At 71.7% G+C, this 56,148-nt stretch carries 49 protein-coding genes (1 of these 49 only partly in view); 28 read left to right on the forward strand and 21 right to left on the reverse strand.

All coding sequences use genetic code 11. The features are described 5' to 3' along the window. From K5L01_RS13975 to K5L01_RS14015, 9 genes are all read right to left on the reverse strand, one after another. On the reverse strand, positions 1 to 120 hold a 120-nt coding region (locus K5L01_RS13975), incomplete at its 3' end, for a serine dehydratase beta chain (RefSeq protein ID WP_250065340.1). A gap of 11 nt (positions 121 to 131) precedes the next feature. Continuing rightward, positions 132 to 695, reverse strand: a complete 564-nt coding sequence (locus tag K5L01_RS13980; protein WP_250065222.1) for a cytochrome b — start codon at positions 693 to 695, stop codon at positions 132 to 134. 20 nt (positions 696 to 715) lie between these two features. After that, complete coding sequence (locus tag K5L01_RS13985) at positions 716 to 1,984, reverse strand: DUF3100 domain-containing protein (RefSeq protein ID WP_250065341.1); 1,269 nt, start codon at positions 1,982 to 1,984, stop codon at positions 716 to 718. Between the two features lie 129 nt (positions 1,985 to 2,113). Continuing rightward, on the reverse strand, positions 2,114 to 2,311 hold the full coding sequence (locus K5L01_RS13990; protein WP_250065223.1) for a tautomerase family protein: 198 nt from the start codon (positions 2,309 to 2,311) through the stop codon (positions 2,114 to 2,116). A 3-nt stretch (positions 2,312 to 2,314) separates the two neighbouring features. Further along, a complete protein-coding gene (locus K5L01_RS13995) occupies positions 2,315 to 3,082 on the reverse strand; it encodes a 2-keto-4-pentenoate hydratase (RefSeq protein ID WP_250065224.1) in 768 nt (255 codons plus the stop codon). Further along, on the reverse strand, positions 3,079 to 4,110 hold the full coding sequence (gene dmpG / locus K5L01_RS14000; protein ID WP_250065225.1) for a 4-hydroxy-2-oxovalerate aldolase: 1,032 nt from the start codon (positions 4,108 to 4,110) through the stop codon (positions 3,079 to 3,081). The genes K5L01_RS13995 and dmpG overlap by 4 nt, the downstream gene beginning before the upstream one ends. Then, a complete protein-coding gene (locus K5L01_RS14005) occupies positions 4,107 to 5,060 on the reverse strand; it encodes an acetaldehyde dehydrogenase (acetylating) (RefSeq protein ID WP_250065226.1) in 954 nt (317 codons plus the stop codon). Before K5L01_RS14005 ends, dmpG begins: the two co-directional genes overlap by 4 nt. A 4-nt stretch (positions 5,061 to 5,064) precedes the next feature. Then, on the reverse strand, positions 5,065 to 5,880 hold the full coding sequence (locus tag K5L01_RS14010) for a 2-keto-4-pentenoate hydratase (RefSeq protein ID WP_250065227.1): 816 nt from the start codon (positions 5,878 to 5,880) through the stop codon (positions 5,065 to 5,067). After that, positions 5,861 to 7,348, reverse strand: coding sequence for a 2-hydroxymuconic semialdehyde dehydrogenase (locus K5L01_RS14015; RefSeq protein WP_250065228.1), 1,488 nt, complete (start codon positions 7,346 to 7,348; stop codon positions 5,861 to 5,863). Before K5L01_RS14015 ends, K5L01_RS14010 begins: the two co-directional genes overlap by 20 nt. 240 nt (positions 7,349 to 7,588) lie before the next feature. Here K5L01_RS14015 and K5L01_RS14020 point away from each other — a divergent pair, with 240 nt between their 5' ends. From K5L01_RS14020 to K5L01_RS14040, 5 genes are read left to right on the forward strand one after another with little or no spacing between them, the layout of a single operon-like run. Next, positions 7,589 to 8,743 (forward strand): amidohydrolase, encoded by a 1,155-nt coding sequence (locus K5L01_RS14020; protein WP_250065229.1) that lies wholly within the window; start codon positions 7,589 to 7,591, stop codon positions 8,741 to 8,743. Between the two features lie 41 nt (positions 8,744 to 8,784). Beyond that, a complete protein-coding gene (locus K5L01_RS14025) occupies positions 8,785 to 9,687 on the forward strand; it encodes a VOC family protein (RefSeq protein ID WP_250065230.1) in 903 nt (300 codons plus the stop codon). Beyond that, complete coding sequence (locus K5L01_RS14030; protein WP_250065231.1) at positions 9,684 to 10,541, forward strand: VOC family protein; 858 nt, start codon at positions 9,684 to 9,686, stop codon at positions 10,539 to 10,541. Before K5L01_RS14025 ends, K5L01_RS14030 begins: the two co-directional genes overlap by 4 nt. Next, complete coding sequence (locus K5L01_RS14035) at positions 10,538 to 11,221, forward strand: class II aldolase/adducin family protein (protein WP_250065232.1); 684 nt, start codon at positions 10,538 to 10,540, stop codon at positions 11,219 to 11,221. The genes K5L01_RS14030 and K5L01_RS14035 overlap by 4 nt, the downstream gene beginning before the upstream one ends. 45 nt (positions 11,222 to 11,266) lie before the next feature. Further along, a complete protein-coding gene (locus K5L01_RS14040; RefSeq protein ID WP_250065233.1) occupies positions 11,267 to 11,905 on the forward strand; it encodes a hemin-degrading factor in 639 nt (212 codons plus the stop codon). A gap of 1 nt (position 11,906) precedes the next feature. Here the strand turns inward: K5L01_RS14040 and K5L01_RS14045 are convergent, their stop codons facing one another. Further along, entirely contained in the window at positions 11,907 to 13,307 is a 1,401-nt protein-coding gene (locus K5L01_RS14045; protein ID WP_250065234.1) for a sensor histidine kinase, read from the reverse strand. 4 nt (positions 13,308 to 13,311) lie between these two features. Then, positions 13,312 to 14,001 (reverse strand): winged helix-turn-helix domain-containing protein, encoded by a 690-nt coding sequence (locus K5L01_RS14050; protein ID WP_250065235.1) that lies wholly within the window; start codon positions 13,999 to 14,001, stop codon positions 13,312 to 13,314. 143 nt (positions 14,002 to 14,144) lie between these two features. Here K5L01_RS14050 and K5L01_RS14055 point away from each other — a divergent pair, with 143 nt between their 5' ends. Then, positions 14,145 to 14,885, forward strand: coding sequence for a transporter (locus K5L01_RS14055; protein WP_250065236.1), 741 nt, complete (start codon positions 14,145 to 14,147; stop codon positions 14,883 to 14,885). Here K5L01_RS14055 and K5L01_RS14060 read toward each other — a convergent pair. Continuing rightward, complete coding sequence (locus tag K5L01_RS14060) at positions 14,880 to 15,602, reverse strand: GntR family transcriptional regulator (RefSeq protein ID WP_250065237.1); 723 nt, start codon at positions 15,600 to 15,602, stop codon at positions 14,880 to 14,882. The genes K5L01_RS14055 and K5L01_RS14060 overlap by 6 nt on opposite strands. A gap of 425 nt (positions 15,603 to 16,027) precedes the next feature. Here K5L01_RS14060 and K5L01_RS14065 point away from each other — a divergent pair, with 425 nt between their 5' ends. Further along, the gene (locus tag K5L01_RS14065) at positions 16,028 to 18,949 is read left to right on the forward strand and encodes a TonB-dependent receptor plug domain-containing protein (protein WP_250065238.1); all 2,922 of its coding nucleotides are present in this window, start codon (positions 16,028 to 16,030) and stop codon (positions 18,947 to 18,949) included. Positions 18,950 to 18,997: 48 nt separating this feature from the next. Next, positions 18,998 to 20,158 carry an alpha/beta hydrolase gene (locus K5L01_RS14070; protein ID WP_250065239.1) on the forward strand — a complete coding sequence of 387 codons (1,161 nt, stop codon included), beginning with the start codon at positions 18,998 to 19,000 and terminating at the stop codon, positions 20,156 to 20,158. Between the two features lie 63 nt (positions 20,159 to 20,221). On the opposite strand, the gene K5L01_RS14075 is transcribed toward K5L01_RS14070, so the two are convergent. Beyond that, a complete protein-coding gene (locus K5L01_RS14075; RefSeq protein ID WP_250065240.1) occupies positions 20,222 to 21,121 on the reverse strand; it encodes a LysR family transcriptional regulator in 900 nt (299 codons plus the stop codon). A gap of 109 nt (positions 21,122 to 21,230) precedes the next feature. Here K5L01_RS14075 and K5L01_RS14080 point away from each other — a divergent pair, with 109 nt between their 5' ends. The 3 genes from K5L01_RS14080 (at position 21,231) to K5L01_RS14090 (ending at position 24,695) form a co-directional block, all read left to right on the forward strand. Beyond that, a complete protein-coding gene (locus K5L01_RS14080; RefSeq protein WP_250065241.1) occupies positions 21,231 to 22,004 on the forward strand; it encodes an SDR family oxidoreductase in 774 nt (257 codons plus the stop codon). Positions 22,005 to 22,086: 82 nt separating this feature from the next. Then, positions 22,087 to 22,716, forward strand: coding sequence for a DUF938 domain-containing protein (locus K5L01_RS14085; protein WP_250065342.1), 630 nt, complete (start codon positions 22,087 to 22,089; stop codon positions 22,714 to 22,716). 80 nt (positions 22,717 to 22,796) lie between these two features. Next, positions 22,797 to 24,695: a M61 family metallopeptidase gene (locus tag K5L01_RS14090; protein ID WP_250065242.1), complete on the forward strand. Its 1,899-nt coding sequence runs from the start codon at positions 22,797 to 22,799 to the stop codon at positions 24,693 to 24,695. A gap of 609 nt (positions 24,696 to 25,304) precedes the next feature. Here K5L01_RS14090 and K5L01_RS14095 read toward each other — a convergent pair. Further along, positions 25,305 to 28,895, reverse strand: coding sequence for an indolepyruvate ferredoxin oxidoreductase family protein (locus tag K5L01_RS14095; protein ID WP_250065243.1), 3,591 nt, complete (start codon positions 28,893 to 28,895; stop codon positions 25,305 to 25,307). A 203-nt stretch (positions 28,896 to 29,098) separates the two neighbouring features. Here K5L01_RS14095 and K5L01_RS14100 point away from each other — a divergent pair, with 203 nt between their 5' ends. Further along, positions 29,099 to 29,734 carry a tetratricopeptide repeat protein gene (locus tag K5L01_RS14100; RefSeq protein ID WP_250065244.1) on the forward strand — a complete coding sequence of 212 codons (636 nt, stop codon included), beginning with the start codon at positions 29,099 to 29,101 and terminating at the stop codon, positions 29,732 to 29,734. Positions 29,735 to 29,978: 244 nt separating this feature from the next. On the opposite strand, the gene K5L01_RS14105 is transcribed toward K5L01_RS14100, so the two are convergent. Next, positions 29,979 to 31,460, reverse strand: a complete 1,482-nt coding sequence (locus K5L01_RS14105) for an AAA family ATPase (protein ID WP_250065245.1) — start codon at positions 31,458 to 31,460, stop codon at positions 29,979 to 29,981. Positions 31,461 to 31,582: 122 nt separating this feature from the next. Here K5L01_RS14105 and K5L01_RS14110 point away from each other — a divergent pair, with 122 nt between their 5' ends. From K5L01_RS14110 to K5L01_RS14150, 9 genes are all read left to right on the forward strand, one after another. After that, positions 31,583 to 32,215 carry a ParA family protein gene (locus K5L01_RS14110; protein ID WP_250065246.1) on the forward strand — a complete coding sequence of 211 codons (633 nt, stop codon included), beginning with the start codon at positions 31,583 to 31,585 and terminating at the stop codon, positions 32,213 to 32,215. Positions 32,216 to 32,234: 19 nt separating this feature from the next. Beyond that, a complete protein-coding gene (locus K5L01_RS14115; protein ID WP_250065247.1) occupies positions 32,235 to 32,711 on the forward strand; it encodes a SixA phosphatase family protein in 477 nt (158 codons plus the stop codon). Between the two features lie 4 nt (positions 32,712 to 32,715). Further along, positions 32,716 to 33,285: a YceI family protein gene (locus tag K5L01_RS14120; RefSeq protein WP_250065248.1), complete on the forward strand. Its 570-nt coding sequence runs from the start codon at positions 32,716 to 32,718 to the stop codon at positions 33,283 to 33,285. Next, entirely contained in the window at positions 33,282 to 35,231 is a 1,950-nt protein-coding gene (locus tag K5L01_RS14125; protein ID WP_250065249.1) for a phospholipase D-like domain-containing protein, read from the forward strand. The genes K5L01_RS14120 and K5L01_RS14125 overlap by 4 nt, the downstream gene beginning before the upstream one ends. Positions 35,232 to 35,291: 60 nt before the next feature. After that, positions 35,292 to 35,714, forward strand: a complete 423-nt coding sequence (locus K5L01_RS14130) for a hotdog fold thioesterase (protein WP_250065250.1) — start codon at positions 35,292 to 35,294, stop codon at positions 35,712 to 35,714. Between the two features lie 94 nt (positions 35,715 to 35,808). Beyond that, positions 35,809 to 36,600: a lysophospholipid acyltransferase family protein gene (locus K5L01_RS14135; RefSeq protein ID WP_250065251.1), complete on the forward strand. Its 792-nt coding sequence runs from the start codon at positions 35,809 to 35,811 to the stop codon at positions 36,598 to 36,600. Positions 36,601 to 36,657: 57 nt separating this feature from the next. Further along, positions 36,658 to 37,686, forward strand: a complete 1,029-nt coding sequence (locus K5L01_RS14140) for a YheT family hydrolase (protein WP_250065343.1) — start codon at positions 36,658 to 36,660, stop codon at positions 37,684 to 37,686. Between the two features lie 82 nt (positions 37,687 to 37,768). Continuing rightward, entirely contained in the window at positions 37,769 to 39,838 is a 2,070-nt protein-coding gene (locus tag K5L01_RS14145; protein WP_250065252.1) for a tetratricopeptide repeat protein, read from the forward strand. A 64-nt stretch (positions 39,839 to 39,902) separates the two neighbouring features. Beyond that, complete coding sequence (locus K5L01_RS14150; RefSeq protein ID WP_250065253.1) at positions 39,903 to 40,514, forward strand: YbhB/YbcL family Raf kinase inhibitor-like protein; 612 nt, start codon at positions 39,903 to 39,905, stop codon at positions 40,512 to 40,514. Positions 40,515 to 40,621: 107 nt separating this feature from the next. Here the strand turns inward: K5L01_RS14150 and K5L01_RS14155 are convergent, their stop codons facing one another. Beyond that, the gene (locus tag K5L01_RS14155; RefSeq protein WP_250065254.1) at positions 40,622 to 41,434 is read right to left on the reverse strand and encodes an META and DUF4377 domain-containing protein; all 813 of its coding nucleotides are present in this window, start codon (positions 41,432 to 41,434) and stop codon (positions 40,622 to 40,624) included. 85 nt (positions 41,435 to 41,519) lie between these two features. Beyond that, positions 41,520 to 42,314 (reverse strand): undecaprenyl-diphosphate phosphatase, encoded by a 795-nt coding sequence (locus K5L01_RS14160; protein ID WP_250065255.1) that lies wholly within the window; start codon positions 42,312 to 42,314, stop codon positions 41,520 to 41,522. 209 nt (positions 42,315 to 42,523) lie between these two features. Here K5L01_RS14160 and glnA point away from each other — a divergent pair, with 209 nt between their 5' ends. The 6 genes from glnA (at position 42,524) to K5L01_RS14190 (ending at position 50,529) form a co-directional block, all read left to right on the forward strand. Continuing rightward, a complete protein-coding gene (glnA, locus tag K5L01_RS14165; RefSeq protein ID WP_250065256.1) occupies positions 42,524 to 43,933 on the forward strand; it encodes a type I glutamate--ammonia ligase in 1,410 nt (469 codons plus the stop codon). A 178-nt stretch (positions 43,934 to 44,111) separates the two neighbouring features. Next, entirely contained in the window at positions 44,112 to 45,167 is a 1,056-nt protein-coding gene (locus K5L01_RS14170) for a two-component system sensor histidine kinase NtrB (protein ID WP_250065257.1), read from the forward strand. Next, positions 45,160 to 46,593 (forward strand): nitrogen regulation protein NR(I), encoded by a 1,434-nt coding sequence (gene ntrC / locus K5L01_RS14175; RefSeq protein ID WP_250065258.1) that lies wholly within the window; start codon positions 45,160 to 45,162, stop codon positions 46,591 to 46,593. Before K5L01_RS14170 ends, ntrC begins: the two co-directional genes overlap by 8 nt. 145 nt (positions 46,594 to 46,738) lie before the next feature. Next, the gene (locus K5L01_RS14180; protein WP_250065259.1) at positions 46,739 to 49,204 is read left to right on the forward strand and encodes a serine/threonine-protein kinase; all 2,466 of its coding nucleotides are present in this window, start codon (positions 46,739 to 46,741) and stop codon (positions 49,202 to 49,204) included. Positions 49,205 to 49,322: 118 nt separating this feature from the next. Next, positions 49,323 to 49,886: a superoxide dismutase family protein gene (locus K5L01_RS14185; protein ID WP_250065260.1), complete on the forward strand. Its 564-nt coding sequence runs from the start codon at positions 49,323 to 49,325 to the stop codon at positions 49,884 to 49,886. 43 nt (positions 49,887 to 49,929) lie between these two features. After that, positions 49,930 to 50,529 (forward strand): superoxide dismutase family protein, encoded by a 600-nt coding sequence (locus K5L01_RS14190; RefSeq protein ID WP_250065261.1) that lies wholly within the window; start codon positions 49,930 to 49,932, stop codon positions 50,527 to 50,529. Positions 50,530 to 50,593: 64 nt separating this feature from the next. Here the strand turns inward: K5L01_RS14190 and K5L01_RS14195 are convergent, their stop codons facing one another. Further along, entirely contained in the window at positions 50,594 to 51,481 is an 888-nt protein-coding gene (locus K5L01_RS14195) for a hypothetical protein (RefSeq protein WP_250065262.1), read from the reverse strand. 107 nt (positions 51,482 to 51,588) lie between these two features. Between K5L01_RS14195 and K5L01_RS14200 the strand changes: the two genes are divergently transcribed. Beyond that, on the forward strand, positions 51,589 to 52,869 hold the full coding sequence (locus tag K5L01_RS14200; protein ID WP_250065263.1) for an acetyl-CoA C-acetyltransferase: 1,281 nt from the start codon (positions 51,589 to 51,591) through the stop codon (positions 52,867 to 52,869). Between the two features lie 588 nt (positions 52,870 to 53,457). Here K5L01_RS14200 and K5L01_RS14205 read toward each other — a convergent pair. From K5L01_RS14205 to K5L01_RS14215, 3 genes are all read right to left on the reverse strand, one after another. Then, positions 53,458 to 54,720 (reverse strand): heme biosynthesis protein HemY, encoded by a 1,263-nt coding sequence (locus tag K5L01_RS14205; protein ID WP_336254147.1) that lies wholly within the window; start codon positions 54,718 to 54,720, stop codon positions 53,458 to 53,460. After that, positions 54,717 to 55,697, reverse strand: a complete 981-nt coding sequence (locus tag K5L01_RS14210) for a hypothetical protein (RefSeq protein ID WP_250065264.1) — start codon at positions 55,695 to 55,697, stop codon at positions 54,717 to 54,719. The genes K5L01_RS14205 and K5L01_RS14210 overlap by 4 nt, the downstream gene beginning before the upstream one ends. Positions 55,698 to 55,797: 100 nt before the next feature. Continuing rightward, positions 55,798 to 56,148: the 3' portion of a uroporphyrinogen-III synthase gene (locus K5L01_RS14215; RefSeq protein WP_250065265.1), read on the reverse strand. The gene runs 432 nt beyond the window's last position; only the last 351 of its 783 coding nucleotides appear in the window; its start codon lies off the right edge, out of view — the gene reads right to left on this strand; its stop codon occupies positions 55,798 to 55,800.

Genomic DNA, 56,148 nt, shown 5'->3' on the forward strand with positions numbered 1-56,148 from the left:
CCTGCCCGGATCGAGCAGCCAGCGGTGGACGAAGCGCTCGGCCGCGCGCATCGGGCCCACCGTGTGCGAGGAACTCGGGCCGATGCCGATCTTGAACAGGTCGAACGTACTGACGGACATGCGTGTGCTTCCTATCTCCCGCGGCGGCGCGGCAGCATCCGCCACAGCAGGCCGTCGCGGCGCAGCAGCTGGTGCTGCAGCACCGCGGCAAGATGCAGCGCGACCAGCGCCGCCAATGTCCAGAACAGCCCCACATGGAAGCTGTCCACCAGCTGCCGCAGCTCGGGATTGCGGCCGCCAAGCGCGGGCAGCTGCAGCAGGCCGAACCAGGGCAGCGGCTGGCCGGCCACCGAATTGAGCAGCCAGCCCGATACCGGCAGGGCCAGCAGCACGAGGTACATCAACGCGTGGGTGGCATGGGCGGCGCGGCGCTGCCAGGCCGGCCCGGCAACCGGTGCCGGGGCGCGTACGACCAGGCGGACCGCGAGCCGCAGCACGCCCAGCGCCAGCGCGGTCATGCCCAGCGACTTGTGCAGGCTGTAGCTGAGCTTGCGCAGGTCGCTGCCGCGTTCCATGTCGACCATCAGCAGGCCGATCACCGCGGTCGCGGCGATCAGCACCAGCCCCAGCCAGTGCAGCAGCTGCACCGGCGCGGGCCAGCGCGGCGGGGCGGTGGGGGCAGGTCCACGGTCCACGATGATTCCCGCCTCCCCGCTCAGTGGAAGAACTCGGCGATGGTCGCCGCGCCGATGAAGGTGCCGGCGGTGGCGGTCAGCGACACCGCGACGATGCGCCAGCCCAGGCGCCGGAACATCGGCAGCTTGCGCGCCACCGAGAAGCCGGCCAGCGCCAGCACCGTGGTGGTGATGCTCATGAACTGCACATGGTCGGTGGTGGTCGCCAGCATGTCGGCCAGCGGCCAGCCACCGGGAATCGTCACCAGGGTCGCCGTCACGGCCAGGAACAGCATCAGCGGCAAGCGCCGCCACACCCGCTTGAGGGCGATGCCGGCCAGCACGATCGCCACCATCACCGCCACGCCGGGCAGGGTCTGCTGCGGCGCCACGCCATGGCCCATGGCGTTGCTGATGACGATGCCGGCGACCATCAACAGCAGTGCCAGCACGCTGTCGCCGAAGGACGGGCTCTCGTCCTCCTCGGCCATCGCCGCCTCGGGGTCCAGTTCGTCGGCCGTCGGCGCGCGCCGCGCCAGCGCAGTCCGTCCCAGCACCGGCTCCAGCCGCGCGTACAGCCAGTTGCACAGCGGCAGGGTGATGAATACCGCGAAGTAGAAGCCGACCACGCCGGCGATCAGGTTCGCCGCCGCCGCGATGGCGGTCAGCTCCTTGATCATCTCCGGGGTCATGCCGACCGTGATGACGCCCAGCGCGGCGGCCATCAGGCTGCCCGAGCCCATGCCCGCGCCCATCGCCAGCGAGCGTGGGTCGAAGATGCCCAGCGGGGCGATCACGCTCACCAGCAGGGTGATGAACACCGCGCCCAGCACCGTGCCGGTGATGTACTCGGCAAGCACGCCGCGGCCCTCGGCCGACTGCATGCCGTACTTCTGGCCGATGATGACCAGGCTGTTCTCGCGTCCAATCGAGAAGGTCGCGCCGACCGCCTCGCGCTTGATCCCCAGCAGCAGCGCCAGCGGCAACGCCAGCACCATCGTGCCGAAGGCGTGGCCCAGCTCCTGGAACGCCAGCGCCCAACCGACCTTCTGCAGCTGCGGCATCGAATGCCCGGCCATCAGCCCGAGCTTGACGATGAACAGCAGCAGTGCGGCGTTGAGCAGCTTGCCGGCGTGCCGCTGCAGCGGCACGTCCAGCCGCAGCGCCGGCGGCATGCGGCCGTGCAGCGCGGCCAGCGTGGTGGTCACCAGCAGCGCCATCAGCATCGGCAGGATCACGATCTTCGACGACCACAACGGGATCGACAGCGGGCCGATCCATTCGGTCAGTACCGTGACCGCCAGGACCACCAGCAACAGGAGCCAGAGCCGCCGCGGAGCGGCGGGCGACGGAGAGGATGGAGCTGGAGGTGCGGCTTGGGACATGGTCGGGATCGCTCGTGGTCGGGATCGCGGGGCCGGACGGGGCGCCGGCGTGGTTCAGGCAGTCGGGGCGGGCGGCGCCTTGGGCTCGCCGGCGGTGAACCACTCGGCGGGCGGGATCTCGTGGATCAGCACCCGCACCGCGGTGGCCGGCACCGCCAGGTGGGTGCTGGCCGCCTCGGTGACCGCGCGGGCGAACGCCTGCTTCTGCGCGGCGCTGCGGCCGGCCAGGATGTGCGCATGGAGGATGGGCATGGGTCAGTCCTCGACGTGGAAACCGCAGCGGCCGAGCGATTCGACCTCCAGCGATACATGGATGCCGGGGCGCAGCGCGCAGGCGGCGGTGGCGCCGCCGGCCAGCACGATGTCGCCGGGCTGCAGGCTCTCGCCGGCTTCGGCGACGACGCGGGCCGCGGCCACCAGCGAGCGCAGCGGGTGGCCCAGGATCGCGGCGGTGGAGCCGAACGCCTGTGGCCGGCCGTCGAAGTCCAGCACCATCCCGAGGTTGTCCAGGTCGGTGGCCGGGCTGCGCCAGGGGCCGACCACGAAGCCGGACGAGGAGCTGTTGTCGGCGACCACGTCGGTCAGCGAGAAGCGGAAGTTCTCGTAGCGCGAGTCGATGATCTCCAGTGCCGGCGCCACCGCGTCGATCGCGGCCAGCGCCTGCGGCGCGGTGACCGCGCCGGCCAGCGGGCGGCCGACCAGGAAGGCGACTTCCGGCTCGACCCGCGGGTGCACGTAGTCGCTGATGCGGATGCCGGCGCCGTCCTCGACCTGCATCGCCGACGTCAGCCGGCCCCAGATCATGTCCGACACGCCCATCTGCACCATCTTGGCGCGGCTGGTGAAGCCCATCTTGATGCCGATGCGGCGTTCGCCGCGGGCCAGGCGGCGGCCGATGCTCAGGCGCTGGATGGCATAGGCCTGGTCCAGGTCGATCGCCTGTTCCAGCTGCGGGGTGGCGTTGGCGTGGCGGGCGGCGTCGTCCAGGCGTCCGGCCAGCGCGTCAAGGTCGATGGTGCTCATGCGGTGTGTTCCTCGGCAGTACGGTTGCGCGCCAGCAGGTCCAGCGCGACGTCGACGATCATGTCTTCCTGTCCACCGACCATGCGCCGGCGTCCCAGCTCGACCAGGATCGAACGGACGTCCAGGCCGTGGTCGGCGGCCGCCTTTTCGGCATGGCGCAGGAAGCTGGAGTAGACCCCGGCGTAGCCCAGGCTCAGGGTCTCGCGGTCCACCCGCACCGGGCGGTCCTGCAGCGGACGCACCAGGTCGTCGGCCGCATCCATCAGCGCGTACAGGTCGCAGCCGTGCTCCCAGCCCATGCGCTCGACCGCGGCGATGAACACCTCCAGCGGCGCGTTGCCGGCGCCGGCGCCCATGCCGGCCAGCGAGGCATCCACGCGGGTGACGCCGTTCTCGACCGCGACGATGGAGTTGGCCACGCCCAGCGACAGGTTGTGGTGGGCATGGATGCCGATCTGGGTGTCCGGGCGCAGCGCGTCGCGCAGTGCACGCACGCGGTCGCGGGTGGCGTCCATGGTCAGCGCGCCGCCGGAGTCGGTGACGTACACGCAGTACGCGCCGTAGCTCTCCATCTTCAGCGCCTGCTCGGCCAGTTCGGCCGGCGAGGTCATGTGGCTCATCATCAGGAACCCGGCCACGTCGATCTCCAGCCGGCGCGCCTCCTCGATGTGCTGGCGGGCGACGTCGGCTTCGGTGCAGTGGGTGGCCACGCGCACCGAACGCACGCCGGCGGACACCGCCTCGCGCAGGTCGTGCACGGTGCCGATGCCGGGCAGCAGCAGGGTGGTCAGCTTCGCCTGCTGCACGCTTTCGCGCACCGCGGCGATCCACTCCAGGTCCGAATGCCGGCCAAAGCCGTAGTTGAAGCTGGACCCGGCCAGGCCGTCGCCGTGGGCGACCTCGATGGCGGCCACGCCGGCACGGTCCAGCGCGCCGGCGATGGCGCGGGTATGGTCGAGCCCGTACTGGTGGCGGATGGCGTGCATGCCATCGCGCAGGGTCACGTCCTGGATGTAGAGCCGGCTCATCGCACGCCCTCCTCGGTGGCGGTGTCCAGAGAAACCTCGACCATGCGCTCGGCCGCGGCCAGCGCCGCGGAGGTCATGATGTCCAGGTTGCCGGCGTAGGCCGGCAGATAGTGGCCGGCGCCCTCGACCTCGAGGAACACCGAGACCTTCAGCCCCGGGGCGGCGTCGGCGCGGCCGAGGATGGCCGCACAGGCGGCGGCGTCCAGGGCTTCGAACTGCACCTGCTGCTTGAGCCGGTAGCCGGGCACGTAGCCGGCCACGGTGGCGACCATGGCCTCGACCGAGGCGGCGATCGCAGCCGGGTCGCCGCCTTCGGTGAGGCAGTAGACCGTGTCGCGCATGATCAGCGGCGGCTCGGCCGGATTGAGCACGATGATGGCCTTGCCGCGCTGCGCGCCGCCGACGGTCTCCAGGGCACGCGAGGTGGTCTCGGTGAACTCGTCGATGTTGGCGCGGGTGCCCGGGCCGGCCGACTTGCTGGCGATCGAGGCGACGATCTCGGCATAGCGCACCGGCGCCGCGCGGGCGACCGCCGCCACCACCGGGATGGTCGCCTGGCCGCCGCAGGTCACCATGTTGACGTTGCCCGCGGCCAGGTGCTGGTCCAGGTTCACCGCCGGCACCACGTAGGGGCCGACCGCGGCCGGGGTCAGGTCGATGACGCGCTTGCCGTCGGCCTGCAGCAGCCGGTCGTGGCCGACGTGGGCGCTGGCCGAGGTGGCGTCGAACACGATGTCGATGTCGGCGTACTCGGGCATCGCGCGCAGGCCCTCGATGCCGTCGTGGGTGGTGGCCACGCCGAGCCGGCGCGCGCGCGCCAGGCCGTCGGACTGCGGGTCGACGCCGACCATCACCGCCATCTGCAGGTGGCGGCCATGGCGGAGGATCTTGATCATCAGGTCGGTGCCGATGTTGCCGGAACCGATCACCGCGACAGTGCGCTTGCTCATGGCCTCACTCTCCACGGAAGGCGGCCGCGACCCGGCCCAGGCCGGAGATGCGGGCTTCGAAGACGTCGCCCGGACGCGCCACGGCCATCGGCCCCAGCGCCCCGGACAGCACGGTGTCGCCGGCGCGCAGCGGCCGGCCGATGCGCGCGGCGGTGCGCGCCAGCCACACCACCGCGTTGAGCGGGTTGCCCAGGCAGGCCGCGCCGCAGCCCAGCGAGACCGGCTCGCCGCGCTGCTCCAGGCTCATGCCGCACAGGCGCAGGTCCAGCGATTCGATCTTCTTCGGCGACCCGCCGAGCACGTAGACGCCGGAGGAGGCGTTGTCGGCGATGGTGTCGAGGATGCTGATCTTCCAGTCGCGCACGCGGCTGTCGACCACCTCGATGGCCGGCAGCGCGTAGCCGATGGCGTTGAGCACATGCCCCAGCGTCGGCCGTTCGGCATCCAGGTCGCGGTCGAACACGAAGGCGATCTCGGCTTCGACCTTGGGCTGGATCAGCCGCCCGAGCGGGATCTCCTCGCCGTCGCCGTAGGCCATGTCGTCGAACAGCATGCCGTAGTCGGGCTGGTCCACGCCCAGCTGCTGCTGCACCGCCACCGAGGTCAGGCCGATCTTGCGCCCGGACAGGCGCCGGCCTTCGCCCAGCGCCTGCTCGGTGAGCAGGTGCTGGGTGGCGTAGGCGGCCTCGATGCCGCCGGATTCGAGCAGCCCGGCGACCGGGTCACAGGCGCTGCCGCTGCGGGCGGCCTCGCCCAGCAGGCGCGCGGCCTCGCGTACCGGCGCGGTGCCGGCCAGTGCTTCAAAGCTTGATGCAGACATTGCGCAGCTCCGTGTAGAACTCCAGCCCATGGACGCCGCCTTCGCGGCCGATGCCCGACTGCTTGGCACCGCCGAACGCGGTGCGCAGGTCGCGCAGGAACCAGCAGTTGACCCAGGCCACGCCGACCTGGATGGCGGCGGCCACGCGGTGCGCGCGCGACAGGTCGCGGGTCCACACCGAGGTGGCCAGCCCGTACGGGCTGTCGTTGGCCGCGGCCACCGCTTCTTCCTCGCGGTCGAACGGGGCGATGTGACAGCACGGCCCGAAGATCTCCTCGGTCAGCACCGCCGAATCGGCCGCCAGGCCGGTCCAGATGGTCGGCTCCACCCACCAGCCGCCGGACAGTGGCGCCGGCAGCGACGGCACGCCGCCGCCGGTGACGATGGTCGCGCCCTCGTTGCGCGCGCGGGCGTAGTAGGAGAGCACCTTGTCGCGGTGGGCCTGGCTGATCAGCGGGCCGAAGGTGGTGTCCTCCGCATTCGGATCGCCCGGACGCAGGGCTTCGGCGGCCTCCTTCAGGCGCGCGACGAAGGTGTCGAAGATCGGCCGCTCGACGTAGATGCGTTCGGTGCCCAGGCAGACCTGGCCGCTGTTGAGGAAGGCCGAGCGGGTGACGCCGGCGATCGCCGCGTCCAGGTCGCAGTCGGCGAACACCAGCGCCGCGTTCTTGCCGCCCAGTTCGAAGGAGACCGGGCGTATGCCGGCGGCCGCGGCCTTCATGATCGCGGTGCCGGTGCGGGTCTCGCCGGTGAAGGTGATGGCGTCCACGTCCGGGTGCTCGGTCAGGTACTGGCCGGCGCTGTCCGGGCCGAAGCCGTGCACCACGTTGAACACGCCCGGCGGCACGCCGGCGTCGTTCATGACCTCGGCCAGCAGGGTGGTGGTGCGCGGGGTCTCTTCCGACGGCTTGACTATCACGGTGTTGCCGAACGCCAGCGCCGGGGCGACCTTCCAGGTCATCAGCAGCAGCGGCAGGTTCCACGGGCAGATCACCGCGATCACGCCGCGCGGCGTGCGCAGGCCGTAGTTCAGCGCGGTACCGCCGTCGGGCGTGGGCGACCGGAAAGCCTCCGTGGCGCCGTTGGCCAGCTGGTCGGCGAACACGTCGAAGTTGGCCGCGCCGCGCGGGATGTCCAGGTGGCTGGCCAGGCTGTAGGGCTTGCCGGTGTCGCGCATCTCCGCGGCCAGGAACTCATCGAAGCGGGCGCGGATGCCGTCGGCCAGCCGGCGCAGGATCGTCGCGCGCTCGCCGTCGGTGAGCCGGCCCCAGGGGCCGCGCAGCGCTTCGCGTGCGGCGCGCACCGCCTGGTCGACGATGCCTTCGTCGGCCTCGTGGACGTGGCCTGCGACCTCGCCGGTGGCGGGGTCGATGTTGGCGAACGGAGGCCGGCTGGAGGTGACCGGGCGGCCTGCGATGTAGTGCGTGATGACGGAGGGGGCGGGCGCTTGCGCTGCAGTGATGTTCATGCGTTTTCCGTGGTCGAATCCATAAATTACGAAATTTATTCCGTTTCCTCGTGGTGCTCGGGGGGCCGGATGCCTGTCGTATCTCAGCCAAACATCAATGTTTGTTGGGCTGTGCTTCGAGCGGCGATCATGCCAGACAAAATCCGGGATGTCTGCAAAATATCGAAATTAAATTTGACAAGCGAGGCGCGACTCTGATCTGATCCGTCCCACGCCCCTGTTTCCCGGAGATGTCCCCTGATGGCCGCCGTTCCCGCTTCCGTCCTTGCTCTTGCGCCGCGCATGACCGACTGGCGCCAGCGCATCCATGCCTGGCCCGAACTCGGCTTCGAGGAAGAGCGCACCTCGGCGCTGGTGGCCGAAGTACTGCGCGGCCTCGGCCTGGAGGTGCACACCGGCCTTGGCGGCACCGGCGTGGTCGCGGTGGTGGATTCCGGCAAGCCGGGCATGTCCATCGGCCTGCGCGCGGACATGGACGCGCTGCCCATGGACGAGCACAACGAACTGCCGTACCGCTCGCAGCGCCCGGGCGTGGCCCATACCTGCGGCCACGACGGCCATACCGCCGCGCTGCTCGGTACCGCCGAGCACCTGGTGGCCAACCCGCCGGCCAGCGGCCGCGTGGTGCTGATCTTCCAGCCGGCCGAAGAGGGCGGCCGCGGCGCCATCAAGATGGTCGAGGACGGCCTGTTCGAGCGCTGGCCGTGCGACGAGGTCTACGCCTTCCACAACATGCCGGCGCTGCCCGGCGGCCAGGCCAGCGTGCGCACCGGCGCCACGCTGCAGTCGCTGGCGGTGTTCGAGGTCGCGATCGAGGGCGTCGGCGGACATGCCGCCGCACCGCACCGCGCCACCGATCCGCTGCAGGTCGCCGCGCGCCTGGCGGTGGAGATCAGCGCCATCGTCGGCCGCCACATCGATCCGATGGAAGCGGCGCTGATCAACGTCGGCAGCCTGCAGGCCGGCACCACCCACAACATCATTCCGGCCAACGCCTCGCTCAGCGGCACCATCCGCTCGCTGTCCAAGGAAGTGCACGAGGAGCTGCTCAAGCGCCTGCGCGCGCTGTGCGAAGGCTACGCGCAGATGTACGGCTGCAGCATCGACCTGCAGATCCCGCACTCCTGCCCGCCGTGCGTCAACGCGCCGGAACAGGCCGCGCTGGCCGCGCAGGCGATGGGCGACGTGCTGGGCGCGGAGAACGTCAAGACCGACATGCGCGCCTACCCGTTCTCCGACGACTTCTCCTACATGCTCGAGCAGTGGCCCGGTGCCTACCTGTTCCTGGGCATGGACAGCGCCATGTGCCACCACCCGACCTTCCGTTTCGACGACCAGCTGCTGCCGGTGGCGGCCGCGGTGTTCGACCGGATCGTGCGCCTGCGCCTGGGCTGAATCCGGCCAGCGCCCCCACCGCCCCACTGAGGTACCGCGTCATGTCGACCGTCATCGAGCAACTGCGTTACGTCGTCCTTGGAACCCGCGACCTGGAAGCCGCCGCGCACTTCGCCGGCGCCGAACTCGGGCTGCAGCCGCTGCCCGCCGGCAACGGCGAGCAGGCGTTCCGCTCCGACCACCGCCAGTACAGCCTGGTCTACTCGAACGCGGCGCCGCGGCGGCATGCCGTCGGCCTGGAGCTGCGCGACGACGCGGCACTGCAGGCGACGGTGCAGGCGCTGCAGGCGCGCGGCATCGCGGTACAGCACGATGCCGCCCTCGCGGCGCGCCGCAACGTGCGTGCGCTGGCGGCCTTCACCACGCCCGGCGGCCTGTGCCTGGAACTGGTGGTGCGGCCGCAGGACCAGGGCTGGCGCTTCTTCGCCGCCCGTGACTGCGGCATGGCCGGGCTGGCCGCGCTGGCACTGCGCAGCACCGACGTGGCCGCCGACGAGGCGCTGCTGGTGGAGCTGTTCGGGCTGCAGGTGCGCGACTGGATCGGCGACGCCGCCTATCTCGGCCTGGATGCGGCGCACCACCGCCTGGCGCTGTTCCCGGCGGCCACCGCCGGCGTGCTGGCGGTGGAGTTCGAGGTCCAGGGGCTGGACCAGGTGATGCAGCAGTACCACCGCCTGCGCGAGCTGCCGCAGGCCGTGGTGCACGGCCCGGGCCGGCGCCCGGCATCGGGCCAGGCGTTCCTGACCTTCGCCGGCCCCGACGCGGTGTACTACAGCTTCGTCACCGACGGCGAGCGCATCGATGCGGCGGCACCGCGGCGTCCGCGGCAGTTCGCCATGCGCGCCGACTCGCACTGCGCCTGGGGCAGCGACTGCGGCATCGCCGAACTGCTGGCCGACGCCGTGCCGGCGCGCCCGGCGCTGCGCGGAGTGACCAGCGCATGATCCACCTGCGCGATGTCAGCTACGTGCGCCTGGGCACCCGCGACCTGGAAGGTGCGACCCGCTACGCGACCACCATCCTCGGCCTGGAAGTGGGCGAGCGCGGCCACGGCGCGGCCTACTTCAAGTCCGACCAGCGCGAGCACACGCTGTGCTACTTCGAGGGCGATCCCGCCGACCAGGTGGTCGCCTTCGAGGTCGACAGCCGCGCCGAGCTGGATGCCGCCGGCGCCGAGCTGGAGCGCCTGGGGCACCCGGTGCACCGCGGTACCGCCAGCGAGGCCGAGCAGCGCAAGGTGCGCGACTTCATCGCCTTCCGCGACCCCACCGGCAACCGCATCGAACTGGTGTGGCGGCCGCAGATGTCCTCGCGCCGCTACCACGGCACGCGCGACGCCGGCATCACCGGCTTCAGCCACATTGGCCTGTGCACCACCGACGCCGCGCGCGACGAGGCGTTCTGGACCTCGGTCTGCAACGCCCGGGTCAGCGACCGCATCGGCGACGCGCCGTTGCTGCGCATCGACGAGGTCCACCACAAGATCGCGCTGTTCCCGACCAACCGCACCGGCATCCAGCACATCAACCACCAGGTGGCCAGCTCGGACGACGTGCAGCGTTCCTTGCACCACCTGCGCGCGCACAACATCCCGGTGGTGTTTGGCCCCGGCCGCCATCCCACCTCGGGCGCGCGCTTCCTGTATTTCGAAGGGCCCGACGGCATGGTCTACGAGTATTCCTCGGGGGTGAGCAGCATCGCCGACGAACTGCTCTACCGCGAACGGCAGTTCGAGTTCGCGCCGCCGGGCTTCTGCATGTGGGGTTCGGAACCGCAGATCCGGGAGTTCCGCAAGTGAGTACGCCGCCGGACGCCCTGGCGCGCACCGTGCGCGCGGCCGCGCGTGCGCTCGGCCGTGCCGGGCTGGTGCATGCCTATGGCCACTGCAGCGCCCGCATCGACGCCGACACGTTCCTGGTCGCGCCCTCGCGGCCGCTGGGCCTGGTCGCACCGGGCGAGCCCTGCACGGTGGTGCCGCTGGAAGGCGAGCTGCCCGAAGGCGTGCTGCCGGAGGTGCGGATCCACCGCGAGATCTACCGCCGCCGTCCGGACGTCGGCGGCGTGGCACGGGTCCAGCCGCCGAAGCTGATGAGCCTGAGCGTGCTCGGCCGCACGCCGTTGGCGCGGCACGGGTTCGGCGCCTATTTCCACCCGCAGCCGCCGCTGTGGGACGACCCGCTGCTGCTGCGCTCCGATGCCCAGGCCCAGCGCCTGGCCGAACAGCTCGGCGACGCCCGCGCCATCGTCATGCGCGGCAACGGCGCGGTCACCGCCGGGCAGTCGCTGCAGGCCGCCGTGGTGCTGGCCTGGTACCTGGAAGACGCGGCCCGGGTCGAGCTGGACTGCCTGGCCGCCGCGCCGCACACCCTGCCGACCTGCCTGAGCGACGAGCAGTCCGCGGTCCGTGCCACCTGGAACGGCCGCCTGCTCGAACGCATGTGGGAGTACCTCACCGCGGGCGACGCCGAGCTGGACTGAGCGGCCGCCCGCCTTCATTGCCACCCGAAGACGGAAGAAAGACCGATGAAAACCCTGCTGAACGTGTCGCTGCTGGCGGCACTCGGCCTGGCCGGCCATGCCGCGGCCGCCGATACCTGCGCCACCACCGACGATGCCAAGGTGATCCGCAACTACTACGCCCAGACCCGCCCCGGCGCACCGCCGCCGGCCGTGGCGCGCCTGTTCCGCATGGAAGAGACGCGCGTGGTCAGCGCGCTGGAGCCGGCCCAGGCCTACGGCGTGCGCTCCAACCGGCTGTTCTTCGACGAAGTCTGGAAGTCGGTCGATGCCTGGGGTGCGGACACCCGCGTCGGCATCGTGTTCACCTCCGGCGGCATGCATGTCTGGAACTTCCCCAGCAAGGTGCCGCAGACCCAGTCGACCACCACGCCGATCTGGTACGACATGTACGCCGATGGCGGCGCCGGGGTGCATGGCCACATCACCCCGCAGGAAGTGGACCAGATCTGGGCGCTGCAGATCCCGACCACCGATCCGGACAAGTTCACCCGCATCCTCGGTTTCTACGACAGGGAAGGCGCGCTGATCGTCGGCCTGTACGTGTCCGAGGGCGTCAAGGACTTCGATCCCAAGGCGGTAGCCGGCTTCGAACGCACCCGCGAGCTGCTGCGCACCCAGCCGCGGCTCTGCGCCGCGGGCTGAGTCACGCGCCGGGCCTCCGCACCGCCGGTGCGGAGGCCACCCCGGGCAGGCGGACGCGGACCTCCAGGCCCGGCCGGTTGTCATCCAGCGCGATGTCCGCGCCGTGGGCGCGGGCGACCGCCTCGACCATCGACAGTCCCAGCCCGCTGCCGGGCGTGGTGCGGCTGCGTTCGAGCCGGTAGAGGCGCCGGAATACATGCGCGCGTTCGTCGGCGGGAATGCCCGGGCCGTCGTCGGCCACGCTCACCCGCACGCCGCCGCGTTCGCCGGCGGCCCGCAGGGTGACGTGCGCGCCGCGCGGACAATGCCGGCAGGCATTCTCGAGCAGGTTGGAGAACAACTGCCCCAGCAGGTCGCGGTTGCCGACCACCTCCAGGTCCGGCGCGATGTCGGTATGGAAGTGCTGGCCGGCGGCCTCGAAGGCGGACTGGTGCACTTCGGCCAGCGTTTCCAGCAGCTCCGACAGCGGCACCGGTTCCCGCTGCAGGCGCCGCGGGTCGCCGCCGATCTGGGCGATGTGCAGCAGCGAGGCGAACGTGCGCAGCGCGGTATCCACTTCGGCGGTGGCGCGCTCGAGCACCGCGTGCAGCGGGCCGATGTCCTGCAGCCGGCGGCCGCGTTCGAGCTGCTGGCGCAGGCGGCCCAGCGGCGTGCGCAGGTCGTGGGCGATGTCGTTGGAGACCTGGCGCAGCGAGTCGCCCTGGGCATCGATGCGGTCCAGCATCTGGTTGACGCTGGCCGACAGCCGGTCGAACTCGTCGTCGCCGCTTCCCACCGGCAGCCGCCGCGCCGGTTCGCCGAGGATGATGGCGCGGGTATCGCGCACCAGGCGCTCGACCCGGCGCAGCATCAGGTGGCTCATCAGCGCGCCGCCGGCCAGGGCCAGCGCCAGCACCGCCAGCAATGCGTAGCCGATGTCGCGCAGCAGCGCGCTCTGCAGGCCCTGGAACTCCTCGATCGCCTTGCCGGCCTCGCCCACGGCCAGGTAGCGGCCGTCCTTGAGCTGCAGCCCGTAGGCGCGCACGGTGCGGATCCGCTTGGGGTTGTCGCCCTTGGGCATCTGGAACCAGAACCGGCCCTGGCGGCGTTCGGCCTGCACCGGTGCATTGCCGGCGATCACCCGCCCGTCGCGGTCCTGCAGCAGGTAGCGCATCGACTTGAGCAGCGGCTGCTGCAGGCGCTGTTCGATCAGCGCCTGCACCGCCGGCGTTCCGCCGTCCTTCTCGGCCCGCCGCAGGTACTGCACCTCGCGCTTGACGATCTCGTCCTGCAGGTCGGTGGCGTAGCTGCGGATCTCCAGGTAGACGATGCCCAGCAGGATCGCCACCGACGCGGTGAACAGGGTGGCGTACAGCAGGGTCAGGCGGAAGCTGCTGGTGCGCAGCAGGCGGGGCAGGGGCATGGCGTCACTCGGCTTCGGGGCGGGCATCGAGCCGGTAGCCGGCGCCGCGCACGGTGTGGATCAGCGGCAGGCCGTGCGGGCGGTCCACCTTGGCGCGCAGCCGGCTGATGTGGCTGTCCACGACGTTGGTCTGTGGATCGAAATGCAGGTCCCAGACGTGTTCGAGCAGCATGGTGCGGGTGACCACCTGGCCGGCGTGCCGGGCCAGGTACTCGAGCAGCCGGAACTCGCGCGGCTGCAGCTCCACCGGTTGCCCGCCGCGGTGCACCGTGCGGGCCAGCAGGTCGATCTCCAGGTCGTGGACCTGCAGCCGGGTCTGCGCCGACAGCGCCCGCGGGCGCCGCGCGAGCGCCTCGATCCGTGCCGCCAGCTCGGCGAAGGAGAACGGCTTGACCAGGTAGTCGTCGCCGCCGGCCTTGAGCCCGAGCACGCGGTCGTCCACGCCGCCCAGCGCGGTCAGGAACAGCACCGGCACCTGGGAGCCGGCGCTGCGCAGCGCCTTGACCAGCGACAGCCCATCCAGCCCCGGCAGCATGCGGTCCACGACCACGATGTCCGGCGCGGCCTCGCCCATCGCCAAGTAGAGGCCGTCGCGGCCGTCGACCGCATGCACGACCTGGTGGCCCTCGGCGCGCAGGCCGTCGCCGATGTACTCGGCGGTTTCCCGGTCGTCCTCCACCAGCAGGATCTGCATCGTTGCCTTCCACGTCGTCGCGGCCTGCAGGATAGCCGCGCGCGGGCGCCGCTGCAGGTTACCAAGCCGCAATGTGGCGGGCAGCTGCGGGTAACGGCGCGGCCCCGACGATGGCGGCCTGTTCCGACCGCGAGCCCCTGCCCATGCCAGCCTTTCCGTTCCGCCGCACCGCCGCGCTGCTGCTCCTGCTCGGCGCCAGCGCCGCCGCCCTTGCCGGTCCCTACGAGACCGGCAGCACCAGCACCGCCAAGGGGCTGAAGTTCAAGAGCAACGTGCAGCTCAAGCACAGTGCGGACAAGGACACCTGGGTGCTGCCCAAGATCGGCGTCGGCGGCCCGCTGGCCGACAACCTGGAGCTGTCGGTGGGCACCGGCTACGGCCGCATCGAGCGCACCGGCGGCCGCAGCAGCGAGGGCCTGCGCGACCTGTCGGTGGGCATGAAGTGGCGGCTGCTGGACGAGCGCGACGGACGCCCGGCGCTGGCCATCGGGCCGTCGTTGAACCTGCCCACCGGCGACCGTGCCAGCGGCATCGGCAAGGGCGCCTACGCGCTGTCGCTGCCGGTCCGCCTCAGCCGCCGGCTCGGCGACTTCCGCGTCACCGGCGAAGCCAGCCTGCAGCGCACCTTCGGCCGCGACGCCGACCAGGCCGGTGCCGGGCTGCTGCTGGAATACGTGGCGCAGCCGCGCTGGTCGTGCGGCATCGAATTGGTCGCCGACGCACCGCGCGAGGACCTGGGGGCGCGCCAGCTGCGGCTGAACGTCGGCGCCAAGCAGCGGATCGGCCGCCACCTGCAATGGCAGGCGCTGGCCGGCCGCACCGTGGACAACCCCCGCGGCGGCCGCAGCAGCACCGTCAAGCTGGCGCTGGAATACCTGCTATGAAGCGTTCTTCTTCTCCGCGCCGAGCGCGGCCACGGTCTTGCGCACTTCGTCGTAGGTGCGCATCAGGTGGTCGTGGGTGAGGCGGCAGGCGCGCAGCGCGTTGCGCTCCAGCGTCGCCTCGAAGATCGCCTGGTGTTCGTCCTGCACGAAACGCTTGCCGCGCGACGCGCTCAGCGATACCCGGCGGTAGCGCTCGGCCTGGTGGTAGAGCAGCTCCTGCAGCTTGATCAGCCACGGCGAATCACAGGCCGAGACCAGGGCGTAGTGGAACAGCCGGTTGCGTTCCTCCCAGGCGTCCAGCAGGGCCTGCGGGGCACCGTCGCCGCGTCCCAGGACGTCGCTCTCGACCTCGTTGAGCGCATCGTAGGTCTCGCGCACGCGTTGCACCCAGGCCTCGTCGCCGCGTTCGATCGACAGCCGCAATGCCTCGGTCTCGATCAGGTTGCGCACCCGCGAGATGTCGTCCAGCTCGTCCAGCGACAGCGGCGCCACCCAGAACCCGCGCTGGTCCTCGGTCTTGACCAGCTGGTCGCCGACCAGCCGCGCCAGCGCCTCGCGCAGCGGCGACATGCCGATCTCGTAGTGCTGGACCAGGGCTTCGAGCTTGAGCTTGCCCCCCGGGGGCCACTGGCCATGGACGATGTCGCGGCGCAGGCGCTGGTAGGCGCGCTTGGCCAGGGTACGGGCGGCGGCCGGGGCGGAGGCGGTGGATTTCATGGCTACAGTGTGGAGCAGGAATTTCGAAAATCAAATTTCCGTGCTGTATCGCAGCATTTGTCGAATTAATTTCGACAAGGGCGATCCCAACGAATTTTTATGATTTGCGTAACATGTTGTTTTAGAAGGGTTAAGCCTCTGTACGCCCCTGGATGCTGGCAATCCTGCAAAGGATCTTTCAAAAAATATCGTAATTTTCGTTGACACCTTGTCGACGTCTTGTTGTGATCCGCGACGCACTCCGGCGTCATGTCGCCGGCTTAGGAACGAGGATGGCGCACTGGCCCCAGGCCAGCAGCGGCGCTGCCGGCAGCATCTCCGGCAGGGCAGGCGTCCATCTGTAAACCACAGTGAATTGCGGGGGCATCATGAGCAGTCGAGCAGGGCAACAGCGGGTTCTGGCGAGCGGAATTTCGATATTGGCGATGTGCATCGCCGGTGCGTTGCAGGCGCAGGAGGCACCGGTACAACTGGATGCGGTGGTCGTCACCGGCACCAACATCCGGGGTGCCGAGCCGGTCGGCAACACCGTGCAGGTGATCAGCGCCGAGCAGATCCGCGACAGCGGCAAGGCGACCCTCGGCGATTTCCTGCGTGAGCTCCCGGCCAACTTCGCCGGCGGCGTGGGCATGAGCGACAACGTGCAGGGCGGCCAGGACGCGAGCGTGGCCGGCTCCAACATGACCGGCGGCCAGGGCGTGAACCTGCGCGGCCTGGGCGCGCTGTCGACCCTGGTGCTGATCAACGGCCGGCGCGCGGCCGCGGCCGGCCAGTACGGCGACTTCGTGGACATCTCCAGCATCCCGGCCAACGCCATCTCGCACATCGAGGTGCTGCTGGACGGCGCTTCGGCGGTGTACGGCTCCGATGCGGTCGGCGGCGTGGTCAACATCATCACCAAGCGCAGCGACGACGGCGCCCACACCAACGTGCGCGTGGGCACCACCACCCAGGGCGGCGGCCACCAGTACCAGGTCGGCCAGACCTGGGGCACCCAGTGGGACCGCGGCGGCATGATCGTCGGCTACGAATTCAACCGCCAGGACAACGTGCTGGCCAGCGACCGCGACATCTACAACGGCGGCGACTTCAGCGACCGCGGCGGCGTCAACTGGCGCAAGGCCAATGCCCGCGCCGGCCGTGCCGCCAACCTGTTCTCCGGCGTGCCGGCCGCCAACGGCAACGTGATCTGGACGGTGCCCGGCGGTGCCGGCACCGGCCTGACCGCGGGCGACCTGGTCGCGGTGACCGACGGCGTGGGCAATACCTACGACGCCTGGGAGCGGGTCGACATCGTGCCGCAGATGGACCGCCACAGCGTGTTCTTCGGCTTCGAGCAGGACGTGGGCGAGGCGACCTCGCTGTACGGCGACCTGCGCTACAGCCGCCGCCGCGGCAGCTACAACCAGGGCCACCAGGCGCTGTACGGCATGCTGGCGCCGACCAGCCCGTACTACATCCCCGGCGTGGCCAACAACTTCGGCGTGCTGCTCGGCGACCGTCCGCTGCAGCGCGAAGTCGGCGTGGACAGCTACGCCGCGGTGATCGGCGCCAGCTTCGAGCTGGGCGGCAGCTGGCGCGGCGAGGCCACGGCGTCGTACAGCCGCGAGAAGCAGTTCCGCAACTCGGACGTGCAGCGCAACGCCAACATCTACGACTATCTGCCGGCGCCCAACGGCGGCCAGGTGCAGGCGCCCACCGCCATCGCCTGCAGCCTGATGGGCCTGACCCCGGGCAACCTGCCGGCCAATGCCAGCGCGCAGCAGCGCTACTGCGCGGGCCTGAACTACACCGCGTTCAACCCGTGGAGCACCGAGCCGCTGTCCGAGCAGGTGCGCTCGCAGCTGATCGGCTACGAGAACCTGGACTTCACCTCGTGGCTGGCCCAGGCCAGCTTCAAGGTGGACGGCGACCTGTTCGACATCGCCGGCGGCAGCGTCAAGCTGGCCGCGGGGGCCGACTGGCGCCGCGAGAACATCGGCGGCGCACTGGACTTCAACTGGCGCAGCACCTCCGACCAGCACACCGCCTTCGGCACCACCGAGCGCGACGTCGCCGCACTGTTCACCGAGCTGGCGATCCCGCTGGTCGGCAAGAACAACCAGAACGCGCTGGCAAAGAAGTTCGACATTTCCGTCGCCGGGCGCTACGAGCGTGGCCGCGGCCTGGGCGACTTCTCCACCTTCAACCCCAAGGTCGGCTTCGACTGGAAGCCCACCGACGCGCTGACCCTGCGCGGCAGCTGGGGCACGTCGTTCCACGCACCGCCGATGCGCTACGCCTACAACGGCGTGCAGCCGATCAGCGGCGGCAACGGCGCGTTCATGCGCGCCGACCTGTACAACGCCCCGTGCGACACCACGATGATCCCGCTCAACGGCGTGGCCGGTACCCCGGGCGGCGCGGGCAACTGCACCTTCACCGCCATCGTGGTCAGCGGCGGCGCCGGCCCGACCCTGAAGCCGGAAGAGTCCAAGACCTGGACCCTGGGCTTCGACTACGCGCCGGAATGGGCGCCGGGGCTGAGCATCGGTGCCAGCTACTTCAACCTCAAGATCGATGACCGCATCGTCCGCATCCAGGCCGGCACCCTGGGCAGCATCCTGGCGCAGCTGTTCTCCACCGGCAGCACCCCGTACGCGGGCAGCCTGGAGCTCAACCCCGGCCAGGACCGCGTGCGCGACCTGATCGAGAACGACCCGCGCTACCTGGGCCAGCTCGGCGCCGGCCCGGTGCAGGGCCCGTCGGACGTGGCGATGATCATCAACGCGACCCAGCTCAACCTGGCCTCGCTGAAGATGAACGGCGTGGACTTCAACCTCGGCTATGGCTGGGATACCGACCGTGCCGGCACCTTCGACCTGTTCGCCCGCGGCACCTGGCTGAACTCGTACGAAGTGCAGTCCGCGCCCGGCGCCGCCTATGTCGACCAGCTGGGCAAGTACAACGCCGGCGGCAACCCGGTGCGGCTGCGCTCGCAGCAGGGCCTGCGCTGGAGCCAGGGCGACCTGCGCGCCTCGCTGACCGCCAACTACGTGCACCGCTACGAGTGCGTCGACGGTTGCTACGTGCCCAACGCGCAGTCGCTGCCGGTGCTGTCCAGCGCACCGGTGAAGATCGGTTCGTGGACCACCTTCGACCTGTCGGTGGACTACGACCTGACGCGCCTGGGCGGCTTCTTCGACGGCGCGCGGGTGAACTTCACCGCGGTCAACGCCACCGACCGCAAGCCGCCGTTCGTCGACGGCGGCACCGCCGCCAACGACGCCATGGCCGATCCGTACGATCCGGCCAACGCCACCGTGCTGGGACGGACCCTGGTGCTTTCCTTCGACAAGCGCTGGTAAGCGACACTGGATCCCCCCGGCCGTGGCCGGGGGGATCGGAGACCCCCCATGAAGAAAGCCGCATCCGCCCTGCTGGTCCTGGCCCTCGGCCTGGCACCCGCGGTGGCCATGTCAGCCATCCCCACCCCCGCAGCCGCGCCGCTGACGGTGCACGGGGTCCAGCAGTTCGACCTGGAGGCCGCGGGCGACCGCGCCTACCGCATCCTCGTCTCGGTGCCGGACAAGCCGGCACCGGCCGCCGGCTACCGCGCGCTGTACGTCCTGGACGGCAACGCGATGTTCCTCACCGCCCTGGAGGCCGTGCGCGCCATGGAGCGCCGCCCGGACGTCCCGCGCGACCTGGCCACGGTGGTGGTCGGCATCGGCTATCCCGACGGCGTGGACATCGCCAAGGCGCGCACCCTGGACCTCACGCCCCCGGGCAGCGGCAACCCGCGCATCACCGCCGCGTCGGGCGGCGCCGACGCCTTCCTCGACTTCATCGAGGAGCGGCTCAAGCCGCGGATCGGCGCGCTGGCGCCGATCGATCCGGCGCAGCAGGCCCTGTTCGGCCACTCGTTCGGCGGCCTGTTCGTGCTGCATTCGATGCAGCGCAAGCCCGAGGCCTTCGCGGTGCGCGTCGCGGCGAGCCCTTCGATCTGGTTCGACCGCGGCGACATCGGCACGCAGCTGCAGGCGGCCCTGGCCGGCCGTGGCGCGCAGGCCGCGCCGCTGAAGCTGCTGCTGACGGCGGGCGAGTACGAGCAGGCGCTGTCGCCGCTGGCGCACTCGCAGCCCAACGTCGCCAAGCTGGCCCTGCTGCAGAAGGAGCGGGCGCAGGTGGACAGCAGCCGCAGGCTGGCCGAGACCCTGGCCGAACAGCCGGCGGTCGACGTGCGCTTCGAAGAGCTTGCCGGCGAAGACCATGGCACGGTGATTCCCGCGGCGATCAGCCGTGCGGTCTCGCTGCTGCTGATGCCGCAGCTGGAAGTGCCGCCGGTGCCCAGCGCGGCCGCGTACTGGGCGATGACGCCGGAGCAGCGCTACGACCTGCGGATGTGGGTGCGGCAGCTGCCCGACCGCAAGCGCATTCCCTGGCTGACCGGCCTGCGCGACACCCTGCACGACGGCCTGACCGCGGCCCAGGTGCAGACCCTGCACGACGAGCGCAACCGCATGGATGCCGAGCAGGGCAGCAAGCCGCACCTGGTCAACGCCCCGTCGCACTGACCCCCCTGCGTGCCGTCCGGCGCCGGTGACCCCCGGGCCGGCGGCACCGCGGGCCGCGCCGTTTCAGCGGATGGCGGTGTCGAGCAGTGCCTGCAGCCAGTCGACGAACACCCGCAGCGGCCGCGACGGATGCCGGTGGTGGGGATACAGCAGGTGCATCGGCATCGGATCGGCGCGGTGCCCGGGCATCACCTCGACCAGACGGCCGTCGGCCAGTTCACGGCGCACGTCGTAGGCCGGTACCTGGATCAACCCCAGCCCGGCGATGCAGCAGGCGATATAGGCCTCGGCGTTGTCGACGCAGACGCGCGTGCGCAGCATCTGGCGCCGCAGCCCGCCCTCCTCGCGCCATTCCCACGGCTCGGTGCGGCCGCTGCCGGGGGCCGCATAGCCCACGCTCCAGTGCGCGTGCAGCTGGCGCGGATCGGTGGGCAGGCCGTGCGTGGCGAGATAGCCGGCACCGGCGACATTGATCAGGCGCAGCTGGCCGATGCCGCGCGCGGCGCGCCGCGAGTCCGGCAGCGGGCCGACCCGCAGCGCGCAGTCCACGCCGTCCTCGACCAGGTCCACGGTGCGGTCGGTCATGCCCAGCTCGATGTCGATCCCCGGGTGCGCGGCGAGGAAGCCGGGCAGCGCCGGTGCCACGATCAACCGGCCGATGCGGCCCGGGACATCCACCCGCAGCCGCCCGCTCAGGGTGTGCGGCGACTGCCGGAACAGCTGGCCGGCCTCGTCCATGTCGGCGATCAGCTGCTGGCAGCGGGCATGGAACAGCAGCCCGTCCTGGGTCGGGGTCACGCGCCGGGTGGTGCGGTGGAGCAGCCGCGTGCCCAGCCAGTGCTCGAGTGCGCGCACCGCCTCGGAGACGGTCGAGCGGGGCAGGTCCAGCTGATCGGCCGCGCGGGTGAAGCCGGCGCAGTCCACCACGCGGACGAAGATGCGGAACTGCTCGATGCGGTCCATGGTCGATTGTCCGGAAAAGCCGACAAGTGAAGTCAGAATGACCGGCTTTATCCGGAAATCCAAGCCGATAGCCTCTGTGCGCATTCCCCCTGCACAGGAGCCGCCCGTCATGAGCGACCACAGCATCCACGGCAAGACCGTCCTCATCGCCGGCGGCGCCAAGAACCTCGGCGGCCTGCTGGCCCGCGATCTCGCCGCCCGGGGCGCCCGCGGCATCGCCCTCCACTACAACAGCGATGCCGCCCGCGGCGAGGCCGAGGCCACCGCCGCCGAGGTGCGCGCGGCCGGGGCCGGCGCGCACCTGTTCCAGGCCGACCTCACCCGTGCCGCGGCGGTGGAACAGCTGTTCGCCGACGCCGGGCAAGCGCTGGGCCACATCGACATCGCCGTCAACACGGTCGGCAAGGTGCTGAAGAAGCCGATGGCCGAGATCGGCGAGGCCGAGTTCGACGCGATGGATGCGGTGAACAACAAGGCGGCGTTCTTCTTCCTCAGGGAGGCCGGCCGCCAGCTCGCCGACAACGGCCGGGTCTGCACCCTGGTGACCTCGCTGCTGGGCGCGTTCACCCCGTTCTATTCCAGCTACGCGGGGACCAAGGCGCCGGTCGAGCACTACACGCGCGCGGCCGCCAAGGAGTTCGGCGCGCGCGGCATCTCGGTCACCGCGATCGGCCCGGGGCCGATGGACACCCCGTTCTTCTACCCGGCCGAGGGCGACGATGCGGTGGCCTACCACCGGACCGCGGCGGCCCTGTCGCCGTTCTCGCGCACCGGCCTGACCGACATCCAGGACATCGTGCCGTGGATCCGCTTCCTGGTGTCCGAGGGCTGGTGGATGACCGGGCAGACGATCCTGGTCAACGGCGGCTACACCACCCGCTGAGCGCCGTCCCCGGCGGCCTGGAGCACACGCCGCAGGCCGCCGGATGGGCGACAATCGGTGCCTGTCCACGGTGGTCGGCGCGATGACCGGAAAACCCCACTCGGAGGCCTGCGAGCGCAACCGCGGGCCGATCCTGGCCGTGCTGCGGCGTCATCTCGGCGCCGCCCGGCATGTGCTGGAGATCGGCAGCGGCACCGGCCAGCATGCGGTGCATTTCGCCGCGGCGATGCCCTGGTTGCGCTGGCAGGCCAGCGACCACCCCGACCACCTGCCCGGCATCGGCCGATGGCTGGACGCGGCGGCGCTGCCCAATACGCCGCCGGCGCTGGCGCTGCAGGCGGTGGCGGGCACCGGGTTGCGGCCCGCGCCGCCCCTGCCGGCCATCGCCGGCGTGGCCGGCTTCGATGCCGTGTTCACCGCTAACACCCTGCACATCATGGACTGGGACTGCGTACAGGCGCTGGTCGCCGCGCTGCCGTCGCTGATGGCCCCGGGCGCCCTGTTCATCGCCTATGGGCCATTCAACGACGCGGGGGCGTTCAGCAGCGACAGCAACCGTGCCTTCGACGCCTGGCTCAGGGCGCGCGACCCGCGCTCGGGCATCCGCGATGCCGGGGCGGTGGACGCCCTGGCGCGCGCGCAGGGGCTGGCGCTGCGCGAGGATGCCGCGATGCCGGCCAACAACCGCACCCTGGTGTGGCAGCGGGCGTGACGGCGCCGCGCCGCCGCCCCGCGACAGAGGGGCCGGCGGCATTCTAGGATCCACAGTCCGGACATGAGGCAGGTGGACTGATGCAGGGGCGCAACTGGTTGTTGGCGATGATGCTGGGGATGGCGCCGCTGGCGGGCGCGCAGGCGGGCGATGCGGCGCGCCAGGCGGCCCTGCAGGTGCAGGCCGCATACCCGGGGACGATCGAACTGCAGGTGGACGCCAGCGACGTCCAGCGCCGCATCCAGCGGGTGCGCGAGCGTCTCCCGGTGGTGCCGGGCCCGTTGCGGCTGTGGTACCCGCAGTGGATCCCGGGCAACCATGCGCCGACCGGCCCGATCAACCAGATCGGTGGCCTGGTCATCCGCGGCAACGGCCGGCCGCTGCGGTGGCAGCGCGATCCCGGGGACATGTATGCCTTCACCCTGCAGGTGCCCGAAGGCGTCGATGCGCTCGACATCGAGTTCCAGTACCTCTCGCCGACCGCGACGGACCAGGGCCGGGTGGCGATGACCGCGAACCTGCTCGACCTGCAATGGCACCGCGTGGTGCTGTACCCGGCCGGGGTGGATGCGCGCGGCATCCAGGTGGAGCCGTCGCTGCGCCTGCCCGAAGGCTGGCAGAGCGGCACGGCGCTGGACGTCGCGCGGCGCGAGGGCGACACCGAGCACTACCGGCCGGTGCCGCTGATGACGCTGATCGATTCGCCGGTGTTCGCCGGCCGTCATTTCAAGCGTTTCGCGCTGGATGCCGCCGCCAGGCAGCCGGTGTGGCTGGACGTGGTCGCCGAGAATCCGCAGGCCCTGCAGGCCGACGCCAAGGTGCTGGAGGCGCACCGCGCGCTGGTGCACGAGGCCGACGCGGTGTTCGGCGCGCGCCCATACAGCCGCTACACCTTCCTGCTGGCGGTGTCGGACGTGTTCAGCGGCATCGGCCTGGAACACGCGCAGTCCAGCGAGAACGGCATGCACGACGGCTACCTGCGCGGCGAGCGACCGTTCCTGGACAACGACCTGCTGCCACACGAGTACACCCATGCCTGGATCGGCAAGGCCTGGCGCCCGCGCCCGACCTGGGTCCCGCACTACAACGCACCGATGCACAACGACGCATTGTGGATGTACGAGGGCCAGACCCAGTACTGGGCGGTGGTGCTGGCCGCACGCTCGGGTCTGTGGTCGCCGGACTACGCGATGGCGATGCTGGCGCAGCTGCAGGCCACCTACGCCAGCCAGGCCGGCCGGCAATGGCGCGACCTGCACGACACCGTGCACCAGGGCATCCTCGACTTCAACGCCAGGCCCCAGGCCTGGGAGGACTGGCAGCGCGGCTTCGAGTTCTACAACGAGAGCACCCTGCTGTGGCTGGGGGTGGATGCGCGCCTGCGCGCGCTCTCCAGGGGCAGGGTGACGCTGGATGATTTCGCCAGGCGCTTCCACCAGGGGGGCGCCCAGGGCGAGATCCGCCTGTACGACCCCGCCGACGTGATGCAGGCGCTGGAGGCGGTGCAGCCCGGCGACTGGGACGCCTACCTCGGCACGCGCCTGGAGGCCCGGGACGGTGCGGCGCCCGATGGCCTGGAAGCCGCCGGCTGGGAGCTGTACTACAGCGACGCGCCGAACCTTGTCGTGGCCGATGGCGAGGCCGACGGCCTCACCGACCTGCAGTACTCGCTGGGCCTGAAGGTGGACGGTGATGGCGTGCTGCAGTTCGTCGGCTGGGAAAGCCCGGCCTTCAAGGCGGGCCTGGCCAGGGACGTGGTGCTGGTCGCGGTCAACGGCCTGGCCTACAGCGGCGGACGCCTGAAGCAGGCGGTGGTCGACGCCACGGCGGGCGTGCCGATCGACCTGGTGGTGCGCCAGGCCGACGCCGTGCGCAGCGTGCGCATCGACTACCGCGAGGGCCTGCGTTACCCCCACCTGCGCCGTGTCGACGGCCGCGCCGACCTGCTGACGAAGATCCTGGCGCCCCGGCGGCGATGAGCCCTGCGCCTCCCGGTGCGGGAGGCAAGGGCACCGCGAACGGCGCCGCGAGGCGCCTTCCCGCAGCGGGGGGCGCCCCTGCTGGAAGGCGCGCCGGCCTGCCGGTGGTGCGCCGACGGCGGCACGGGAGCGCCGCGCTGGAACGGGCTGTCGACGGGCCGCGGGCCCTGTCCGGTGCCGGTGGTGGGCGGCCGCTGGGCGCCCCCTGCAGCGCCGCGTATCGCGCTTTCGGCAATGGCTGGAGAGTGGCGAAGCCGGGGCCCTGGGCATCAACCGGATGGCGCGCGGCTCGGCACCCATGCGGTCGACCTGCAACGCGCTGTCCAGCGGTGCCACGGCCAGCGCATCGCCTGCGATCAGCGCCGGCCGCGGCTGGAGCGCGCCCGCCAGGCACGGCGGCGCCAGGGCGTCCCGGTGGACGTCGCCGCGGCCATCGCCGGCGACGCGCGCACCGGCGGTTTCAGCGCCGCGTTCAAGCGATAGTCCGGGGTGCCGTCCTCCCGCGTCCGCTGGGAGAAGCCCGGCCGCGGCCGCCGCGTACCGGATCACCGGCAGGCGCGGACGTGCTTGGTCGCGGCGGGCCGGCGAAGCCCACCGCGACGCCGGGTGTCACGCCATCTGCACGATGTGCAGGGCCTTCGGGTTGCGCCACGTCGCCAGCAGCGCCGCTTCGCGGGCCTTGGCCTCGTGCAGGTGCGCTTCCTTGACGTGGCCGTAGCCGCGGATGTGCTCGGGGATGCGGGCGATGTCCAGCGCCAGCGCCAGCCGGCCGGCGTCGAGCGTGCCCAGCAGTTCCTGCACGGTCTTCTCGTAATCGGCGATCAGCTGCCGTTCGCCGCGGCGCTCCGCGGTGTAGCCGAAGACGTCGAAGCGCCCGCCGCGCAGGCCCTTGAGCCTGGCCAGCAGGCCGAAGGCCCGGAACATCCACGGGCCGTACTCCTTCTTCTGCAGCTGGCCCTGCGCGTCGCGCCGGGCGAACAGCGGCGGCGCCAGGTGGAAGCGGACCTGGTAGTCGCCCTCGAACTGCTGCCGCACGCGCTTGAGGAAGTCGCCACGGGTGTACAGGCGGGCCACCTCGTACTCGTCCTTGTAGGCCATCAGCTTGAAGAAGTAGCGCGCCACCGCCTCGGTCAGCGCGGTGCTGCCGGGGACGGCGCGCTGTTCGCCGTCGCGCACCGTTTCCACCAGTGCACGGTAGCGGCCGGCGTAGGCGGCATCCTGGTAGTCGGTGAGGAAGGCGGCGCGGCGGGCGATCAGCTCGTCCAGCGACTGCGACAGCCGGGTATCGTCCAGCGGCGAGGGATCGGCATCGTCGGCCTCCGCGACGGGCGCGGGGGTGCCGGCCGCGGCCCGGCGTACCGCCTCCGGGTCGACCGCGGCCAGCCGGCCCCAGGCGAACGCGCGCTGGTTCATCGCCACCGCGGCGCCGTTGAGTTCCACCGCCCGCATCAATGCTTCCAGCGACAGCGGCACCAGCCCCTGCTGCCAGGCGAAGCCGAGGATGAACAGGTTGGCGGCGATCGCATCGCCCAGCAGCGCGGTGGCGAGCTGGGTGGCGTCGAGCAGGATGGGCTCGCGGCCGCCCAGCGCCAGCCGCACGCCGGCGATGATGTCGGTCGCGGGGAACTGCATGTCCGGCTGGGTGGTGAACGTGCCGGGCATCGCCTCGTAGGTGTTGAGCACCACGTGCGAGCGCTCGCCGCGGACCTTGGACAGCGCCCAGTAGTCGTTGACCACGACCATGTCGCAGCCCAGCACCAGGTCGGCCTCCCCGGCGGCGATGCGCACCGCGTGGATGTCGGACGGCGTGCGGGCGATGCGGATGTGGGTGGTGACCGCGCCGCCCTTCTGCGCCAGCCCGGTCTGGTCGAGCACGCTGGCGCCCTTGCCCTCCAGGTGGCCGGCCATGCCGAGCAGGGCGCCGATGGTGACCACGCCGGTGCCGCCGACGCCGGTGATCAGGATGTTCCAGGGCTCTGCCAGGTCGCTGCGGAAGGTCGGCGCCGGCAGGTCGTCGAGCAGCCCGGCGGCCCCGCTCCGGGGGCCCTTGCGCAACTGCCCGCCGTGCACGGTCACGAAGCTCGGGCAGAAGCCGGTGGTGCAGGAGAAGTCCTTGTTGCAGTTGGACTGGTCGATGTCGCGCTTGCGCCCGAACTCGGTTTCCTTCGGCAGCACCGACACGCAGAAGCTCTTTTCACCGCAGTCGCCGCAGCCTTCGCAGACCAGTGAGTTGATCAGGGTGCGCTTGGCCGGGTCGGCGGTCTTGCCGCGCTTGCGGCGGCGGCGCTTCTCGGTGGCGCAGGTCTGCTCGTAGATCAGGATGCTGGTGCCCTTCACCGTGCGCAGCTGCCGCTGCACGGCGTCCAGCTCGGCGCGGTCGTGGAATTCCACGTCGGACGGGAACTCGTGGCGGCGCGCCTTCCACTTGGCGATGTCGTCGGACAGCAGCACGATGGTGTACACGCCTTCCGAACGCATCTGGTGGGCGATCTGCGGCACCGTCAGGGTGCCGTCCACCGGCTGCCCGCCGGTCATCGCCACCGCATCGTTGTAGAGGATCTTGTAGGTGATGTTGACGCCGGCGGCGATGGCCTGGCGGATCGCCAGCGAGCCGCTGTGGAAGTAGGTGCCGTCGCCGAGGTTCTGGAACACGTGCTCGGTGTCGGTGAACGCGGCCTGCCCGGCCCAGGTGACGCCCTCGCCGCCCATGTGGGTGAAGGTGTCGGTGGCGCGGTCCATCCAGGTGACCATGTAGTGGCAGCCGATGCCGGCCATCGCGCGCGACCCCTCGGGCACCCGGGTCGAGGTGTTGTGCGGGCAGCCGGAGCAGTAGTGCGGCACGCGCGGAAACAGCGCCCGGGGCCGGGCCATCTCGGCTTCCTTCTCCTCCATCCAGTGCAGGCGCTGCGCGATCGATTCGGTGAAACCGCTCGACGGCGACGGGAACCGCTGGATCCGGCGGCCGATGACGCCGGCGATGGTCGCCGGCGTCAGCTCGCCGGTGGACGGCAGGATCCACTGGTCCTGCTCGTCGTACTTGCCGACGATCGACGGGCGCGGCCCCCAGCCGGCCGGCCAGTTGTAGAAGTATTCCTTCATCTGCCGCTCGATGAAGGCCTTCTTCTCCTCCACCACGAGGATGTCTTCCAGCCCGCGCGCGAAGGCGGCGATGCCCTGCGGTTCCAGCGGCCAGGTCATGCCGACCTTGTAGACGCGGATGCCGATGTCGGCGCAGGAGCGCGCGTCCAGGCCCAGGTACTCCAGCGCCTGCAGCACGTCGAGGTAGCTCTTGCCGGTGGTGACGATGCCCAGCCGCGCGTGCGGCGAATCCATCACCACCCGGTCGAGGCCGTTGGCCCGCGCGAATGCCTGGGCCGCCGTCACCGCATAGCGGTGCAGGCGCATCTCCTGCTCCAGCGGCGGGTCCGGCCAGCGGATGTTGAGGCCGTCGGGCGGCATCTGGAAATCCTCGGGCAGGACGATCCGCCGCGCGAACGGGTCCACCTCCACCGAGGCCGAGGATTCCACGGTCTCGGCGATGGTCTTGAAGCCGATCCAGCGCCCGGTATAGCGGCTCATGGCCCAGCCGAGCAGGCCCATGTCGAGGATGTCCTGCACCCCGGCCGGGTTCAGCACCGGCATCATCGCGCTGACGAACTCGTCCTCGCTGCCGTGCGGCAGGGTCGAGCTGCGGCAGGCATGGTCGTCGGCGGCCAGCGCCAGCACACCGCCGTGCCGGGACGTGCCGGCGGCGTTGCCGTGCTTGAACACGTCCCCGCAGCGGTCGACGCCGGGGCCCTTGCCGTACCACATGCCGAACACGCCATCGACAGTGGCGCCGGGGAACAGGTTGGTCTGCTGGGTGCCCCAGACCATGGTCGCGCCCAGGTCCTCGTTGAGCCCGGGCACGAACTTCACCCGCGCCGCCTCCAGGTGCCGGCGCGCGCGCCACAGTTCCAGGTCGAGGCCACCCAGCGGCGAACCGCGGTAGCCGCTGACGAAGCCGCCGGTGTTCAGCCCGGCCGCGGTGTCGCGCAGCTGCTGCATCAACGGCAGCCGTACCAGCGCCTGCACGCCGCTCAGGTAGATGCGGCCGTCGGTGCGGGTGTACTTGTGGTCCAGCCCGTAGTCGCGGTCGCGTACCCCGGTCAGCGGATCGTTGGCGGCGGCGGGCGAGGTGGGTTCGGCGGTACTGGTCATGGCTGGCCCATTGCGAGAACGGCTGGCACCCCCTCCATGCCACGGCGTGGCTGGCGGGCGGCCGGGGATTGTAACAGCGACGGTTTCGACGCCCGCCGGCCGCCGCCGGGCCCGGCCCGCCGCGGGCAACCGGGGTCGCGGCCCGTCGGGGGAGCGGTTAGGATCGGCCCCTTGCTGGAACGTGAACAATGGGGATTGCACGAATGCGAGTGACGAAAGGCGTGCTCGGCGGTCTGCTGCTGGCGGGCCTGTTCTGTTCGGTGGCGTGGGCGCAGGGGGTGCCGCGGATCGCCGAGTTCTATTTCGAGGAGGATGCGGCGGCACGGCCCATCCAGGTCCTGCCGCCGGAGCAGCAGGATGTGGTCGATCAGCTGATGAAGCTGCGCGAGCGCGGCCGGAAGGCGGTGGAAGCCACGGCCCAGCTTGCCGGCATCGCCTCCGCCGAAGGCCGTACCGAGCTGGCCGACAAGCTCTACCGGGAAGCGCTGGCGGCGGTGGCCGCCAATTCGCAGCTGGCGCGCGGCATCCGCTGGAACCTGGGCTGGAGCTTCTACCGCCACGGCGACGTGGAATCGGCCCTGCAGCAGTGGAGCCAGGCGGCGCAGGCCGCCCGCGGCAATGTCGACTGGGCGCCGCCGACCCTGGCGCTGGCGCTGTGGGCGCTGGGCCGCAGGGACGAGGCGGTGCAGTGGTATGCGGCCGCGGTGCGCACCGAGCCGGACCTGTGGAACGACCCGGCCCGCTTCCCGCAGCTGTTGCCGTCGTGGAAGGACGAGGAACGCGCGCGGCTGGCCGAAGTGCAGCAGGCCTGGGCCGCGGATCCGCCGGCCTGGCCCTGAGTCCGTGTCGTCCTGCGGTCGGCGCGCGGTTCCGCCGGCCGGGCGCACCCCGCGTGGCGGCAGGCGGCCCGTGGGGGCACCGGCGCCCTTCCGTGCCAGCGGGGCCCGGACGCTGTCCTGCCGCAGGGCTGCCCAGGTGGCGCCGGCCACCGGGTCCTCGATGATGAAGGGCGGCAAGAGCGTTGCCCTGCGGGTCATCCTGACGGCTTGCGGCGAGCCGCCCCGGCGCTGAGCGCGGCGTGGCTCAGTCGGCCGCGACCGTGCGCCCGCGCGCCCAGTCGCGCAGCGCCTGCACCTGTTCGGCCATCAGTACCGACAGCGGCCGCGTGGTGCGGATCTCGGCCATCAGCAGGTCGGTGTCCAGCGGCCTGCGTTCGGCATGCGCGGCGTACAGGCCGGCGACCACCGCCTGCTCGATCTCGGCGCCGGAAAACCCCTCGGCCGCGGCTGCCAGCGCGGGCAGGGCGAAGCCGCCGGCATCCAGCCCGCGCTTGCCCAGGTGCAGGCGCAGCAGGTCCACGCGGGTGTCCGGCGACGGCAGGTCGACGAAGAAGATCTCGTCGAAGCGGCCCTTGCGCAGCAGTTCGGCCGGCAGCTCGTGCACCTGGTTGGCGGTGGCGACGATGAACACCGGTGCCTTGCGCTCGGCCATCCAGGTCAGCAGGTAGCCCAGCACCCGCCGCGAGACGCCGCCGTCCTCGCCGCTGCTGGCCAGGCCCTTCTCGATCTCGTCGATCCACAGCACGCACGGCGCCAGCTGCTCGGCCGAGGCCAGCGCCTGGCGCAGGTTGTTCTCGGTCTCGCCGTGGTACTTGTTGTAGAGCGTGCCGACGTCCAGCCGCAGCAGCGGCACGCCGAAGCCGGCGGCGGTGGCCTTGGCCAGCATCGACTTGCCGCAGCCCTGCACGCCGAGCAGCAGCATGCCGCGTGGCGGGTCCAGCCCGGGCGGCGCGTCGCCGGCGACGAACACCGCGCGGCGCTGCTCGATCCAGCGCTTGAGCCGGGCCGCGCCGGCCACGTCGCCGAAGCGCGCGCTGTCGTAGTCGTAGTGCAGGTGCCCGCTGCGGTTGAGCAGCTCGAACTTCAGCTTCGCCAGCTGCGGCAGGTCGTCGGCGCGCAGCGCGCCGTCGCTGTAGATCAGCTGGCGGGCGATGCGGCGCGCATCGGGCAGGCTCAGTCCCTGCAGGTTGCGCAGGATCTGCCGCACCACGTCCTGGTCCACCTCCACGCGGCGTCCGCCGTTCTCGCCGGCGTAGGCCGCCGCCTCCTCGCGCAGCATCTTCAGCAGCGCATTGGCGTCGGGCAGGCGCGGGTTGAAGCGGGTGGCCAGCGCCTCCAGCTCGGCCGGCAGCTCCACCCTGGGGCCGACCAGCACCAGCACGTGCGGTTGGCTGTGGCGGCGCTGGATGATGTCGCGCAGCAGGCGCTGGTGGCTGGCGTAGCCGAGGTAGGGATGGAAATCGAGCAGCAGGTAGATGCCGCGCTGTTCGGCGGCCTGGATCATGCGCAGCGCCGAACTGGCATCGGGCGGGCCGACCGCTTCGTCCTCGCGGTCCATGTCGATGCGGCGCAGCCCCTCGGTGATCGACCAGCGGTACAGCGCCCGCCACACGTGCATCAGCGCCTGCCGGAACAGGTCCACGACCCGCGCTTCGTCCGGGGTCTCGATGACGATCAGCGGCGTGTTGGCGCGGATCAGCGCGGTCAGGTCCTGCAGTTCGCTCATGGGGGCTCCGGCCGGGGGCTGACACGATAACGCAGCGGGACGGTGTTTCATCACCCTGCGACTACCTCTGGCGCCGTGTCGCGGTGTACGCTGCGGAAAGGCTCAGCGGAAACGAGGCGTGCATGAAGACGATCCTGGTGGCCGGCTCCAAGGGCGGTGTCGGCAAGACCACCATCGCCACCCACCTGGCGGCGCAGTCGGCGCTGGCCGGCAAGGCGACGGTGATCGCCGATGCGGACCCGCAGGGGTCCAGCACCCGCTGGGCGCAGCGCCGCTCGGTCCTGGACAGCGCGGTCCTGCCGGTGGACGTGTACCGCAAGAAGAAGTGGGAGAAGCTGATCCCCGACGGGGTCGAGCAGCTGATCATCGATGCGCCCGCCGGCGCCTATGCCGACGACCTGGAACACTTCCTGGACGCCGCCGATGCGGTGGTGGTGCCGGTGCTGCCCTCGGCACTGGACATCGAGGCGATCGTCGGCTTCCTGAACAGCCTGGCCAAGGTCGCGCGGGTGCATTCGCGGGCCCTGCCGGTCGGCCTGGTGCTCAACCGCACCAAGGCCTGGACGCAGACCTCGCAGCAGGCCCGGCAGATGCTGTCGCAGTGGCCCTACGAGGTCGTCGCGCAGCTGCGCGACAGCCAGAGCTACGTGGTCATGGTCGGCCTCGGCCGCAGCCTGTTCGACTACCACTCGGCACAGGTCCGCGAGCACCAGCAGGACTGGGAGCCGCTCATGAAATGGTTGAAGAAGGTCTGATCCGGAGTACCCGTCCATCATGCGTGAATTGATCCTGTTGCGGCATGCCCATGCCGAGCCGTCCGAGAACGACCTGCCGGACATCGACCGTCCGCTGTCCCCGCATGGCCTGGCCGAGGCCGAGGCGGCCGGCCGCTGGCTGCTGGAGCAGCGGCTGGTGCCGGACCGGGTGCTGTGCTCGCCGGCGCGGCGCGCGCGCGAGACCCTGGAGGCCGTGCTGTCGCTGACCGGCTATGTCGAACAGCGGCTGGAGGAGCGGATCTACGAAGCCATGCCGGGCACGCTGGCGGCGCTGGTCGACGAACACCGCGACGTGGAGCGGCTGCTGCTGGTCGGCCACAACCCGGGCATGGAACGGCTGCTGGCCCTGATGCACAGCGGCCAGTCGGGCGACTACCGCGGCATGCCGACCGCCTCGGTGGCGGTGCTGTCCTTGCCGATGGAGGGGGCCATCGAGCCGGGCGTCGCCCGCCTTGCGGCATTCTGGTGGCCCTGAGCCCATGCGGTCGTGGCGCGGCGGCCTGTGGCTGACACTGCTGTCGGCGGCAGGCGTGGCCTCGGCCGCGCAGCCGCTGCAGTTCGATACCACCCATTCGCGTTTTGGTTTCGAGATCCGCACCCGTTTCGGGCAGAAGATCGAGGGCGAGTTCCCGCGCTTCGACGGCTGGATCACGGTCCTGCCGGACGGGCGCCACCAGGTGCGCCTGCGGATGTTCGCCGAGTACGTCGAGATTCCCGGCAAGCCGCGCTATACCGGCTGGATGCGCGGGGAAGAGTTCTTCGACGTGCAGCGCCATCCGCTGGTCGAGTTCGAATCCGACCCCTATGCGCCGGAGATCGTCGGCCAGGGGGGCGACGTCCGCGGGCGGCTGACCATCCGCGGCGTCAGCCGTCGCGAAGTCCTGCACCTGCAGGAGCCTGAATGCGCCTCCCCCGGCTATGATTGCGACCTTGTCAGCCGAGGGACGATCCAGCGCGGTCGCTACGGCATGGACAGTTGGCAGTTTGCCCTGAGCGATCGTGTGACTTTCATCCTGCGTACGCGCCTGACCGGCGCCCCCCTGCCGTGAATCCGCTGGTGCGCCTGCTGGCGCTCGGCACCCTGCTGCTGGCCGGGGGCTGCGCCTCGCTGTCGCCGCAGCAGCGCGACCGTGCCCAGGGCATCGCGGTGGCGGCGCGTTCGACCGCGCTGGACTGCGACCGCGCCGACCGCTGCGCGCTGGATTCGCCGCTGCGCGCGCTGGGCGGGCAGGCGATCGCCGAGTCCGAGGCCGCCGGCGCGCCGCGGCACTACGCCACCATCCTCGACGAGGGCGAACTGTCGCTGGTGGCGCGCCTGAACCTGATCCGCAGCGCCACCCGCAGCATCGACCTGCAGACCTACATTTTCGATACCGACGACAGCGCGCGGATGGTGATCGACGCGCTGCTGGAGGCGGCGCGGCGCGGCGTCGAGGTCCGCCTGCTGATCGACCAGCTCTCGGCGATCTCCGACCTGGAGATGCTCGGCGCGCTGTCCGGCGCCCATGCCAACTTCCAGCTGCGCATCTACAACCCGACCTTCGGCAAGGCCAAGCTCAACTACTTCGACTACGCCGGCAGCGTGCTGTGCTGCTTCCGCCGCTTCAACCAGCGCATGCACAACAAGCTGCTGGTGATCGACGGCGTGGTCGGCATCGTCGGTGGCCGCAACTACCAGGACGACTATTACGACTGGGACCGCGAATACAACTTCCGCGACCGCGACGTGGTCGTGGCCGGCCCGGAGGTGCGCGAGATGGCGGCCAATTTCCAGGCCTTCTGGGAGGCGCGCCGCAGCGTGCCGGCGGAACGCCTCAACGACGTCGGCCGCACCCTGCTCCGCCACGGCGTGCCGCCGCTGCCGCCGGCCAACTTCCTGCGGCCGGAGCGGGTGGTGCGCGCCGCGGTCGAGGCGGCCGATCCGCAGTTCGTCGCCGAGGCCTTCGTCGCGCCCGCGCTGCCGGTGCGCTCGGTGGCCTATGTCGCCGACCTGCCGCGCAAGCACCGCCGCGACCCGGGGCCGGCGGCGACCGAGCCGTCGCTGGACCGGCTCATCGCCGGGGCGCGGTCGGAGGTGCTGCTGCAGACGCCCTACCTGGTGCTGTCCAAGCCGGCACGGAAACTGTTCGAGGACCTGCGCGCCGGCGACGGGCCGCCACGGGTGGTGGTTTCCACCAACAGCCTGGCGGCGACCGACAACCCGATCGTCTATGCCATGGCCTACAAGTACAAGCGCCGCAACCTGCGGGCGCTGGGCTTCGACATCTACGAGTACAAGCCGTTCCCGACCGATCCGCCGGTGGCGCCGGCCAACCTGTTCTCGCCGGCATGGACCGAGGGCCCGCCGGCGGTGCCGCGCCCGAGCGGGGCGACGGTGTCCGGCAGCCGCGCGCCCGGCAGCCGCCCTGGCCGCCGCGGCGACGACGGCAGCGAGGTCGAGCGCGAGGTGCTGCGCACCGAGACCCGTCCCTCGCTGCTGGGCACGCGGGCGGTGAATCGGCCGCTGCCGGTGACCCGCCGCGGCGCGCGCATGGGCCTGCATGCCAAGTCGCTGGTGGTGGACCGCCGCATCGGCGTCATCGGCACCCACAACTTCGATCCGCGCAGCGAGAACTACAACACCGAGGGCGTGGTGATCATCGACGACCCGGTGTTCGCCGAGCGGCTGGCGCAGAGCATCCTGCGCGATACCCATCCGGACAATGCCTGGGTGGTGGCGCCGCGGCAGAAGGCGCCGGTCCTGTCCGGCCTGAACTACAGCCTGGGCAAGGCCTCGGAGGCGTTGCCGATCCTCGACCTGTGGCCGTGGCGGTACGCCACCAACTACGCCTTCCAGCCGGGGCCGGGGTGTCCGCACCCGCTGACCCGGCATGCCGCACGGTTCCGCGAGTGCTACGTGCCGGTGGGGGACTTCCCGGAGGTCGACGTCGGGCCGAAGTGGCTGCTGGTGCGCATGCTCACCGCGTTCGGCGCCGGCCTGGTGCCGATCCTCTAGACGGCCGCGACGGGCGGCCCGCGTAGACTTGGGGGTGTTTCCGCCACAGGCCGCCCCCCGATGATCTTCCGCGCTCCCGTTTCCCTGGACGAACTGAACCGCCTCAGCCAGGGCACCCTGATCGACCATCTCGGCATCGTCTTCACCGCGGCCGGCGACGACTGGCTGCAGGCGACGATGCCGGTGGACCCGCGCACGCGCCAGCCCTATGGACTGCTGCATGGCGGCGCCTCCGTGGTGCTGGCCGAGACGCTGGGCAGCAGCGCCGGCAACCTGTGCGTGGATACCGCCCGGCAGGTCTGCGTCGGCCTGGAGATCAACGCCAACCACCTGCGCGCGGTGCGCGGGGGCGTGGTCACCGGCACCGCGCGCGCGCTGCATGTGGGTCGCACCACCCAGGTCTGGGAGATCCGCATCGAGAACGAGGCGGGCAAGCCGGTGTGCGTCTCGCGGCTGACCCTGGCGGTGGTCCCGGCCGCCTGATCCCGGCGGGTCCCGGCCCGGGCACGGCCCCGCCGGCGCCCGGCCGCCCGCGCCACGCTGGCGGAAGCCGGACGCCATCCGGTATCGTTCGCGGATGACTTCCCCCCGTTCCGCCCGCCAGGGCAGCGTGGCGCGTGCCTTCCGCTATCTGTACCGCGTTCCGCTGCTGCTGCTCCATGTCGTGGTCCTGCTGCCGCTGACCCTGCTGCTGATGGCACCGCCGTTCGGCCGCATCGGCGCGCCCGGCGACCCGCTGGAACACCGGGTGGTGCGCGGCTGGTCCGGTGGCCTGATGTGGATCTTCGGGTTCCGCCTGCAGCGCTTCGGGCAGCCGTTGCCCGGTGCGGTGCTGTTCGTCGCCAACCATGTCGGCTGGGTCGACATCAGCATGATCCACAGCCAGAAGATGGTCGGCTTCGTCGCCAAGCGCGAGATCGCCGGCTGGCCGCTGGTGGGCTGGCTGGCAACCCGCGGCCACACCATCTACCACCAGCGCGGCAATACCGAGTCGCTGGGCGGGGTGATGGAGGAAATGGCCAAGCGGCTGCGTGAAGGACGGCCGGTGGCGGTGTTCCCGGAAGGCCGTACCCGCGGCGGCGGCGAGGTCGGTCCGTTCCATGCGCGGATCTTCCAGGCCGCGGTCGAGACCGGCGTGCCGGTGCAGCCGGTGGCGCTGCGCTACGGCGTGGCCGGCGACGCCCAGGCCCAGGTCGCGTTCGCGCCCGGCGAGAGTTTCTTCGGCAATTTCCTGCGCCTGCTGGGCGAGCCGGCACGGCGCGCCGAGGTGCATTTCCTGGAGCCGGTCGGCAGCCACGATCTGGAGGGCCGCCGGCGCATCGCCGAGACCTCGCGCGCGCGCATCGTGGCGGTGATGGACGGGGCATAGGGCGGTGGCGGTGGTTCACGCCTCGTCCCGCGGCCGGGCCGCACCATGAGCGCCATGCTGAGCGCCGACCACTACCGGCCACCCCGGTGGCTGCGCAACCCGCACCTGCAGTCGATGCTGGCCTCCAGCGGCGTACGCCTGCGCCGCGGGCGGCGGTTGCTGGCCGCCAGTGGCGCCGTCGACAGCGAGCTGTTGCTGGACGGGGGCGACGGCGTGCGCCTGCAGGCGCTGCACAGCCGCCTGCCGGGCCATGCCCCGGTCGGTCTGGCCTTGCTGCTGCACGGCTGGGAAGGCAGTACCGAATCCAGCTACATGCGCATGACCGCCGCGCGCATGCTCGAACGGGGGTTCGACGTGGTCCGGCTGAACTTCCGCGACCACGGCAACACCCACCACCTCAATCCCGGCATCTTCCACTCCTGCCGCATCGAGGAAGTGGTGCATGCCGCCGGCGACATCGCCCGCCGCTTCCCCGGCCTGCCGCTGGTGGCCGCGGGCTATTCGCTGGGCGGCAACTTCGTGCTGCGCCTGGCGCTGCACGCACCGGCCGCCGGGGTGCCGCTGCACCACGTGGCCTCGGTCTGCCCGGTGCTGGATCCGGCCCTGACCATGGAGAGCATCGAGCGCGGCCCGGCGATGTACGACTGGTACTTCCGCCGCAAATGGACCGCCTCGCTGCGGCGCAAGCGCGCGATCTTCCCCGCGCTGGCCGACTGCGACGACACGGTGCTGTCGCAGGGCATCCGCGCACTGACCGGCTGGCTGGTCGAGCGGCATACCGGGTTCGCGTCGCTGCAGGACTATTTCGAGGGCTATTCCATCGCCGGCACGCGCATGGCGGGCCTGCAGGTGCCGGCCGACATCCTCATGGCCAGCGACGATCCGGTGATCCCCTTCGTGTCCTTCCGCCAGTGGCGGCTGCCGACGACCGCGCGGCTGGAGATCGCCCGCTGGGGCGGCCACTGCGGTTTCATCGAGAACCTGCGCGGCGACGGCTTCTCCGAGCGCTGGGTGGCGCAGCGGCTGGCGTCCGCGGTCGGCGCGGCGCCGTTGCCGGAGCCCGTCGGGGTCGCGCTGCCGCTGTAGCCGACGGTGGCCGCCGCCGGGCCGCAGGAGCGGCCGGCGGTACGGCGGCTACAATGGCGTTTTGCGCTTACGCTGGACCACCATGCAAGACACCATCATCGAAGCCCTGCGCCGCAACGCCAGCGACGAGGCCATCGCGGCGGCGCGGCAATGGGTCGCCGCCGAGCCGCAGCAACCGCAGGCCCACCGCTGGCTGGCCCTGGCCCTGCAGCAGCACGGCGACGCCGACGCCGCGCAGGCCTGCATCGAGCAGGCGCTGGCGCTGGCGCCCGACGATGCCGCCCTGCACCTGCAGCATGCCGGCCTGCTGCTGGCGCAGCGCCGCATCGACGATGCCGGCCAGGCGCTGCAGCGGACCACCGCGCTCAACCCCAACGAGTTCGCCGCCTACCTGATGCAGGCGCACCTGGCGCTGGGGCGCGAGGACATCGACGAAGCCGAGCGCCTGGGCCGCATGGCCGCGCGGGTGGAGCCGGACAGCCCCGAGCTGGGCGCCATCGAGGGCATGGTCGCGCTGCGCCGCGGCGATGCCGACCGCGCGCTGGCGGTCCTCTCGGCGGCCAGCCAGCGGCTGCCCAACGATCCGCGCCTGCTCTATGCGCTGGGCTTCGCCTACCTGGCCAAGGACCTGCTGGCGTTCGCCGAGCAGGCGTTCCGCCGCGTGGTCGAACTCAATCCGGCCAACCCGGCCCTGCGCGGCCTGCTCGTGCAGCTGGCGCTGCGCCAGGGCCACGCCGACCGTGCCGCCGAGACCCTGCGCGAGGTACTGGCCATGCCCGACGGCGACACCCCGGGCATGCGCCGGCTGGCCGGCGAACTGGAGCTGGCCTCCGGGCAGCCGCTGCAGGCGCTGGACTACCTGCGTCCGCTGCTGGCGCAGCTGCCGGGCGACCGCGCCACGCTGCAGCTGCTGCTGGTCGCCTGGCAGCGCCTGGGCCGCGAGGACGAGGCGCGCAGCGCATTGGACGAGGCGCTGGCGGCGCAGGCCCAGCTGCACGACCTGTGGCTGGCGCGGCTGGCGGTGGCGCCGGTGGGCAGCGCCGAGGCGGTCGAGGTGGTCGAGCGCTGGCTGGCGGCGATGCCCGATCACCTGCCGGCGCTGGAGGCGCGCATGCGCCTGCACGACATGAACGAGGACGCCGCCGCCGCCGAAGCGGTGGCGCGGCGCATCGTGGCGCTGGAGCCGGGCCGTGTGAGCGGCGAACAGCGCATCGTCGAGGCGCTGCTGGCGCGCGCGCCGCTGGACGCCGTCGCGCATGTGCAGGCCCTGATCGACGCCGCCCCGGACGCCGCCCACCCGGAGCTGCGGGTGTGGCTGGGGGCGGTCCAGGACCGCGCCGGCGAACCGGCCGCGGCGCTGGCGACCTGGCTGCGGCTGCATGGCGAGCTGGCGCCGTCGCGCCTGCCGCTGCCCCCGCAGGCCAAGGCACCGGCCGAATGGCCGCCGATGGGCGAGGTGGCGGCGGACAATCCGCTGCGCCCGCTGTTCGTCTGGGGCGCGCCGGGTTCGGGAGTGGAGCGGGTGGTCACGGTGATGGCGGCCGGCAGCCAGGTGCTGCGTGGCGACCGCTTCGGGCCGACGCCGCCGGCCGATGCCTTCCAGAACTTCCATACCCTGCAGCGCCTGGCCAACGATACGCTCAGCCCCGGACAGTTCGTGCAGCAGTGGCGCGACGGCCTGCCGGCGCGCGGCATCGACGACGGCAATGTGATCGACTGGCTGCTGTGGTGGGACAACGCGCTGCTCTGGGCACTGCGTCCGGCGCTGCCGGAAGGGCGCCTGGTGGTGGCGGTCCGCGACCCCCGCGACATGCTGCTGGAGTGGCTGGCGCTGGGAGCGCCGGCGCCGCTGGCGGTGACGTCGGCCGACGAGGCCGCCCGCTGGCTGGCGCGGGCACTGGAGCAGGTGGCCGAGCTGCACGAGCAGGACCTCTATACCCACCTGATCCTGCGCATCGACGACGCGGTCAACGATCCGGCGGCCATGGGCGGCCTGCTGGAAGAAGCGTTCGGCCTGCGGTTCCCGCCGGTGTCCAGCCTCGGCCCGGGTACCCTGCCGGCCGGGCACTGGCGCCGGTATGCGCAGGTGCTGTCCGCCGAATTCGCCCACCTGACGCCGGTCGCGGTGCGGCTGGGCTATCCCGACGCCTGAGCAGGCGGTCCGCGCGCAGTGGCCGGGGCCGGCCCCGGCCGGCACGTTCCAACAGGAGAAGACAATGAAAGTGAGCAGCCAGAGCTTCGACAACGGTCAGCCGATCCCGGTTGAGTTCGCCGCCGGCGACAGCACCGGCTTCGCCGCCAACCGCAACCCGCAGCTGGCCTGGAGCGGGGTCCCCGAGGGCACGCGCTCGTTCGCGTTGATCTGCGTGGATCCGGACGTGCCGACCGTCCCCGAGCTGGTCGGCCGCGACGACGTGACGGTTCCGCTGGACCAGCCGCGCTGCGACTTCATCCACTGGGTCATGGTGGACATCCCGGCATCCCTGCGCGAGATCGCCGCCGGCAGCTGCAGCGAGGGCTTCAGTCCGCGCGGCAAGCCGCGGCTGGCCGGTCCCGCCGGCGCACGCCAGGGGCTGAACGACTACACCGCCTGGTTCGCCGGCAATGCCGACATGGCCGGCAGCTACCGCGGCTATGACGGTCCATACCCGCCTTTCAACGACGCGCGCGTGCACCGGTACTTCTTCCGCCTGTTCGCGCTGGACGTGGAACGGCTGGCGGTGAACGGCGACTTCACCGCGGCCGACGTGCAGCGTGCCATGCAGGGCCATGTGCTCGCCGAAGCGGCGGTGCACGGGACCTACACGCTCAACCCGGCCCTGGGCTGAGCCACGGGGCCGGTGCGCGGCGGGACGCGTGCCGGTGGATACGACGAAGGGCGCCTCGCGGCGCCCTTCGTCGTATCCATCACTTCGGGGGTCCGGCGGGGGCGCTCTTACTGCCCCACCGACTCCGAGCCGACCACCATGTCCAGCACATAGGCGCGCGAGGAAGCGTCGGCCGGCGGGTTCTTCACGGTATACCGCTTGACCCGCAGCACGTTGCGCACGCCGGGCTCGTGGTCGTAGCCCTGGATGGTGTCGTAGAAGTTGCCGTACGCGCCGCGCTCGCCCTGCTCCAGGCCCTTGTCGTCGTAATGCACCTCGCGCACCTGCAGGCACTGCATGTCGCGGATCAGCGGGTGCGAACAGGGCTTGGTCTGCGCGTCGACCTCCAGGAACACGGTTTCGCCCGGGCCGCCGTAGCGGGTCTCGGCGGTCGGCTCGCCGGCGAAGGTGAGCACGTCGCCGGAGGCGGTGGCGAGGCGGAGCGTGGCGCCGTCAAGCTGCTGCACCTTCAGGGTGCCTTCCAGGCGGCTGCCCACGGCCTTGTCCAGCGCCATCACCGCCGGATCGGTGCACGCCATCATGGTCGAGGCCATGCGCGAGATGGTCATCTCGCCGCCGGACAGCGAATAGCCGCCGCTCATGCGGTTGCAGGCGTTGTCCACCGACAGCCTGCCGTCGCCGAAATCCAGCGTGATCGGCTTGTCGGCACGCACGAACAGCGCGTCGATGCGCTTGCCGGCGCTGTCGGTGGCGGCCTCCAGCAGCCAGTGGTTGGCGCCGAGCTGCTTGCCGTCGATGGTCGCGGCCGGGGCGGCCTCGGCCTCGGCCGCGGGCGCGGCTCCATTCGAGGACGCGGACGGGGTGTTGGTGCAGGCGGCCATCAGGGCGATGGGCAGGGCCAGCAGCAGGGTGCGCTTCATGTCGTACTCCTTGGAAGGCAGAGGGAAAGGACGGGAGCAGGAACGCAGGGGAGCCGCAGCCGGGGTTGTCGGCGGCCGCCCGTGTTCAGTTGCCGGCAGGCAAGAACAGCAGCAGTGCCGCGCCCAGGGCCAGCCTGTATACCGCGAAGCCCGTGAAGCGGTGGTGCTTGATGTAGCCCAGCAGCCATTTCACCACCACGAAACCGGTAACGACCGCCGCGGCGAAGGCGAGGCCGACGTCGCCCCAGGCCTGGTCGCCGAGCTGCCCGTCGCGGGCCAGCTCCAGGAACGCATAGGCGCTGGCCGCGAACATCGTGGGAATGCCGACCAGGAACACGAACTCGGTCGCGGCCGCGCGCCGGCTCAGGCCCAGCAGCATGGCCAGGAAGATGGCCGCGGCCGAGCGCGAGGTGCCCGGGAAGACCCCGGCGACCACCTGGGCCAGGCCCACGCCGATGGCGACCTTCCAGGTCACGGTGTCGCGGTCGGGCAGGCGTTCGGCCAGGCGTTCGGCCACCAGCATCCAGACACCGCCGATCAGCAGCGCCCAGGCCACCGGGGTCACGGTTTCCGGCAGTTGCCAGCCGGCCAGGCGCACCGGCAGTCCGACCAGCGCGGTCACCAGGAAGGCGGCGCCGAGCTTGAGCACGTAGTCGCGGTTGTCGCGTTGGCCCAGTCCGGTGGCCAGCGACCACAGGCGCTGGCGGAACACCAGGGTGATGGCCAGGATGGCGCCGGCCTGGATGACGATGTTGAAGAAGTCCGAGCGCGCGCCGAGCCAGCGCTGGGCGATCAACAGGTGCCCGGTGCTGGAGACGGGCAGGAATTCGGTCAGGCCTTCGAGGATGCCGAGCAGCAGGGCGGAAATCGGATCGGACATGGGCGTGCAGGGGAGAGGGACCGGGAAAGGATAGAGCATCGGCGCGCCTGCACGGTTTCAGTGCAGATTGCCGCCATGTGCACCATGTTGGTGCAATGTGCCTGCGGTCTTCCCATCAGGTCCTTGCAGAACAGGTACTTGCACCGCCCATCCCGTTGGCATGCCCTTTGCTTGCACATACATGACTCCCACCCGAGGTTCCACCCCCGATGTCCCTGGAAAACGTAGAGAAGCTGATCAAGGACAACCAGGTCGAATTCATCGACCTGCGCTTCGTCGACATGCGCGGCATCGAACAGCATGTGACCTTCCCGGCCAGCATCGTCGAGCCGTCGCTGTTCGAGGAAGGCAAGATGTTCGACGGCAGTTCGATGGCCGGCTGGAAGGGCATCGCCGAGTCGGACATGGTGCTGCTTCCCGATCCGGCCAGCGCCTATGTCGATCCGTTCTACGCCGATCCGACCCTGGTGCTGACCTGCGACGTGCTCGACCCGGCCACCATGCAGGGCTATGGCCGGTGTCCGCGCGGCATCGCCAAGCGCGCCGAGGCGTACCTGAAGTCGTCCGGCATCGCCGACCTGGCCTTCTTCGGCCCCGAGCCGGAATTCTTCATCTTCGACTCGGTGCAGTTCGCCAACGACATGGGCCACACGTTCTTCCGGATCAACTCCGAGGAGGGCGCCTGGAACACCGGCAAGCACTACGAGGGCACCAACACCGGCTACCGCCCGACCGTGAAGGGGGGCTATTTCCCGGTGCCGCCGACCGACTCGCTGCACGACATCCGCGCGGAGATGTGCAAGGTGCTGGCGCAGGTGGGGATCGAGGTCGAGGTGCACCACCATGAAGTGGGCAATGCCGGCCAGTGCGAGATCGGCGCCAAGTTCAACACGCTGGTGACCAAGGCCGACGAACTGCAGCGGATGAAGCACGTCATCCGCAACGTGGCGCACCGCAACGGCAAGACCGCCACCTTCATGCCCAAGCCGATCGTCGGCGACAACGGCAGCGGCATGCATGTGCACCAGTCGCTGGCCAAGGAGGGCAAGAACCTGTTCTCCGGCGACGGCTACGGCGGCCTGAGCCAGCTCGCGCTGTGGTACATCGGCGGCATCTTCAAGCATGCCCGCGCCATCAACGCCTTCACCAATGCCGGCACCAACAGCTACAAGCGCCTGGTGCCCGGTTTCGAGGCGCCGGTGATGCTGGCCTATTCGGCGCGCAACCGCTCGGCGTCGTGCCGCATCCCCTGGGTGTCCAACCCGAAGGCGCGCCGCGTCGAGATGCGCTTCCCCGACCCGATCCAGTCCGGCTACCTGACCTTCACCGCGCTGATGATGGCCGGCCTGGACGGCATCCGGAACCAGATTGATCCGGGGGCGCCCAGCGACAAGGACCTGTACGACCTGCCGCCCGAGGAAGAGAAGCTGATCCCGCAGGTCTGCTCGTCGCTGGACCAAGCACTGGAAGCGCTGGACAAGGACCGCGAGTTCCTCAAGGCCGGTGGCGTGATGAGCGACGACTTCATCGATGCCTACATCGCCCTGAAGATGAAGGAGGTCACCGCTTTCCGCGCCTCCACCCATCCGCTGGAATTCCAGCTGTACTACGCCAGCTGAACCCTGTAGGCGCCGCATCGGGGACCGGCGTCCCGCGGCGCAGGCCGCGGCCGCCACGGACGCTTGCCGGGCGGGCCATGCATGCACGCGCTGCCATGGCCCGCCGGGGACGGCGGCGGCCCGGATGAGGCGCCGCCCGCGTCCGGTGTCCGGCGCGGCTTTGCACTATATTGGTGCAATGTCCGCGCCGCCCCCCGCCCCTACGCTGGAACAGCTGACCACGCCGCTGGCGTGGACGCTGGCCGATGGCCGCATCGCGGGCGCCTCCCCGGCATTCTGCCGCTGGCTGGGGGTGAGCGTGCGGCGGCTGCTGGGGCAGCCGCTGGCCTCGCTGGAGAGCCAGGGCGAGGCGCTGGCCGACCAGCTTGGCCGGACCCGCGGCGAGGTCGCCCGCCTGCCGCGGCTGGCGCTGGCGCTGCCGGGGCAGCGGCCCCGTTTCGCCGAGGGCTGGCTGACGCCGCGGGAAGAAGGCGGCTGGCTGCTGGAAGCCCACCCGGTGGACGAGTTTCCGGCACCGGACCCGGCGCAGGTGCTGCCAGGCGCGATCAGCGCCACCCTCAAGGGCCTGGCCCATGAACTGCGAAACCCGCTGGCCGGGCTGAAAGGCGCGGCCCAGCTGCTGGCGCGCCGCGCCGGCGGGCGCGATGCCGCCGAGCGCGAGCTGATCGAACTGATCGGGTCGGAGATCGAGCGCCTCAACACGCTCCTCGAACAACTGCTGTCGCCGGTCCCGCAGCGGCCGCATGCGCCGCTCAATGTCCATGCCGCGCTCGAGCGGGTGCTGCGGCTGGCCGAGAACGAGGCCGGCTGGGCACTGCAGCTGCAGCGCGACTACGACCCGAGCATTCCCGAATTCGCCGGCGACGCCGACCGCCTGACCCAGGCCCTGCTCAACCTGGTGCGCAACGCGATCCAGGCCGGCGCGACCAGCATCGTGCTGCGCACCCGCGTGGAATCCGGCGTCCGCCTTGCCGACGGGCGGGCGCCGCTGACGCTGCGGCTGGAGGTGGCCGACGACGGCCGCGGCGTACCCGACGACCTGGCCGAGCACCTGTTCCTGCCACTGGTCAGTGGCCGCGCCGAGGGCACCGGGCTCGGCCTGGCGCTGGCGCAGCAGGTGGCGCGCGAACACCGCGGCACGCTGAGCTTCCGGTCGCGGCCCGGGCATACCGTGTTCACGCTGCTGCTGCCGTTGCCGACGGTCGCCACGGGCGGGGAGGTGGACGATGACTGACGGTGCGCTGCCGGCCGCGACGGTCTGGGTGGTCGACGACGATCGCGCGGTGCGCTTCGTGCTCACCACCGCGCTGCGCGACGCCGGTTATGTCGCCGAGGGCTTCGACAATGCCGCCGCGACGCTCGATGCGCTGGCCGGCGGCGCGCTGCCGGACCTGCTGTTCACCGACGTGCGCATGCCCGGCGACGACGGCCTGGCGCTGCTGCAGACGCTCAAGGCCGCGCACCCGCAGTTGCCGGTGATCGTGATGTCGGCCTATACCGACATCGCCAGCACCGCCGGTGCATTCCGGGGCGGTGCCCATGAATTCCTGTCCAAGCCGTTCGACCTGGACGACGCGGTGGAACTGGCGCGGCGCGCCCTGCCGGTGCCGGAGGCGCGGGTGGACGTGGCCCCGGCGGTCGCGGCGGCGGACGCGTCGCCACAGCTGATCGGCGACACCCCGGCGATGCGCGCGCTGTTCCGCGCGATCGGGCGGCTGGCGCAGGCGCCGCTGTCGGTGCGGATCAGCGGTGAAACCGGCACCGGCAAGGAACTGGTGGCCAATGCGCTGCACCGCGAATCGCCGCGCGCGCAGGGCCCGTTCGTCGCCCTCAATACCGCCGCCATTCCGGCCGAGCTGCTGGAAAGCGAGCTGTTCGGGCACGAGGCCGGCGCCTTCACCGGGGCCACCAAGCGCCACATCGGGCGCTTCGAACAGGCCCACGGCGGCACCCTGTTCCTGGACGAGATCGGCGACATGCCGCTGCCGCTGCAGACGCGGCTGCTGCGGGTGCTGGCCGAAGGCGAGTTCTTCCGGGTGGGTGGGCGCGAACTGATCCACGTCGACGTGCGCGTGGTCACCGCCACCCACCAGGACCTGGAAGCGCTGGTCGCGCAGGGGCGCTTCCGCGCCGACCTGCTGCACCGGCTGGACATGGTGCGGCTGTGGCTGCCACCGCTGCGCGAACGCCTGGACGATATCGCCAGGCTGGCCGCGACCTTCCTGGCCGCCGCCGCGGTCCGCCTGGACATGGCGCCCAGGCGGCTGTCCAGCGCCGCCCTGCAGGCGCTGCGCCGGCATGCCTGGCCCGGCAACGTGCGCGAGCTGGAGAACGTGTGCTGGCGGCTGGCGGCGCTGGCGGCCGCCGAGGTCGTGTCCGCCGACGATGTACAGGCGGCGCTGGAACGCGGTGGTCGCGGGCGCGCCGGAGCCGCGGCCGATGGCCCCCCGGCGTGGGATCGGGCATTGGCGGCCTGGGCCCGCGAGCGCCTGGCCGAAGGCGGCTCCGACCTGCATGCCGAAGCCCGCGAACGCCTGGATGCGGTCTTGCTGGAGGCGGCGCTGGCGGCCACCGGCGGACACCGGGGCGAGGCCGCGGCCCGGCTCGGGCTCGGCCGCAACACGCTCACCCGCAAGCTCGGGCCCGGGCGCAGGAGCTGACGGCCGCCGCCGTTGTATCATCGCGATCCGACGACGGCGCGCGGGTTTCCGGGGGAAAGGGGACGCCGCGGCCAGCGGTGCTGGCCGGCCTGGCGCCGCCGCACGAATTCCGTCGCCTTCCATGACAGGCCTGCGAACCGTTGCCATGTTGAATGCCGATGCCTGGAACCGTCTGACCGACCTGTTCCATCGCGCCACCGAGCTGCCGGAGTCCGAACGGGACACGTTCGTGCAGTCGCATACCGGCGATGATCCGGAGCTGCGGGAAGAGCTGCTGGCATTGATCGCCGCCGCCACCGGCGCCACCCGCCGCCTGAGCGAGCCGATGCGCCGCGCCGCCGAGGCGGTGGCGCTGGCCCACGAACAGGACGTGGCGCCCGGTACCCGCTTCGGCCCCTGGGCGGTGGAGCGGCTGATCGGCTCCGGCGGCATGGGCCGCGTCTACCTGGCGCACCGCGCGGATGGCGCCTACGAGCGCGAGGTCGCGCTCAAGCGCGTGCGGACCCCGGTCATCGACGAGCGCCGGCACGGGCGCTTCGAGTACGAGAGCCGGCTGCTGGCGCAGATGCGGCACCCGGCCATCGCGCAGATCCACGACGCCGGCGTCGACCCGGCCGGGCATGCCTGGCTGGTGATGGAGTACGTCCAGGGGCAGCCGCTCTCCACCTGGTGCGACCAGGCGGCGTCGAGCCTGCGCGAGCGCGTCCAGCTGCTGGCCAAGGTCGCCGAAGGCGTACAGCATGCGCACCAGAAGGGCGTGGTCCACCGCGACCTGAAACCGGCCAATGTCCTGGTCGGCCAGGTCGACGGCCAGCCGCGGCCCACGATCATCGATTTCGGCATCGCCATGGCGGCCGAGGGCACCGACGACATGGCCGGCCGCGGCACGCCGGGCTACATGAGCCCGGAGCAGGCGCTGGCCGATAGTGCCATCGATGCCCGCAGCGACGTGTATTCGCTGGGCGCCATGCTGTACGAACTTGCCTGCGGAACGCCGCCGGTGGACGGAACGGACGTGGCGCCGTCGGCCTGCCTGCAGGCGCTTCCGGCGGCACGGGAGAAGGAGATCGCGGCGCTGCGGGGGACCTCCGTACGGCGGCTGCGGCGGGAACTGCGCGACGGTGTGGACGCCATCGCGCTCAAGGCGTTGCAGCCCGAGCGTGCGGCCCGCTACGACTCGGTGTCGGCGCTGCTGGACGACCTGCGGCGCTGGCTCGGCCACCGCCCCCCGCGTGCCGCGGGGCCGGCACGCTTGCTGGCGGCGCGCACGTTCGTGCGCCGGAACCGCCTGGCGGTGGCCGCCAGCGTGCTGGTGGGAGCCGCGCTGGTCGGCGGCCTGGCCGCCACCGCCTGGTCGCTGCGCGAAGCCCGGCAGGAGGCGACGAGGGCCCGGGTGACCTCGGAGTTCCTGGCCTCGGTGCTGGACAGTGTCGATCCGGCGATTTCCCAGGACCTGGACAAGACCCTGATGCGGCGCGTACTCGACGATGCGTCCACGCGCGCGGCGCGCGAGCTGGCCGGGTACCCCGACATCCTTGCCGACGTCGAACTGATCATCGCGATCAACCAGATCAGCCTGGAGGACTACGACGCCGCCATCGCGCACCTGCGCTCGGTGCGGGCGCTGGCGGCGGCCCACCCGGGGCGGCTGGTGTTCCAGGACCTGCGGGCGATGCAGGTGCTGGGCGATGCCTACATGTCCTCCGACCGCCTCGAAGAGGCCGACAAGGTGCTCGGCGAGGGCGTGGTGCAGGCGCTGCAGGGCAAGGCCGCGCACCGCTGGCTGGCCTGGGACATGCAGTCGCGCCGCGCCTGGGTGCTGTTCATGCAGGGCGCGGCGGCGCAGGCCACGGCGCTGGCGCGCGAAGCCTTCGAGGCGCTTTCCGCAGGGATGCCGGGCGACGACCAGCAACGCCTGGACGCGGCCAAGCGCTACGCGGCCATGCTCGCCACCAGCGGCGCGTACGCTGAGGCGGTGGTGCTGCTGGACGAGGTGGTCCAGCGGCGTACCCGCCGCAACGGCCACGACCATCCGCTGACCCTGGCCGCGCGCCGCGACCGTGCGACCGTCCGCCTGCAGATGCGTGATTTCGCCGCGGCCGAGCCCGAGCTGCGGGCGCTGGTCGCCGCCTACCGCACGCTGTACGGCGAGAACAGCAGCTACACCGCCAATGCCCGCGGCCTGCTCGGCAGCGCCCTGCGCGAGCAGGGCAAGGTGGAAGAGGCGGGACCCCACTACCGCAGCGCCATGGAATCGAATGCCGCCAGGTATGGCGCCGAATCGTTCACCGCGGTGATCAGCCGCCACAACCATGCCAACTGGCTGCTGGCCGATGGCCAGGCACAGGCCTCGGAACAGGAACAGCGCGCGCTGCTGGAGATCGCCGAGCGCACCCTGGGACGCGACAACCATGTGACCGCGGAGATCCTGCGCGGGCTGGCCGAGGCGGAACTGGCGCTGGGCCGGCTGGGCTCCGCGCGCGCCCATGCCGAGGCGGCGCTGCAGGCCATGCGCGCGGTCTACGGCGAGGACAACGCCGCCGCCCTGCGCGACGTGCATGCGACGCGGGCCCGGGTCGAGGCGGCGCTGGGCGCCGCGCCCGCCGCCTGACCGGGGGCTCGACCGGCGGCCGTGGAGCAGGCATCGTGGCGGGGTTCCGCGAAAGCCCGGACGGTGTGCCTGCATGCCGGCCAGGGGCTTCGCCGGCCGCCCGTTACAAGGAGCCCCCATGCGTCTTTCCCGTTACCTGACGATCCTTGCCGTTCCCGCGCTGCTGGCCGGTTGCGGCAGCCCGCCGCCGGTACGCCCGGAACCGCCGCCGGTGCCGGTCAGTACCGCGCAGCTGGCCGAAGCCAACCTCGCGCCCGCCTCGGCGAGCCTGGTCAGCGGGCGCCTGGCGCTGCTGGCCGAGGCCGGTGGCGTGCACATCACCGGGGTGGTCGGGGGCCTGCCACAGGGCCGGCCCGCCGCCTTCCACGTCCACGAAACCGGCGACTGCGGTGCGGTGGATGCCAGCAGCGCCGGCGGTCATTTCAATCCGGACGCGCAACCGCACGGGCGGGCCGGCAGCGGCGCGCACCATGCCGGCGACATGGACAACCTGCAGGCCAATGCCGACGGCGTGGCCAACGTCGACGTGCACCTGCGCGGGGTCACCCTGGGCGGTGGCGCGGCCAACGACATTGCAGGCCGCGCGCTGGTGGTTCACGCTGGCGCCGACGATTACCGCAGCCAACCGGCCGGCAATGCCGGCGCGCGCGTAGCCTGTGCGGTGATCCGCGTCGTGCGCTGAAGGCGCCGTTGTCCTGCCGATGCATTCCCAAGGAGTCGAGACCATGCGTTTGATCCATACCCCGTTGTTCCTCGCCGCCGCACTGGCGCTGGGCGCCTGCAGCCCGGCCGATCCGCCGGCCAGCGTGGATCCCGCCCCCGCCCCCGCGCCCGAAGCCGACCCGGCCGCACCGCCGGCGGTCGCGACGCCGGTCGCCAGCGCGCGCCTGGAACCGACCAAGGACAGTGCCGTCGCCGGCACCGTCACCTTCAGCATCGTCGACGGCAAGCTGCGCGCCAGCGGCGATCTCAGCGGCCTGGCGCCGGGCAGCGAGCACGGCTTCCACATCCACGAGAAGGGCGACTGCAGCGCGCCGGACGGCACCAGTGCCGGTGGCCACTTCAACCCGGGCGGCAGCGACCACGGCAGCATCGAGGCCGACGTGCACCATGGCGGCGACATGCCCAACATCGTCGCCGATGCGCAGGGCAACGCCCACGTGGACGGCCCGGTGTCGAGCAACGTCAATGCCGGCAAGGGCGACGATTTCGACATCATCGGCCGTGGCCTGATCGTCCACGCCGACCCGGACGACTACCACAGCCAGCCCACCGGCAACGCCGGCGCGCGCCTGGCCTGCGCGGTGATCGTCAAGGCCGAGTAAGGTCCCGCGGCGGCCATGGAAACGCCGGCAGCGCCGGCGTTTCCCGTGACCGGCCGGTGGCCCCTCAGCGCGCCAGCGCCGCGCGCGGGTCCTGGCCGGCTTCCACGTGCACGTACAGCACGTCCAGGCCGTGGGCTTCGAGCACCGCGGCCATCTGCCGCTGGCGCATCAGGTACTGGTCGTAGATGCGCTGCAGGCGGTCGCTGTCGCCGCTGTCCTGGGCATAGTGCGCGCACCAGCCGGCCGGGTCGAACAGCGCCATGCGCACCTCGCCGCCGGCATAGCGCAGCAGCGGCTCCGGAGCGGTGTCCAGCCATTGCTCGCGCCCGGCGACGAACAGCGCGGTCTCCAGCAGCGGCCACAGCCCGGCCAGGCCCTGGTTGTCGTACTGCATGGCCATCATCGCCGCCAGGTCGTTGACGGTGAAATAGCGCGCATGCTCGATCTGCGCGCCGAAAGCCTCCTGCGCCAGCAGCGCGGTATCGGCTTGGGCCATGCCGTTGGCCAGCAGGACGTCCTCCAGCGCATCGCGGACCTCGTCCAGCGCCGCGGTGTCGGTGCCGGTCAATACGAACGGCACCACCCGCAGCCCGCCGCCGGCCAGTGCCGGGTCGGCCTGCAGGGGCAGTGGCACGTCGCCGGCCGCGTCGGCGCCGAACGCCAGCACGCGGGGCCCCTGGTTGCGCCCCGGCGCCCGCATCTGCAGCTCTTCCAGACGGCGGTGGAGGGGCCAGCCCGGGCGCAGCACCTCGGCCGGGTCGAAGTGCGCTGCACCCAGCACCAGGTCCAGCGCACTGGCGCGTGGCACAAGGCCGGCCAGGTCGCGGCCGACCAGGGCCGCCAGGTCGCCGGCCAGCGCCGGGGACAGGGCGCCGAGCCGCGGTGGCTGGCCGCCGGCCAGTTCCAGTGCGATCACGCCCAGTGCGTTCATGTCGGGGTTGGAATTGCTCATGGTCCGCAGTTGGCCCGTCACAGGCTCGAAGCTACACTCAATGTCCATTATGCCTGCTGCGCCAGGCAGGTCCGCGTCGTACCGTCCCGTCCACACCAGGTAACCGCATGTCCAGCGCCCGTCCCGTCGCCATTCTCGGGGGTGTCCGCATCCCGTTCTGCCGCCAGAACACCGCCTATGCGGATGTCGGCAACCTTGGCATGTCGGTGCGCACGCTCGGCGCGCTGGTCGAGCGCTTCGGCCTGCACGGGCAGCAGCTGGGCGAGGTGGCGATGGGAGCGGTGATCAAGCATCCCAGCGACTGGAACCTCGGCCGCGAAGCGGCGCTGTCCTCGGGACTGTCGCCGTTGACGCCGGGGATCACCCTGCAGCGGGCCTGCGGCACCTCGCTGGACAGCCTCATCACCGTGGCCAACAAGATCGCGCTGGGGCAGATCGCGGCGGGCATCGGCGGCGGTTCGGATACCACCTCCGACGTGCCGATCGTGTACGGCAAGCAGCTGCGCAGCCGCCTGCTGGCGGCCAACCGCGCCAAGACCACCGGCGACAAGATCAGGACGCTGCTGTCCGGCTTCCGCCTGTCCGAGCTCAAGCCCGAGTTCCCGGGCGTGGCCGAGCCGCGCACCGGCAAGAGCATGGGCGACCACTGCGAGGACATGGCCAAGGAGTGGAACATCTCGCGCGATTCGCAGGACGAGTGGGCGGTGTCCTCGCACCGGAAGCTGGCCGCGGCCTACGAGCGCGGTTTCTTCGCCGACCTGATCGCCCCGTTCCGCGGTGTCGAGCGCGACAACATCCTGCGTCCGGACACCTCGCTGGAGAAACTGGCCACGCTGAAGCCGGCCTTCGACAAGACCTCGGGGCGCGGCACGCTCACCGCGGCCAACTCCACGCCGCTGACCGACGGCGCCGCCGCGGTGCTGCTGGCCAGCGAGGAGTGGGCGCGCGCGCATGGCCATGAACCGCTGGCCTACCTGCGCGATGCGCAGGTGGCGGCGGTGGACTTCGTGCACGGCGAGGGCCTGCTGATGGCGCCGACCATCGCCGTGCCGGAAATGCTCAAGCGCAACGGCCTGACCCTGCAGGATTTCGACATCTACGAGATCCACGAGGCCTTCGCCGCGCAGGTGCTGTGCACGCTGCGCGCCTGGGAGAGCGAGGACTACTGCCGCAACCGCCTGGGCCTGGAGGCGCCGCTGGGGCGCATCGACCCGGAGAAGATCAACCCGCTGGGTTCGTCGCTGGCCACCGGCCACCCGTTCGCCGCCACCGGCGCGCGCATCGTCGCCACCGTGTCCAAGGCGCTGGCCGAACGCGGCGGCGGCCGCGCGCTGGTGTCCATCTGCACCGCCGGCGGCATGGGCGTGGTCGCCATCATCGAGCGCTGAACCGGGACCGGTCTGGCGCCGGTCCCGGACCGGCCGGTCGAACGGGAGGCGGCGCTACGGGAGCGACGGTGATCCGCCCGTTTCCTTGAGCTGTGCGCCGAGCATGTCGTGTATTTCGATCCGTTCCCTGCCCGTCGCCTCGACGGGCTGGCGGCCGTGTGCGCCTGGTACGGATCGATCCGTGGCCAGGCGCGCGCCCCGCGTTCCGAGTGGGTCGATCCCTGCGTGCAGGTGGCCGGCGACGCGGCGCTGCGGACCTTCAACAGCGTTTCCTGGGGCGGCAATGGAAGACGCCTGCCGCTGGAACGGCCCCGAGGCCTTCCGCCGCGGCGCCGGTGGCGGCCGATCCGGACCCTGCCGCGACGGGCGGAGTGAGCGGCCCGCTGATCTCCTCCGCGGGAGCCGGTGGGTCCGGAGGTGCGCTGGACCTGGAGCGCAGGCGACGGCTGCCGTCGCGTCCTCCTGGAAAACCTGCATGGCCGGGACCCGCAGGCGGCTGGCCATGCGGATCCGCGGGGCTGTGCGTCAGGCGACGTCGGCGATGCCCGGCCAGCACGGCGGTTGGCCGGAGTGCCCGCGGGAGGCGCGTCAGCCCGGCAGGCGCGGGAACCCGTGCGCGTCGCGCTCCTCGGCCACGGCCTGGTCGCGGATCTGCTGGCGCAGGTCGCGGCGCTCGAGCGACAGCGGCGGCTCGCCGCGGCGCTGCCGCAGGGCATTGACCAGGCATTGCCGGGCCAGGGCGTCCTCACCCTGGGCGGCGAACCCCTCGCCCAGGACGTCCCACGCCGGTGCGCCGGCGCCCTGGGCGAGGGCGCGGTGCAGGAATTCCTCGGCCTGGAGCCACTGGCCCTGGCCGCCCGCCAGGCGTCCCAGGGTCAGCAGCAGCCCGGGGCTGGCGCCCTGTGCCTGCAGCCAGCGCTGTGCGCTGGCACGGCGGGAGTCCAGCTTGTCCACCGGCAGCTCGCCGTAGAGGGCGATCAGCGATTCGTCCCAGCGCGCGTCCAGCGCCTGTTCCAGGCTGTGCAGCGCGGCATCGGTCCAGTTCAACGCGGCGGCGCGGACGGCATAGCGCGACACCGCCGCAGGCGTGGTGCGCAGGGCCTTGGGCAGGGATTCCCAGCGCGCGGCCAGCGCGTTGACGTCTCCGGCCTCGTCGAGCATCTGCAGCGCCAGGCGGGTTTCCAGTGCCGCCAGGCCATCGGCCGGGAGCACCTGCTGCTGGCGCAGCGCGCCGAGCTGGCCATAGGCCTCCTCGGCGCGGCCGGCCAGGGCCAGGGCGTCGGTGCGCAGCCACAGCCCGCGCGGCGGCAGGGGCTGGAGGGCGGGCGGGTCCAGGGCGTCGATGGCCTGCTGCGGCTTGTCCTGACGCAGCCAGCGCTCGGCACTGAGCAGGGCATGCAGGGACGCATCCAGCGATTCCAGCTGCTGCAGGCAGCGGCCCACCGCGGCGCCGTCGCCGCGCGCTTCGGCCGCGCGCAGCGCCGCGGCCAGGGCGGTCGGGCGGACGGCCGGGTCGCTGGCGGCGCTGTGCAGCAGCTTTTCCGCGCGCTGCCACTGGCCACGCTCCAGCGCCTGCAGGCCGTCGATCAGCCGTGCCCGGCCCTGCCGGCGGCGGTAGCGCGCCCAGAACCGGAAGGGCGCGCTCAACAGGGTCCACGACAGCCACAGCAGCAGGCTGGCGATCAGCAGCGCCAGCACTGCCTGCGGCAGGGTGGCGATGTAGTCGTTGCCGCCGGCGCGGACCACCACCTCGCCGAGGTCGCGCAGCGACTCCTGCCCCAGCCACTGCGCGCCGAGGATGCCGAGCGCGGCCACCAGCAGGACCACCAGCAGCGAACGGAATGCCTTCATGGTGCCTCCTTGCCCTCGCGCATGTCGCGCAGTTGCTGCAGGGTGCTGCCCAGTTCGGGAAGCGGGATCTGCAGGTCGGTGTCGCGCAGTTCGGCCAGCGCCTGGCGTTGCGCGCGGCGTGCGGGCGATTCGGGCCACAGCCGCAGCAGCCACGTGTCCACTCGTTGCAGCGCCTGCCGCCAGGCGGCGGTGTCGCCGCGCTCCAGGGCCGCGCGGGCCAGGCTCAGTTCAATCTGCAGCGCGTCGCCGGCATCGCGGCGCTCCGAGCGCGCCACCAGCACCTGCGGTTCGGCCGGACGGATCTGCACCAGCGGCGAGAGCAGCTGCTGCCACCAGGCCGGGTCGCTGCGGTCGGCGCGGGCGCTCTGTTCGGGCAGTGCCTCCAGCGCGTCGGCCCAGTGCGCGAGCCGTTCGGCACTGCGCGCACGCACGCCGGGGCCGAGCGCGTCGAGCGCGCTGCGTTCCTGCAGCAGGGCCTGGCGCAGGTTCAGGTAGCCGGCGGTGTCGATGTTCTCCAGCACCGCCGCCGCCTGCGCATACAGCTGGCGGGCACCGTCCAGGTCGCCGGCATAGACCAGGCGTTGCTGTGCCTGGCTGAGCAGCAGTTCGGCCTCCTCGCGGCGCACCGCCTGCGTGCCCTGGTGCGAGCGGTCGGCCAGGCGGGCCAGGTTGTCCTCCAGCAGGGCATTGCGCTGGCCCAGGCCGAGCACTTCGTCGCGCAGGACGCGATGGGTGGCGGCGAGGTCCTGCAGCCCGCGGGCGTTGCCGCGCTGGTCCCGGCGCACCGCCTCCAGCGCCTGCTGCATGGCCGCCAGCTGCTGGCCGGCGGCGGCCTGTTCCCGGGCAGCCAGGCGCTGCCGCGCCTGCCATCCCTGCCAGGCGTAGGCGGCGGCCGCGACGACCGCGAGCAGGGCCAGGGCAGCGATGATCCAGCGCGCCAGGCGGCGCGGTGGGCGGGAGGGTGAATCGTCGTTCATCAGGGTACGGCGTCCTTGGCGGGCATGCCGCGCAACCGACGGCGGCGATGCGCTTCAAGCATCGCCCGCGACCCCGCGCGGCTGCAAGCGGGGTACCGGTTCAGGCGCCGCGGTGGAACAGCGCCGCATGCGCGGCGGCGGCCAGCTGGCCGGGGAGCGGACCGGCCGCCACGCGGGTCGCGATGAAGCCCTGTGCGCCGGCCAACTCGGCCAGCCGCGCGCTGGCGGCGACCAGCGGCTGCCGCTGCCAGCGCGCCCGCAGCGTGTCGGGCAGCTGTTCGAGCACGCGCAGCAGGGCTTCGCCGCTGCTGACCGCAAGCACCGCCGGCGCCTCCAGCGCCGCCAGGCGCTGCCAGGTCCGGGCCGGGACCACCAGCGGCACGCGCTCGTATACGTCCACCCGCACCAGCCGTGCGCCGCGGGCCTGGACCTGCGCGGCGATCATGCCGCG

The sequence above is a fragment of the Stenotrophomonas mori genome (assembly GCF_023556335.1).
In the GTDB taxonomy this organism is placed as follows: Bacteria; Pseudomonadota; Gammaproteobacteria; order Xanthomonadales; family Xanthomonadaceae; genus Stenotrophomonas; species Stenotrophomonas mori.

Bases quoted from the DNA above. Each gene is read 5' to 3' on its own strand.
- K5L01_RS14085 (WP_250065342.1), top strand. From the start codon at position 22,087: ATGACCGGAAAACCCCACTCGGAGGCCTGCGAGCGCAACCGCGGGCCG.
- K5L01_RS14210 (WP_250065264.1), bottom strand. From the start codon at position 55,697: ATGAACGACGATTCACCCTCCCGCCCACCGCGCCGCCTGGCGCGCTGG.
- K5L01_RS14205 (WP_336254147.1), bottom strand. From the start codon at position 54,720: ATGAAGGCATTCCGTTCGCTGCTGGTGGTCCTGCTGGTGGCCGCGCTC.
- K5L01_RS14005 (WP_250065226.1), bottom strand. From the start codon at position 5,060: ATGAGCAAGCGCACTGTCGCGGTGATCGGTTCCGGCAACATCGGCACC.
- K5L01_RS14115 (WP_250065247.1), top strand. From the start codon at position 32,235: ATGCGTGAATTGATCCTGTTGCGGCATGCCCATGCCGAGCCGTCCGAG.
- K5L01_RS14095 (WP_250065243.1), bottom strand. From the start codon at position 28,895: ATGACCAGTACCGCCGAACCCACCTCGCCCGCCGCCGCCAACGATCCG.
- glnA (WP_250065256.1), top strand. From the start codon at position 42,524: ATGTCCCTGGAAAACGTAGAGAAGCTGATCAAGGACAACCAGGTCGAA.
- K5L01_RS14130 (WP_250065250.1), top strand. From the start codon at position 35,292: ATGATCTTCCGCGCTCCCGTTTCCCTGGACGAACTGAACCGCCTCAGC.
- K5L01_RS14185 (WP_250065260.1), top strand. From the start codon at position 49,323: ATGCGTCTTTCCCGTTACCTGACGATCCTTGCCGTTCCCGCGCTGCTG.
- K5L01_RS14020 (WP_250065229.1), top strand. From the start codon at position 7,589: ATGGCCGCCGTTCCCGCTTCCGTCCTTGCTCTTGCGCCGCGCATGACC.
- K5L01_RS14170 (WP_250065257.1), top strand. From the start codon at position 44,112: ATGTCCGCGCCGCCCCCCGCCCCTACGCTGGAACAGCTGACCACGCCG.
- K5L01_RS14060 (WP_250065237.1), bottom strand. From the start codon at position 15,602: ATGAAATCCACCGCCTCCGCCCCGGCCGCCGCCCGTACCCTGGCCAAG.
- K5L01_RS14025 (WP_250065230.1), top strand. From the start codon at position 8,785: ATGTCGACCGTCATCGAGCAACTGCGTTACGTCGTCCTTGGAACCCGC.
- K5L01_RS14075 (WP_250065240.1), bottom strand. From the start codon at position 21,121: ATGGACCGCATCGAGCAGTTCCGCATCTTCGTCCGCGTGGTGGACTGC.
- K5L01_RS14050 (WP_250065235.1), bottom strand. From the start codon at position 14,001: ATGCAGATCCTGCTGGTGGAGGACGACCGGGAAACCGCCGAGTACATC.
- K5L01_RS14120 (WP_250065248.1), top strand. From the start codon at position 32,716: ATGCGGTCGTGGCGCGGCGGCCTGTGGCTGACACTGCTGTCGGCGGCA.
- K5L01_RS14105 (WP_250065245.1), bottom strand. From the start codon at position 31,460: ATGAGCGAACTGCAGGACCTGACCGCGCTGATCCGCGCCAACACGCCG.
- ntrC (WP_250065258.1), top strand. From the start codon at position 45,160: ATGACTGACGGTGCGCTGCCGGCCGCGACGGTCTGGGTGGTCGACGAC.
- K5L01_RS14160 (WP_250065255.1), bottom strand. From the start codon at position 42,314: ATGTCCGATCCGATTTCCGCCCTGCTGCTCGGCATCCTCGAAGGCCTG.
- K5L01_RS14065 (WP_250065238.1), top strand. From the start codon at position 16,028: ATGTGCATCGCCGGTGCGTTGCAGGCGCAGGAGGCACCGGTACAACTG.
- K5L01_RS14200 (WP_250065263.1), top strand. From the start codon at position 51,589: ATGTCCAGCGCCCGTCCCGTCGCCATTCTCGGGGGTGTCCGCATCCCG.
- K5L01_RS14070 (WP_250065239.1), top strand. From the start codon at position 18,998: ATGAAGAAAGCCGCATCCGCCCTGCTGGTCCTGGCCCTCGGCCTGGCA.
- K5L01_RS13990 (WP_250065223.1), bottom strand. From the start codon at position 2,311: ATGCCCATCCTCCATGCGCACATCCTGGCCGGCCGCAGCGCCGCGCAG.
- K5L01_RS14155 (WP_250065254.1), bottom strand. From the start codon at position 41,434: ATGAAGCGCACCCTGCTGCTGGCCCTGCCCATCGCCCTGATGGCCGCC.
- dmpG (WP_250065225.1), bottom strand. From the start codon at position 4,110: ATGAGCCGGCTCTACATCCAGGACGTGACCCTGCGCGATGGCATGCAC.
- K5L01_RS14100 (WP_250065244.1), top strand. From the start codon at position 29,099: ATGCGAGTGACGAAAGGCGTGCTCGGCGGTCTGCTGCTGGCGGGCCTG.
- K5L01_RS14110 (WP_250065246.1), top strand. From the start codon at position 31,583: ATGAAGACGATCCTGGTGGCCGGCTCCAAGGGCGGTGTCGGCAAGACC.
- K5L01_RS14040 (WP_250065233.1), top strand. From the start codon at position 11,267: ATGAAAACCCTGCTGAACGTGTCGCTGCTGGCGGCACTCGGCCTGGCC.
- K5L01_RS14190 (WP_250065261.1), top strand. From the start codon at position 49,930: ATGCGTTTGATCCATACCCCGTTGTTCCTCGCCGCCGCACTGGCGCTG.
- K5L01_RS14010 (WP_250065227.1), bottom strand. From the start codon at position 5,880: ATGTCTGCATCAAGCTTTGAAGCACTGGCCGGCACCGCGCCGGTACGC.
- K5L01_RS14150 (WP_250065253.1), top strand. From the start codon at position 39,903: ATGAAAGTGAGCAGCCAGAGCTTCGACAACGGTCAGCCGATCCCGGTT.
- K5L01_RS14080 (WP_250065241.1), top strand. From the start codon at position 21,231: ATGAGCGACCACAGCATCCACGGCAAGACCGTCCTCATCGCCGGCGGC.
- K5L01_RS14180 (WP_250065259.1), top strand. From the start codon at position 46,739: ATGTTGAATGCCGATGCCTGGAACCGTCTGACCGACCTGTTCCATCGC.
- K5L01_RS13995 (WP_250065224.1), bottom strand. From the start codon at position 3,082: ATGAGCACCATCGACCTTGACGCGCTGGCCGGACGCCTGGACGACGCC.
- K5L01_RS14045 (WP_250065234.1), bottom strand. From the start codon at position 13,307: ATGCCCCTGCCCCGCCTGCTGCGCACCAGCAGCTTCCGCCTGACCCTG.
- K5L01_RS14145 (WP_250065252.1), top strand. From the start codon at position 37,769: ATGCAAGACACCATCATCGAAGCCCTGCGCCGCAACGCCAGCGACGAG.
- K5L01_RS14015 (WP_250065228.1), bottom strand. From the start codon at position 7,348: ATGAACATCACTGCAGCGCAAGCGCCCGCCCCCTCCGTCATCACGCAC.
- K5L01_RS14055 (WP_250065236.1), top strand. From the start codon at position 14,145: ATGCCAGCCTTTCCGTTCCGCCGCACCGCCGCGCTGCTGCTCCTGCTC.
- K5L01_RS14135 (WP_250065251.1), top strand. From the start codon at position 35,809: ATGACTTCCCCCCGTTCCGCCCGCCAGGGCAGCGTGGCGCGTGCCTTC.
- K5L01_RS14090 (WP_250065242.1), top strand. From the start codon at position 22,797: ATGCAGGGGCGCAACTGGTTGTTGGCGATGATGCTGGGGATGGCGCCG.
- K5L01_RS14195 (WP_250065262.1), bottom strand. From the start codon at position 51,481: ATGAGCAATTCCAACCCCGACATGAACGCACTGGGCGTGATCGCACTG.
- K5L01_RS14030 (WP_250065231.1), top strand. From the start codon at position 9,684: ATGATCCACCTGCGCGATGTCAGCTACGTGCGCCTGGGCACCCGCGAC.